Source organism: Actinocorallia sp. API 0066 (assembly GCF_020991275.1).
GTDB lineage: Bacteria > Actinomycetota > Actinomycetes > Streptosporangiales > Streptosporangiaceae > Actinocorallia.
In genome coordinates this window covers 224,137-279,288 of sequence record NZ_JAJLQY010000010.1, presented here as the reverse complement: position 1 = coordinate 279,288, position 55,152 = coordinate 224,137, and the positions used below count along the sequence as shown (strand labels likewise).

The 55,152-nt window shown below is 71.4% G+C and carries 58 protein-coding genes and 2 tRNA genes (2 of these 60 cut by a window edge); 31 read left to right on the top strand and 29 right to left on the bottom strand.

Annotated features, from left to right (window positions below; all coding sequences use genetic code 11):
- Positions 1-731: the 5' portion of a sporulation protein gene (locus tag LO762_RS24755; protein WP_230618402.1), read on the bottom strand. The gene continues 52 nt to the left of window position 1, outside the view; only the first 731 of its 783 coding nucleotides appear in the window; the start codon lies at positions 729-731; its stop codon lies beyond the left edge, outside the window.
- Positions 732-968: 237 nt separating this feature from the next.
- On the opposite strand from LO762_RS24755, the gene LO762_RS24750 reads away from it, so the two are divergent.
- Positions 969-2,801, top strand: a complete 1,833-nt coding sequence (locus LO762_RS24750) for an acyl-CoA dehydrogenase (protein ID WP_230618401.1) — start codon at positions 969-971, stop codon at positions 2,799-2,801.
- A gap of 71 nt (positions 2,802-2,872) precedes the next feature.
- Here the strand turns inward: LO762_RS24750 and LO762_RS24745 are convergent, their stop codons facing one another.
- Positions 2,873-3,445: a TetR/AcrR family transcriptional regulator gene (locus LO762_RS24745; RefSeq protein WP_230618400.1), complete on the bottom strand. Its 573-nt coding sequence runs from the start codon at positions 3,443-3,445 to the stop codon at positions 2,873-2,875.
- Positions 3,446-3,543: 98 nt separating this feature from the next.
- On the opposite strand from LO762_RS24745, the gene LO762_RS24740 reads away from it, so the two are divergent.
- From LO762_RS24740 to LO762_RS24720, 5 genes are all read left to right on the top strand, one after another.
- Positions 3,544-4,179: an NAD(P)-dependent oxidoreductase gene (locus tag LO762_RS24740; protein ID WP_230618399.1), complete on the top strand. Its 636-nt coding sequence runs from the start codon at positions 3,544-3,546 to the stop codon at positions 4,177-4,179.
- Between the two features lie 115 nt (positions 4,180-4,294).
- A complete protein-coding gene (locus LO762_RS32850; protein WP_308104497.1) occupies positions 4,295-4,552 on the top strand; it encodes a DUF6458 family protein in 258 nt (85 codons plus the stop codon).
- A gap of 78 nt (positions 4,553-4,630) precedes the next feature.
- Positions 4,631-5,731, top strand: a complete 1,101-nt coding sequence (gene pdhA / locus LO762_RS24730; protein WP_230618397.1) for a pyruvate dehydrogenase (acetyl-transferring) E1 component subunit alpha — start codon at positions 4,631-4,633, stop codon at positions 5,729-5,731.
- Entirely contained in the window at positions 5,724-6,734 is a 1,011-nt protein-coding gene (locus tag LO762_RS24725) for an alpha-ketoacid dehydrogenase subunit beta (RefSeq protein WP_230618396.1), read from the top strand. Before pdhA ends, LO762_RS24725 begins: the two co-directional genes overlap by 8 nt.
- Positions 6,728-8,245, top strand: coding sequence for a dihydrolipoamide acetyltransferase family protein (locus LO762_RS24720; RefSeq protein ID WP_230618395.1), 1,518 nt, complete (start codon positions 6,728-6,730; stop codon positions 8,243-8,245). Before LO762_RS24725 ends, LO762_RS24720 begins: the two co-directional genes overlap by 7 nt.
- A 74-nt stretch (positions 8,246-8,319) precedes the next feature.
- Here LO762_RS24720 and LO762_RS24715 read toward each other — a convergent pair whose 3' ends face one another.
- Positions 8,320-9,933, bottom strand: a complete 1,614-nt coding sequence (locus LO762_RS24715; RefSeq protein ID WP_230618394.1) for a hypothetical protein — start codon at positions 9,931-9,933, stop codon at positions 8,320-8,322.
- Positions 9,934-10,056: 123 nt separating this feature from the next.
- Between LO762_RS24715 and purS the strand changes: the two genes are divergently transcribed.
- The 5 genes from purS to LO762_RS24690 all read left to right on the top strand — a co-directional run bounded on the left by purS (position 10,057) and on the right by LO762_RS24690 (position 14,511).
- Positions 10,057-10,299, top strand: a complete 243-nt coding sequence (gene purS, locus LO762_RS24710) for a phosphoribosylformylglycinamidine synthase subunit PurS (RefSeq protein ID WP_230618393.1) — start codon at positions 10,057-10,059, stop codon at positions 10,297-10,299.
- A 130-nt stretch (positions 10,300-10,429) separates the two neighbouring features.
- Positions 10,430-10,861: an ATP-binding protein gene (locus tag LO762_RS24705; protein ID WP_230618462.1), complete on the top strand. Its 432-nt coding sequence runs from the start codon at positions 10,430-10,432 to the stop codon at positions 10,859-10,861.
- Positions 10,862-10,920: 59 nt separating this feature from the next.
- The gene (gene purQ, locus LO762_RS24700; RefSeq protein ID WP_230618392.1) at positions 10,921-11,595 is read left to right on the top strand and encodes a phosphoribosylformylglycinamidine synthase subunit PurQ; all 675 of its coding nucleotides are present in this window, start codon (positions 10,921-10,923) and stop codon (positions 11,593-11,595) included.
- The gene (gene purL / locus LO762_RS24695) at positions 11,592-13,889 is read left to right on the top strand and encodes a phosphoribosylformylglycinamidine synthase subunit PurL (RefSeq protein WP_230618391.1); all 2,298 of its coding nucleotides are present in this window, start codon (positions 11,592-11,594) and stop codon (positions 13,887-13,889) included. Before purQ ends, purL begins: the two co-directional genes overlap by 4 nt.
- A gap of 76 nt (positions 13,890-13,965) precedes the next feature.
- Positions 13,966-14,511 (top strand): NAD(P)H-dependent oxidoreductase, encoded by a 546-nt coding sequence (locus tag LO762_RS24690; RefSeq protein WP_230618390.1) that lies wholly within the window; start codon positions 13,966-13,968, stop codon positions 14,509-14,511.
- Positions 14,512-14,622: 111 nt separating this feature from the next.
- Here the strand turns inward: LO762_RS24690 and LO762_RS24685 are convergent, their stop codons facing one another.
- Together LO762_RS24685 and LO762_RS24680 are read right to left on the bottom strand one after the other, a co-directional pair.
- Positions 14,623-15,531: a hypothetical protein gene (locus tag LO762_RS24685; RefSeq protein WP_230618389.1), complete on the bottom strand. Its 909-nt coding sequence runs from the start codon at positions 15,529-15,531 to the stop codon at positions 14,623-14,625.
- Between the two features lie 87 nt (positions 15,532-15,618).
- Positions 15,619-17,253 (bottom strand): serine/threonine-protein kinase, encoded by a 1,635-nt coding sequence (locus LO762_RS24680; RefSeq protein WP_230618388.1) that lies wholly within the window; start codon positions 17,251-17,253, stop codon positions 15,619-15,621.
- 194 nt (positions 17,254-17,447) lie between these two features.
- On the opposite strand from LO762_RS24680, the gene LO762_RS24675 reads away from it, so the two are divergent.
- Positions 17,448-17,723 (top strand): sterol carrier family protein, encoded by a 276-nt coding sequence (locus LO762_RS24675; RefSeq protein WP_308104493.1) that lies wholly within the window; start codon positions 17,448-17,450, stop codon positions 17,721-17,723.
- On the opposite strand, the gene LO762_RS24670 is transcribed toward LO762_RS24675, so the two are convergent.
- The gene (locus tag LO762_RS24670) at positions 17,683-18,054 is read right to left on the bottom strand and encodes a hypothetical protein (RefSeq protein WP_230618387.1); all 372 of its coding nucleotides are present in this window, start codon (positions 18,052-18,054) and stop codon (positions 17,683-17,685) included. The genes LO762_RS24675 and LO762_RS24670 overlap by 41 nt on opposite strands.
- Positions 18,055-18,148: 94 nt before the next feature.
- On the opposite strand from LO762_RS24670, the gene purF reads away from it, so the two are divergent.
- On the top strand, positions 18,149-19,603 hold the full coding sequence (gene purF / locus LO762_RS24665; protein WP_230618386.1) for an amidophosphoribosyltransferase: 1,455 nt from the start codon (positions 18,149-18,151) through the stop codon (positions 19,601-19,603).
- Between the two features lie 94 nt (positions 19,604-19,697).
- Positions 19,698-20,723, top strand: coding sequence for a phosphoribosylformylglycinamidine cyclo-ligase (purM, locus tag LO762_RS24660; protein ID WP_304523698.1), 1,026 nt, complete (start codon positions 19,698-19,700; stop codon positions 20,721-20,723).
- Positions 20,724-20,729: 6 nt separating this feature from the next.
- On the opposite strand, the gene LO762_RS24655 is transcribed toward purM, so the two are convergent.
- The 3 genes from LO762_RS24655 to LO762_RS24645 all read right to left on the bottom strand — a co-directional run bounded on the left by LO762_RS24655 (position 20,730) and on the right by LO762_RS24645 (position 23,102).
- Positions 20,730-21,533 carry an N-acetylmuramoyl-L-alanine amidase gene (locus tag LO762_RS24655; protein WP_230618385.1) on the bottom strand — a complete coding sequence of 268 codons (804 nt, stop codon included), beginning with the start codon at positions 21,531-21,533 and terminating at the stop codon, positions 20,730-20,732.
- Positions 21,534-21,631: 98 nt separating this feature from the next.
- Entirely contained in the window at positions 21,632-21,871 is a 240-nt protein-coding gene (locus LO762_RS24650) for a hypothetical protein (protein WP_230618384.1), read from the bottom strand.
- Positions 21,872-22,052: 181 nt separating this feature from the next.
- The gene (locus LO762_RS24645) at positions 22,053-23,102 is read right to left on the bottom strand and encodes a LacI family DNA-binding transcriptional regulator (protein ID WP_230618383.1); all 1,050 of its coding nucleotides are present in this window, start codon (positions 23,100-23,102) and stop codon (positions 22,053-22,055) included.
- Positions 23,103-23,317: 215 nt separating this feature from the next.
- On the opposite strand from LO762_RS24645, the gene LO762_RS24640 reads away from it, so the two are divergent.
- Positions 23,318-24,070, top strand: a complete 753-nt coding sequence (locus LO762_RS24640) for a TetR/AcrR family transcriptional regulator (protein WP_230618382.1) — start codon at positions 23,318-23,320, stop codon at positions 24,068-24,070.
- A gap of 35 nt (positions 24,071-24,105) precedes the next feature.
- Here the strand turns inward: LO762_RS24640 and bldC are convergent, their stop codons facing one another.
- On the bottom strand, positions 24,106-24,309 hold the full coding sequence (gene bldC / locus LO762_RS24635) for a developmental transcriptional regulator BldC (protein WP_012850682.1): 204 nt from the start codon (positions 24,307-24,309) through the stop codon (positions 24,106-24,108).
- Positions 24,310-24,927: 618 nt separating this feature from the next.
- Here bldC and LO762_RS33680 point away from each other — a divergent pair.
- Entirely contained in the window at positions 24,928-26,001 is a 1,074-nt protein-coding gene (locus LO762_RS33680; RefSeq protein WP_230618381.1) for a Glu/Leu/Phe/Val dehydrogenase dimerization domain-containing protein, read from the top strand.
- A 242-nt stretch (positions 26,002-26,243) separates the two neighbouring features.
- Positions 26,244-26,453 carry a DUF3073 domain-containing protein gene (locus LO762_RS24625; RefSeq protein WP_230618460.1) on the top strand — a complete coding sequence of 70 codons (210 nt, stop codon included), beginning with the start codon at positions 26,244-26,246 and terminating at the stop codon, positions 26,451-26,453.
- 39 nt (positions 26,454-26,492) lie between these two features.
- On the opposite strand, the gene LO762_RS24620 is transcribed toward LO762_RS24625, so the two are convergent.
- The gene (locus tag LO762_RS24620; RefSeq protein WP_230618380.1) at positions 26,493-27,167 is read right to left on the bottom strand and encodes a vancomycin high temperature exclusion protein; all 675 of its coding nucleotides are present in this window, start codon (positions 27,165-27,167) and stop codon (positions 26,493-26,495) included.
- On the opposite strand from LO762_RS24620, the gene LO762_RS24615 reads away from it, so the two are divergent.
- Positions 27,166-28,608, top strand: a complete 1,443-nt coding sequence (locus LO762_RS24615; RefSeq protein ID WP_374201592.1) for a methyltransferase — start codon at positions 27,166-27,168, stop codon at positions 28,606-28,608. The genes LO762_RS24620 and LO762_RS24615 overlap by 2 nt on opposite strands.
- Here LO762_RS24615 and LO762_RS24610 read toward each other — a convergent pair.
- A complete protein-coding gene (locus LO762_RS24610) occupies positions 28,605-29,615 on the bottom strand; it encodes a quinone-dependent dihydroorotate dehydrogenase (RefSeq protein ID WP_230618459.1) in 1,011 nt (336 codons plus the stop codon). The two genes, LO762_RS24615 and LO762_RS24610, sit on opposite strands and share 4 nt — an antisense overlap.
- A 64-nt stretch (positions 29,616-29,679) precedes the next feature.
- Between LO762_RS24610 and LO762_RS24605 the strand changes: the two genes are divergently transcribed.
- Both LO762_RS24605 and LO762_RS24600 read left to right on the top strand, forming a co-directional pair.
- Positions 29,680-29,865: a hypothetical protein gene (locus tag LO762_RS24605; protein ID WP_230618378.1), complete on the top strand. Its 186-nt coding sequence runs from the start codon at positions 29,680-29,682 to the stop codon at positions 29,863-29,865.
- The gene (locus LO762_RS24600; protein WP_255687848.1) at positions 29,856-30,089 is read left to right on the top strand and encodes a hypothetical protein; all 234 of its coding nucleotides are present in this window, start codon (positions 29,856-29,858) and stop codon (positions 30,087-30,089) included. Before LO762_RS24605 ends, LO762_RS24600 begins: the two co-directional genes overlap by 10 nt.
- Here LO762_RS24600 and LO762_RS24595 read toward each other — a convergent pair.
- A complete protein-coding gene (locus tag LO762_RS24595) occupies positions 30,086-32,188 on the bottom strand; it encodes an SCO7613 C-terminal domain-containing membrane protein (RefSeq protein ID WP_230618377.1) in 2,103 nt (700 codons plus the stop codon). The two genes, LO762_RS24600 and LO762_RS24595, sit on opposite strands and share 4 nt — an antisense overlap.
- A gap of 70 nt (positions 32,189-32,258) precedes the next feature.
- Here LO762_RS24595 and LO762_RS24590 point away from each other — a divergent pair, with 70 nt between their 5' ends.
- A complete protein-coding gene (locus tag LO762_RS24590) occupies positions 32,259-32,879 on the top strand; it encodes an MBL fold metallo-hydrolase (protein ID WP_230618376.1) in 621 nt (206 codons plus the stop codon).
- Positions 32,880-32,916: 37 nt separating this feature from the next.
- On the opposite strand, the gene LO762_RS24585 is transcribed toward LO762_RS24590, so the two are convergent.
- Positions 32,917-33,423 (bottom strand): hypothetical protein, encoded by a 507-nt coding sequence (locus LO762_RS24585; RefSeq protein WP_230618375.1) that lies wholly within the window; start codon positions 33,421-33,423, stop codon positions 32,917-32,919.
- A gap of 250 nt (positions 33,424-33,673) precedes the next feature.
- On the opposite strand from LO762_RS24585, the gene LO762_RS24580 reads away from it, so the two are divergent.
- Both LO762_RS24580 and LO762_RS24575 read left to right on the top strand, forming a co-directional pair.
- Positions 33,674-36,244: an AAA family ATPase gene (locus LO762_RS24580; RefSeq protein WP_230618374.1), complete on the top strand. Its 2,571-nt coding sequence runs from the start codon at positions 33,674-33,676 to the stop codon at positions 36,242-36,244.
- 16 nt (positions 36,245-36,260) lie between these two features.
- On the top strand, positions 36,261-36,626 hold the full coding sequence (locus tag LO762_RS24575; protein WP_230618373.1) for a 6-carboxytetrahydropterin synthase: 366 nt from the start codon (positions 36,261-36,263) through the stop codon (positions 36,624-36,626).
- Between the two features lie 347 nt (positions 36,627-36,973).
- On the opposite strand, the gene LO762_RS24570 is transcribed toward LO762_RS24575, so the two are convergent.
- The 4 genes from LO762_RS24570 to LO762_RS24555 form a co-directional block, all read right to left on the bottom strand.
- Positions 36,974-37,873 (bottom strand): restriction endonuclease, encoded by a 900-nt coding sequence (locus tag LO762_RS24570; RefSeq protein WP_230618372.1) that lies wholly within the window; start codon positions 37,871-37,873, stop codon positions 36,974-36,976.
- A 20-nt stretch (positions 37,874-37,893) separates the two neighbouring features.
- Positions 37,894-38,052, bottom strand: coding sequence for a hypothetical protein (locus LO762_RS24565; protein WP_230618371.1), 159 nt, complete (start codon positions 38,050-38,052; stop codon positions 37,894-37,896).
- A 326-nt stretch (positions 38,053-38,378) separates the two neighbouring features.
- Positions 38,379-38,455 (bottom strand) — tRNA-Phe (locus LO762_RS24560).
- A 14-nt stretch (positions 38,456-38,469) separates the two neighbouring features.
- A tRNA-Asp gene (locus LO762_RS24555) sits at positions 38,470-38,543 on the bottom strand.
- 267 nt (positions 38,544-38,810) lie between these two features.
- Between LO762_RS24555 and LO762_RS24550 the strand changes: the two genes are divergently transcribed.
- Positions 38,811-39,809, top strand: a complete 999-nt coding sequence (locus LO762_RS24550; RefSeq protein ID WP_230618370.1) for a hypothetical protein — start codon at positions 38,811-38,813, stop codon at positions 39,807-39,809.
- A gap of 21 nt (positions 39,810-39,830) precedes the next feature.
- Here LO762_RS24550 and LO762_RS24545 read toward each other — a convergent pair whose 3' ends face one another.
- A complete protein-coding gene (locus LO762_RS24545; RefSeq protein ID WP_230618369.1) occupies positions 39,831-40,685 on the bottom strand; it encodes an RNase H family protein in 855 nt (284 codons plus the stop codon).
- 109 nt (positions 40,686-40,794) lie between these two features.
- Here LO762_RS24545 and LO762_RS24540 point away from each other — a divergent pair, with 109 nt between their 5' ends.
- Positions 40,795-41,853, top strand: a complete 1,059-nt coding sequence (locus tag LO762_RS24540; RefSeq protein ID WP_230618368.1) for a hypothetical protein — start codon at positions 40,795-40,797, stop codon at positions 41,851-41,853.
- 60 nt (positions 41,854-41,913) lie between these two features.
- On the opposite strand, the gene lepB is transcribed toward LO762_RS24540, so the two are convergent.
- Together lepB and LO762_RS24530 are read right to left on the bottom strand one after the other, a co-directional pair.
- On the bottom strand, positions 41,914-42,459 hold the full coding sequence (lepB, locus tag LO762_RS24535) for a signal peptidase I (protein WP_230618367.1): 546 nt from the start codon (positions 42,457-42,459) through the stop codon (positions 41,914-41,916).
- A gap of 44 nt (positions 42,460-42,503) precedes the next feature.
- Positions 42,504-43,466, bottom strand: coding sequence for a DUF2786 domain-containing protein (locus LO762_RS24530; protein WP_230618366.1), 963 nt, complete (start codon positions 43,464-43,466; stop codon positions 42,504-42,506).
- 85 nt (positions 43,467-43,551) lie between these two features.
- On the opposite strand from LO762_RS24530, the gene LO762_RS24525 reads away from it, so the two are divergent.
- Positions 43,552-44,118, top strand: coding sequence for a hypothetical protein (locus LO762_RS24525; RefSeq protein WP_230618365.1), 567 nt, complete (start codon positions 43,552-43,554; stop codon positions 44,116-44,118).
- Positions 44,119-44,188: 70 nt separating this feature from the next.
- Here the strand turns inward: LO762_RS24525 and LO762_RS24520 are convergent, their stop codons facing one another.
- From LO762_RS24520 to LO762_RS33675, 4 genes are read right to left on the bottom strand one after another with little or no spacing between them, the layout of a single operon-like run.
- Entirely contained in the window at positions 44,189-44,497 is a 309-nt protein-coding gene (locus tag LO762_RS24520; protein ID WP_230618364.1) for a hypothetical protein, read from the bottom strand.
- Positions 44,490-45,209 carry a DUF2786 domain-containing protein gene (locus LO762_RS24515; protein ID WP_230618363.1) on the bottom strand — a complete coding sequence of 240 codons (720 nt, stop codon included), beginning with the start codon at positions 45,207-45,209 and terminating at the stop codon, positions 44,490-44,492. Before LO762_RS24515 ends, LO762_RS24520 begins: the two co-directional genes overlap by 8 nt.
- A 40-nt stretch (positions 45,210-45,249) precedes the next feature.
- The gene (locus tag LO762_RS24510) at positions 45,250-45,618 is read right to left on the bottom strand and encodes a hypothetical protein (protein WP_230618362.1); all 369 of its coding nucleotides are present in this window, start codon (positions 45,616-45,618) and stop codon (positions 45,250-45,252) included.
- A gap of 33 nt (positions 45,619-45,651) precedes the next feature.
- Complete coding sequence (locus LO762_RS33675) at positions 45,652-47,355, bottom strand: adenylate/guanylate cyclase domain-containing protein (RefSeq protein ID WP_230618361.1); 1,704 nt, start codon at positions 47,353-47,355, stop codon at positions 45,652-45,654.
- A 182-nt stretch (positions 47,356-47,537) separates the two neighbouring features.
- Here LO762_RS33675 and LO762_RS24500 point away from each other — a divergent pair, with 182 nt between their 5' ends.
- The gene (locus tag LO762_RS24500; RefSeq protein ID WP_230618360.1) at positions 47,538-48,047 is read left to right on the top strand and encodes a PaaI family thioesterase; all 510 of its coding nucleotides are present in this window, start codon (positions 47,538-47,540) and stop codon (positions 48,045-48,047) included.
- A 22-nt stretch (positions 48,048-48,069) separates the two neighbouring features.
- Here the strand turns inward: LO762_RS24500 and LO762_RS24495 are convergent, their stop codons facing one another.
- Complete coding sequence (locus LO762_RS24495; RefSeq protein WP_230618359.1) at positions 48,070-48,870, bottom strand: thioesterase family protein; 801 nt, start codon at positions 48,868-48,870, stop codon at positions 48,070-48,072.
- Between the two features lie 130 nt (positions 48,871-49,000).
- On the opposite strand from LO762_RS24495, the gene LO762_RS24490 reads away from it, so the two are divergent.
- Positions 49,001-49,567 carry a nucleosidase gene (locus LO762_RS24490; protein ID WP_230618358.1) on the top strand — a complete coding sequence of 189 codons (567 nt, stop codon included), beginning with the start codon at positions 49,001-49,003 and terminating at the stop codon, positions 49,565-49,567.
- A gap of 58 nt (positions 49,568-49,625) precedes the next feature.
- Here LO762_RS24490 and LO762_RS24485 read toward each other — a convergent pair whose 3' ends face one another.
- Complete coding sequence (locus tag LO762_RS24485; RefSeq protein ID WP_230618457.1) at positions 49,626-50,615, bottom strand: pirin family protein; 990 nt, start codon at positions 50,613-50,615, stop codon at positions 49,626-49,628.
- Between the two features lie 155 nt (positions 50,616-50,770).
- Between LO762_RS24485 and LO762_RS24480 the strand changes: the two genes are divergently transcribed.
- The gene (locus tag LO762_RS24480; protein WP_230618357.1) at positions 50,771-51,409 is read left to right on the top strand and encodes a TetR/AcrR family transcriptional regulator; all 639 of its coding nucleotides are present in this window, start codon (positions 50,771-50,773) and stop codon (positions 51,407-51,409) included.
- Between the two features lie 32 nt (positions 51,410-51,441).
- Here LO762_RS24480 and LO762_RS24475 read toward each other — a convergent pair whose 3' ends face one another.
- Positions 51,442-52,842, bottom strand: a complete 1,401-nt coding sequence (locus LO762_RS24475; RefSeq protein ID WP_230618356.1) for a bifunctional phosphatase PAP2/diacylglycerol kinase family protein — start codon at positions 52,840-52,842, stop codon at positions 51,442-51,444.
- A 97-nt stretch (positions 52,843-52,939) separates the two neighbouring features.
- On the opposite strand from LO762_RS24475, the gene LO762_RS24470 reads away from it, so the two are divergent.
- Positions 52,940-53,149: an EF-hand domain-containing protein gene (locus tag LO762_RS24470; protein WP_230618355.1), complete on the top strand. Its 210-nt coding sequence runs from the start codon at positions 52,940-52,942 to the stop codon at positions 53,147-53,149.
- 56 nt (positions 53,150-53,205) lie between these two features.
- The gene (gene recQ, locus LO762_RS24465) at positions 53,206-55,041 is read left to right on the top strand and encodes a DNA helicase RecQ (RefSeq protein ID WP_230618354.1); all 1,836 of its coding nucleotides are present in this window, start codon (positions 53,206-53,208) and stop codon (positions 55,039-55,041) included.
- Position 55,042: 1 nt separating this feature from the next.
- On the opposite strand, the gene rho is transcribed toward recQ, so the two are convergent.
- Positions 55,043-55,152, bottom strand: the 3' end of a protein-coding gene (gene rho, locus LO762_RS24460) for a transcription termination factor Rho (RefSeq protein ID WP_308104468.1). Its footprint extends 988 nt past the window's final position; 110 of the gene's 1,098 nt are visible here — the last part of the coding sequence; its start codon lies beyond the right edge, outside the window; its stop codon occupies positions 55,043-55,045.

The following is a 55,152-nucleotide window of genomic DNA, read 5'->3' as shown; positions in this document are numbered from 1 at the left end:
TGCTCCCAGTTGGCGTGCTCGAAGCCCTGGTTCGGGACGGTGAAGCGCAGGAAGGTGTCGTGGCTGCCGCCGAAGGTGGTGCGCTTGTCGAGCTCCAGGATGACCTCGGTGCTGGCCGGGTTGCTCACGAACGTCACCTCCAGCTGCTTGAACGCGTGCGCGTAGCGGCCGCCCGGGTGGAACTCGATCTCCTGGTAGAACGGCAGTAGCTGGTTGACGCCGTAGATGCGGCCCTTCTCGCAGTCGGCGTTCCGGAAGTGGAAGCCGAGGTTGGAGAAGGCCGCCAGGATGCGCTCCTGGGCGGGCAGCGGGTGCACCGCGATGGGGTCGAGGTCGGTGGCGTCGATCGCGCGGGCGACCTCCAGCTCGGTGGCGACGCCGACGGTGGTGCCGCGCAACGGCTGGCCGTACATGTGGGTGAGCGGGGTCTCCCACGGCACCTCGAGCTGGAACGGGAAGCTGTGCCGCACGCCGGGCTGGAGCTGGAAGCGGCCCGCGAGGTGCGCCTTGGCGTACTTCTCGTTGCGGGTGTACTCGCTGTCGTCGGTCTCGACCTCGACGCGGGTGACGAGCGCCACGTTGATGCCGAGGATGTCCGACTCGTGGTCGCCGCCGAGCAGGTGGATGTCACCGCTGATGATCCCGCCCGGACGGACGTTGGCGTCCCTCAGGACCGTGTCGATGGAGGGGCCACCGACTCCGAAGGCGCCGAGAAGCTTCTTGAAGACCACTGTTACGTCTCTCCTTGGGTGTTGGCGGGGGCCACAGTCGAACTCTGCTCTTTTAGTCGCGTTCCACAAGCAGGACGTTCCTGATGATCTAACCACAAATAATGTGGTATGAGTCACACGCGAACCAGGTTCTCCCCAAGGCTTGCCACCGGTTACTGACGGGTAGCATCATGGATAGTTACTAACCGGTAGAGCGGGCCGACCGGCACCGCCGACGAGCTAGACGGGGTGTCACCCATGGGGCACTACAAGGCCAACCTTCGGGACATCGAGTTCAACCTCTTCGAGGTGTTCAACCGCCAGGAGGTTCTGGGCACCGGCCCGTTCGCCGAGATCGACGAGGACACCGCCCGCGGCGTCCTGGACGAGGTGAACCGCCTGACGACCGGCCCGGTCGCGGAGTCCTTCGAGGACGCCGACCGCCACCCGCCGGTCTTCGACCCGGCCACCGGCGACGTGAAGATGCCGGAGTCCTTCAAGAAGTCCTTCAAGGCATGGATGGACGCCGAGTGGTTCCGGCTCGACCTGACGCCGGAGCTGGGCGGCACCAACGCGCCGCGCACGCTCACCTGGGCCGTCGCCGAGCAGGTCCTGGGCGCCAACCCGGCGATCTACATGTTCTCCTCCGGCCCCGGCTTCGCGCAGATCCTCTTCAACGAGGGCAACGAGGAGCAGAAGAAGTTCGCGCAGCTGGCCGTTGAGCGCCAGTGGGGCGCGACCATGGTGCTGACCGAGCCCGACGCGGGCTCCGACGTCGGCGCGGGCCGGGCCAAGGCCGTCCAGCAGCCCGACGGCACCTGGCACATCGAGGGCGTCAAGCGCTTCATCACCTCGGCCGAACACGACATGGCCGAGAACATCTTCCACCTGGTGCTGGCCCGCCCCGAGGGCGCCGGACCGGGCACCAAGGGCCTGTCCCTGTTCCTCGTGCCGAAGTACCACGTGGACCTCGAGACGGGCGAGCTGGGCGAGCGCAACGGCGCCTACGTCACCAACGTCGAGAAGAAGATGGGCCTGAAGGTCTCCACTACCTGCGAGCTCACCTTCGGCGAGAAGCACCCCGCGGTCGGCACCCTCGTCGGCGACAAGCACGAGGGCATCCGTCAGATGTTCCTCGTCATCGAGTACGCCCGCATGATGGTCGGCACGAAGGCGATCGCCACCCTCTCGACCGGTTACCTGAACGCGCTGGAGTACGCCAAGGAGCGCGTCCAGGGCGCCGACCTCACGCAGCAGACCAACAAGGCCGCGCCGCGCGTCACCATCACCCACCACCCGGACGTCCGCCGCTCGCTCATCACCCAGAAGGCTTACGCCGAGGGCATGCGCGCGCTCGTGCTGCTGACCGCGACCTACCAGGACGCGGTACAGATCGCCGCCCACGAGGGCCGCCACGACGAGCTGTCGGAGAAGCTGAACGACCTGCTGCTCCCGATCGTCAAGGGCTTCGGCTCGGAGCGGTCCTACGCGCTGCTGGGCGCCGAGTCGCTGCAGACGCTGGGCGGCTCCGGCTTCCTGCAGGAGTACCCGATCGAGCAGTACATCCGGGACTCCAAGATCGACACCCTGTACGAGGGCACCACCGCGATCCAGGGCCTCGACCTGTTCTTCCGCAAGATCCTCCGCGACCAGGGCGCCACGCTGAACGTGCTGGCGAACCAGATCAAGGAGTTCGCGGCGTCCGAGTCCGGCAACGGCAGGCTGAAGGCCGAGAGGGCGTTCCTCGCCCAGGCCGTCGCCGACACCGAGGGCATCATCGGCGCCATGGTCAACGCGGCGCTGGGCTCGATGGAGAACCCGAAGGAGATCTACAAGATCGGGTTGAACTCGACCCGTCTCCTGCTGGCCCTCGGCGACACCGTCGTGGCGTGGCTGCTGCTGCGTCAGGCGACCATCGCCCTGGAGAAGCTGTCCGGCGACGTCTCCGACGCCGACCGCGACTTCTACACCGGCAAGGTCGCCGCCGCCCAGTTCTTCGCGGCCAACGTGCTGCCCCGCATCACCTCCGACCGCCTCATGGTCGAGAACACCACGCTCGACATCATGGAGCTGCCGGAGTCGGCCTTCTAAGGCACCTCGGCTCTCTGCCACCCTGGACGCCCCCGCCGATCGCCCTCGGCGGGGGCGTCTCCTTTTTCCCGCTAGAGGGGGCCGAGAAGGGCGGTGGCCAGGGAGGCGGCGAAGGAGCGCGGCGCGGGGGCGGCGTCGGGCCCTTCGGTGTAGTAGCGCAGGAACGCCTGCTGGAAGCAGGCGCCGACGAGGAGCGCGGCCGCGGCCTCGGGGTCGGTCCGCGCGGCGACGCGGCCGTGTGCCTGCTCGGCGCGCAGGTAGGCGGCGAGGGCGGCGACGGGACGGGCGGGGGTGCCGCCGTGCCGGGCCAGCGCGTCGCGGTGCGCGGCCATCCGCTGCGGGTCGGCCAGCAGCGCGCCGAACATCGGGAAGGACTCCCGGTAGAAGTCCAGGTAGGCGTGCGCGAGGTCGGTGAGGGTCTCGGCGAGGTCGCCCTCGCCCGGCCGCAGCGTCACCCGTGACGGTCCGGGCAGCCGCTCTTCGAGGACGGCGAGCAGCAGCCGTTCCTTGTCGCCGAAGTACTTGTACAGCGTCGGCTCCGACACGCCGGACGCCAGCGCGATCTCCCTGGTCGTCGCCTGCGCGATGCCGCGCGTGCGCAGCAGCCCGGCGGCCGCGTCGAGAATCCGTTCCCGTGTGCTCACCTCGGCACGCCCTTTCCCGCGCTCTGCCATTGACGGATTAGTGAACACTAGCGGAGTATGGAGGTTAGTGTTCACTAGCCCCCGAGGGGAGCACCACCATGCGACTCACCGTCCTGGGCGCGACCGGCCGCACCGGCCGCCACCTCGTCCGCCAGGCGCTCGACGCCGGACACCACGTCACAGCCGTCGTCCGCGACCCGGCCCGGCTGGATCCGGCCGACCACCCGCTCCTGGAGGCGGTCACCGCCGACCCGCTCGACCCGGCGGCACTCGCCCCCGCCGTCGACGGGCGCGACGCCGTCCTGTCCGCGCTCGGCCCGAACAACCGCGCGGACGGCACCGTCTGCGCGGACGGCGCCCGCTCCGCCGTCAAGGCCATGCGGGCGGTCGGTGTGGGCCGCCTCGTCGTCGTCAGCGCCAGCGGCCCCTTCATCGACGACGGCGACGGCCCCTTCACCCGTGTCGTCTTCAAGCCGCTCCTCCGCCGCCTCTTCCTGGACACCCCGTTCACCGACCTGGAGAACGCCGAGCGCGAGATCCGCGCCAGCGGCCTCGACTGGACACTCGTCCGCCCGCCCCGCCTCACCGAAGGCAAGCCCCGCCCCTACCGGACCGTCCTCGACCGCAACGTCCGCGGCGGCACCACACTCTCGCGCGCCGACCTGGCCACCGCCGTCCTCAACGCCCTCGCCGACCCCGCTACCGTCCACCACCACGTCTCCGTCGGCTACTAGCCCCGTCGGCCCGTCTCGCGCGCGGGTGTGACGGAACAAGGGGTGGCGGAGATTGGTCGGGGGAGGCGATCATGGATCTTGTTGCGGGCGGGTACAGAAGATTTACCGAAGGCCGGTGTTCGCGCGAGAGAGGTCCGGTTCTGTGGGATTCGGCGTAGCCATTTTTGTGATCACTCTTGGCGCCATCCTCAAGTTCGCGGTCAACGCGGATCTGGGGCCGGTCGACATCAACGCGATCGGGGTGATCCTGATGATCGTCGGGGTCGCGACGTTCGTGTTGCAGTTCGTCTTCGCGCGGCAGTTGGAGAACGAGGGGCCACCCCGGGCGAACGGCCACGCGGGGCGCGACACCTCGCACGACGGGGACGACTGACGAACCCGACGCGCGGGGCCGTTTCGACGACTGATCGGGGCGCGGGCGGGTAGGTCTCCTTCAAGGAAGGAGGCGGCCGTGACAGTAGACGCGCACACCGCCCGGGACGCCGAACTCGTCCAGCTTCTCACCCCCGAGGGCGAACGGCTGGAGCACCCCGACTACCCCCTGAGCCTCTCCGACCAGCAGCTCCGCGACCTCTATCGCGATCTTGTGGTCGTCAGAGCCCTCGATCTCGAGTCCGTCGCGCTGACCCGCAGGGGCGAGCTCGGCCTATGGCCGTCCCTGCTCGGCCAGGAGGCCGCCCAGGTCGGTTCGGGCCGCGCGCTGGGCGCCGGCGACATGGTCTTCCCGACCTACCGGGAGCACGCGGTCGCCTACTGCCGCGGCATGCCCTGGCTCAACATCCTCAGGCTGTTCCGCGGCGTCAACCACGCGGGGTGGGATCCGAAGGAGTTCGGCTTCCACCTGTACACGATCGTCATCGGCACCCAGACGCTGCACGCCACCGGCTACGCGATGGGCATCCAGCGGGACGGCCACCACGGCACCGGCATCGGAGACACCGCCCTCGCCTACTTCGGCGACGGCGCCACCAGCCAGGGCGACGTGAACGAGTCGTTCGTGTGGGCGGCGGTCTACAACGCGCCGATCGTGTTCTTCTGCCAGAACAACCAGTGGGCGATCTCCGAGCCGTTGGAGCGCCAGACGCGGATCCCGCTCTACCGGCGGGCGCAGGGGTTCGGCTTCCCCGGCGTCCGGGTGGACGGCAACGACGTGCTGGCCTGCCTCGCCGTCACGCGCCGCGCCCTGGACCGCGCGCGGACGGGCCAGGGGCCGTCGCTCATCGAGGCGTTCACCTACCGGATGGGCGCCCACACCACCACCGACGACCCGACCCGCTACCGGCACTCCGACGAGCTCGAAGCCTGGAAGCTCAAGGATCCGATCGCGCGGGTGAAGGCGTACCTGTCGCGCACGGGCCTGGCGAACGCCCAGTTCTTCGAGGAGGTGGACGTGCAGGCCGCGGAGGCGGCGGTCGAGCTTCGGGCCGCCTGCCTCGCCCTGCCCGACCCGAGCCCGGACGCGCTGTTCCAGCACGTCTACGCCGCGCCGCACAGGCTGCTGGAGGAGGAGCGAGCCGCTTACGAGACGTACCTGGCGGGTTTCCATGACTGAGGTGACGGCACCGGAGCAGAGCGCCCCGCTGACGGGCACCCAGACGCTGACGTTGGCGAAGGCGCTGAACGCGGGGATGCGGCGGGCGATGGCGGAGGACCCGAAGGTCCTCGTGATGGGCGAGGACGTGGGCAGGCTCGGCGGCGTGTTCCGGGTGACGGACGGCCTGCAGCGCGAGTTCGGCGAGGACAGGGTGATCGACACCCCGCTCGCCGAGTCCGGGATCATCGGCACGGCGATCGGTATGGCGCTGCGCGGGTACCGGCCGGTCTGCGAGATCCAGTTCGACGGTTTTGTCTTCCCGGCGGCCAACCAGATCATCACCCAGCTCGCCAAGATGCGCCTGCGCTCGCTCGGGCAGGTGACGCTGCCGGTGGTGGTGCGCATCCCGTGCGGCGGCGGGATCGGCGCGGTCGAGCACCACAGCGAGTCGCCCGAGGCGTACTTCGCGCACACCGCGGGCCTGCGGGTCGTCGCCTGTTCCAACCCGGTGGACGCGTACTGGATGCTCCAGGAGGCGATCGCCTGCCCTGACCCGGTCGTCTTCTTTGAGCCGAAGCGCCGCTACTGGGACAAGGCTCCCGTGGACACCGAGGCGCCCGCCGCCCCGATGGGCGACGCGGTCGTCGTCAGGGAGGGCACGGATGCGACGCTGCTGGCTTACGGGCCGATGGTGAAGACGTGCCTGGAGGCGGCGGAGGCGGACGACAGGTCGCTGGAGGTCGTTGACCTGCGGTCGCTCTCCCCGCTGGACACACCCGCCCTGGAGGCGTCCGTCCGCAAGACGGGCAGGTGCGTCGTGGTGCACGAGGCGCCCGTGTTCGGCGGCCTCGGCGGCGAGATAGCCGCCCGGATCACCGAGGCGTGCTTCTACCACCTGGAGGCGCCCGTCCTACGCGTCGGCGGGTTCGCCACCCCCTACCCGGCCTCCCGGCTGGAGGACCACTACCTGCCCGACCTCGACCGGATCCTGGACACGGTGGATCGGACGTTCGCATGGTGAAGTACTTCAACCTGCCCGACGTCGGGGAGGGCCTGACCGAGGCCGACATCGTGCGCTGGCACGTCACGCCGGGCGACAGGGTCGAGGTCAACCAGACAATCGTCGAGATCGAGACGGCCAAGGCGATCGTGGAGCTTCCGTCCCCGTTCGCCGGGATCGTGCGGGAACTGCTGGCCGAGGAGGGCCAGACGGTGCCCGTCGGCACCCCGATCATCGGCGTGGAGGAGCACGCGGCGTCGGGCGCGGGCCCGAAGGAGCCGCTGCACCCGTCGCCCGTCGCCGATCCCGGCACCCACATCGGCCCCGCGACGGGCCCGGACGCCCCGGCCGAGCCGCCGCCGTCGCCCTCGGGGCGGACCCCTGTGCTCGTCGGCTACGGCGTGAAGCCGGGCGCGACGAGGCGCCGTCCGCGCAATACGGGCCCTTCGGGGCGCGGCGGCCCTGCCCGGCCGTCCGCACCGTCCGCGCCGTCCGCGCCCCGGCAGGGCGAGCCGTCGGCTTACGCCCCGGCGCAGAGCCGGGGGGAGGGGCCGGGCGCGCTCGCCAAGCCGCCGGTCCGCAAGCTGGCCAAGGATCTCGGCGTGGATCTCGCGACGGTCGTCGGCACCGGCCCGCGCGGCTCGGTCACCCGCGAGGACGTCCGCGCGCGGGCCGCCGCGTGGCGTCATGGCCGCGCCGCCGCCACCGAAGCCCCCGCCCCGCCGACGGAGCGCGCCGCGCCCGGCTGGGAGGCGGGGGTGCCCGCCGCGCCGCCGCGGCCGGGTCCCACGGCCGCGGCGCCCGTCGCGCACGGGGCTGAGGAGGCGCTGGGGGAGCGCGTGCCGGTCAAGGGGGTCAGGAGGGCGATGGCGGCTGCCATGGTCTCCTCGGCCTTCTCCGCGCCGCACGTGACGGAGTTCCTCCAGGTGGACGTCACCCGCGCGGTGCGGACGACCGAGAAACTCCGTGGCTACCCCGAGTTCGAGGGCGTCAGGTTCAGCCCGATGCTGCTCGCCGCGCGGGCGCTGCTGCTGGCGCTGCGCCGCAACCCGCTGGCGAACTCCTCCTGGACGGACGGCGAGGGCGCCGCCGAGATCGTCGTGCACCCGCACGTCAACCTGGGTGTCGCCGTCGCCACGGACAGGGGCCTGCTCGTGCCGAACGTCAAGGCCGCCGACACGCTGCCGCTACCGGAACTCGCCGTAACGCTCGCGGAGCTCGTGGCGCGGACGCGGGCGGGCAAGGCGACCCCGGCGGAACTGTCCGGCGGCACCGTCACGCTCACCAACGTCGGCGTGTTCGGCGTGGACGCGGGCACCCCGATCCTCACCCCCGGCGAGGTCGCGATCCTGGCGGTCGGCGCCTTCCGCGACCTGCCCTGGGTGCACAAGGGCAAGGTCAAACCCCGCAAGGTCGCGACCCTCGCCCTGTCCTTCGACCACCGCGTCCTGGACGGCGCCACGGGCTCCGCCCTCCTCCGCGACATCGGCGACCTCCTCACCGACCCCTTCCACCTCCTGGCCCGTGGCTAGTTGTTTTGGGCCCGGGGGCGGGCGCTTTTGCGGGCCCGACTGCGTCGGGAGCGCCCGCCCCGGGCCGTGTTCGTTTAGTCGCGGGAGAGGGCTCGGGTGGCGCCGGCGGCGACGGTGAGGCCGAGGACGAGGCCGGCGGCGACGAGGACGTTGGCGACCCACTGGTAGACGCCTTCGGGCGCGAAGACGCCCTCCTGGCCGAGCGAGCCCAGCGGCAGGAGGAGGTCGAGCGTGTAGAAGAAGGCGTTGAAGTGCGGGCTGTGGCCGTCGTCGAGGATGTCCGGCTTCTCCAGGCTGAAGATGACCGTCCCGGCGGCCAGGAGGGCGGCCAGCCAGGCAAGGGCCCGGAAGGGGCGGTACCCGTAGCCGACGAGGATGTCCTGGAGGTAGCCGAGCAGCCTGTGCGGCACCGCCAGGGTGGAGCGCCGGTCCCGCTGCTTGGCGAGCTGGACGGACCTGCCTTCGGCGTCGAGGCCGAGCGTCCGGTAGGTGGCGGCGAGCCGCTCGTAGGGCTGCGGCTGGTAGCCGTCGCGGTCCCTGCGGATCCAGTTGAGCCGGGTCTTGGCGGCCAGCGGCGGGTCGAGCGTCTCGTAGGCGAGGCCGTCGAGCTGGAACGCGTGCGGCCAGGTCAGCGGGTCGTCGCGGAGCACGCCGATCCGGGCGTAGGAGAGGTCCACGACGCCGTCCACGGGCACCGCCGGCCGCAGCAGCAGCTCCTCGGCGGTGAGCCGCTGCACGCTGAGCGCCGTCTTGTCCGGGTTGGCCAGCCGGGCACCCTTGAAGCTGAGCTGCCCGCCGATCTTGGCGCCCGCGAACGTCGCCTCGCCGACGCAGGTGAAGTCGTCGGAGCAGTACACGTCGGTGTCGACGTTGAGGTCGTCGGCGTTGAGCGCGCGCTTGCCCGCGTTGCTGATCCGCGCGCCCACCAGCGACAGGTACCCGCCGACGCGCGCGCCGCGCAACCGCACCTCGCCCTCGGCCACGAACCCTTCGTCGCAGAACACGTTGGCCGCCACGTCCAACCGTGACGCGTACAGGGCGGGACGGCCGGGGTTGCGCAGTGTCGCGTCACGGAAGATCAGCTGGCCGCCGATCCGCGCGCCCGGAAGCCGCACTTCCCCCTCGGCCTTGAACCCCCGGTCGCAGTAGACGTTGGCCTCGACCTGGAGCCTGTCGCCGAGCAGCGCGTCGCCGCCGGGCACCGGCAGTTGGACGCCGCTCAGGTTGAGGATGCCGCTGACGTGCGCCCCGTCCAGCCACAGGCCGCCGTCGAGGACGCTGCCCTCCAGCCACAGGTGCCCGTCCACCCGCGTGCCCGAGGCGATCAGCCCCGGAAGGCGGCACTGGATGAAGTGGACGGACTGCATCTGCGCCCAGTAAAGGCGGGGCGGCTCCTGGAAGACGCATCCCGTCAACGCGATCGGGACCGTCACCTCCGCGTGGCCGAGATCCAGCAGATCGGTGATGTAGCCGCCGCTCAGCCTTACCGCAGGCACCTTGCCCGGCTCCGGCTCCCGCGCGCCCGTGAGAAGCGCCACGATCACCTGCGCGCGGACTCTCCGGTGCGGCCCCCACTGCCCCGCCTGCTCGGTGGGCTCCATGCCGGTGGGGGACAGGTCCACGGGCTCGCCGGAGGGGAAGGCGTCCCAGAGGCGCCGTTCTGCGGGGGTGAGGTCCGAGGGGTCCAAGGCGGCTCCTGGGGGGCACATCGGCGGGGGTGCCGTACGCTTTCCGGTGCGGTGCAACCGCATGCATACCAGAGCAACTGATCAGGCGGGGGCGGAGACGTCCACGCGAAGGGGGAAGCCCAAGTGGCCCGAGTGGTCGTGGACGTCATGCTCAAGCCGGAGATCCTGGACCCGCAGGGCCAGGCCATCGCCCGTAAGCTCCCGCAGCTCGGCTTTGAGGGCGTCGCGGCGGTCCGGCAGGGCAAGCGCTTCGAGATCGAGGTGGACGGCCCCGCCGACGAGGCGGCGCTGGAGCGCGTCCGGAAGATCGCCGAGACCCTCCTCGCCAACCCGGTGATCGAGAACTTCGAAGTGCACGCCGAATAAAAGGTTCCCGCCAAGCGGTTGACACGTTCCAATAATACCTAATTCAAAGAATCACCAGGTCCGCGATTACACCACAGGGTGCGGGGAAGTGTTAGCTTCGTCCGAGTTTTCCGAGGTGGGCCTGGTGGACATGAAGTTCTCGCTCGCATTGCCCGCGGAGGCGATGAGTGTTCCCGTCATCCGCCGCGTTCTCGGGGACGCGCTGCGCGGACTCGGGGTCGCCGAGGACTGCGTGGACGACATACTCGTGGCGGCGTCGGAGGCGTGCACCAACGTCGTGCGGCACTCCACCACCCGCGAATACGAGGTGGACGGCGCGATCGACGACGAGAACTGCGTCCTGCGCGTCACCGACCACGGAACCGGCATGGGCCGTCGCGCGCCCGCCGGGGAACTGGCCGAGTCCGGCCGCGGCATGGACATCATGGCGGCCCTGGTGGACGACCTCACGCTGGACGCGGGGCCGGGCGGCGTCAGCGTCGCGCTGCGCAAACGGCTGACCTGGCAGGACGAGGCACTGATGCGCCGCCTCGAATCCGAACTGGTGCACAGCGCCCGGTAAATTGGGCCTCAGACGGCAGGCCCTGACCTGGGCCGCCGAGGATTCCCAATGGAGTGCCGATGGCCCGGGTGGGCGTCATCACTTTTCCTGGTTCGCTCGACGACACGGACGCGCGGCGCGCGGTACGCATCGCCGGGGGTGAACCCGTCGCTCTGTGGCACGCGTCCACGTCCCTGGAGGGCGTGGACGCCGTCGTGTTGCCCGGCGGCTTCTCCTACGGCGACTACCTGCGGGCCGGGGCGATCGCCCGGTTCGCGCCGCTGATGGCGGAGCTGATCCCCGCGGCGCAGGCAGGTCTGCCGGTGCTGGGCATCTGCAACGGCTTCCAGGTCCTGGCCGAGGCGCACCTCCTGCCGGGCGCGCTCATGCCCAACGCCGGAGGCCACTTCGTCTGCCGGGACCAGCGTCTGCGCGTGGAGAACGCGCGGACGGCCTGGACGTCGGACTACGCCGAGGGCCAGGAGATCGTTATCCCGCTGAAGAACATGGACGGCAGGTACACCGCGTCGGCGGAGACCATCGCCGAACTGGAGGCCGAGGGCCGGATCATCGCGCGGTACATGGACGTGAACCCCAACGGGTCGCTGAACGACATCGCGGGCGTCACCAACGAGGCGGGCAACGTGGTCGGCCTGATGCCGCACCCCGAGCACGCCGTGGAGTCCCTGACCGGCCCGACGACCGACGGGCTCGGCTTCTTCACCTCGATCGTCAAGGGCCTGATCAACGTATGAGCGACGTGACCGAGCTGAACCCCCAGCCGACCCCCGGCTTCGGCCCCGGGTCCACCGACACCGTCGTGCGGGCCGCCGCGACGCCGGACCACCCCCAGCCGTACCAGGAGCTGGGGATGAACGACGAGGAGTACGGCCGTGTCCGCGACATCCTCGGTCGCCGCCCGACCGCCGCCGAGCTGGCGATCTACTCGGTGATGTGGTCGGAGCACTGCTCGTACAAGAGCTCCAAGATCTACCTGCGCCAGTTCGGCGAGAAGGCGCCCAAGACCGACGCGCTGCTCGTCGGCATGGGTGAGAACGCGGGTGTGGTGGACGTCGGCCAGGGCTGGGCCGTGACGTTCAAGGTCGAGTCGCACAACCACCCGTCGTTCGTGGAGCCCTACCAGGGCGCGGCGACGGGCGTCGGCGGCATCGTGCGCGACATCATCTCGATGGGCGCGCGGCCGGTCGCCGTCATGGACTCGCTGCGCCTGGGCGCGGCCGACGCGCCGGACACCCGCCGGGTGCTGCCGGGCGTCGTCAGCGGCATCGGCGGCTACGGCAACTCCCTGGGCCTGCCCAACATCGGCGGCGAGACGGTCTTCGACCCCTGTTACCAGGACAACCCCCTGGTGAACGCGCTGTGTGTGGGCGTCCTGCGGCACGAGGACATCCACCGGGCGTCGGCTTCCGGGACGGGCAACAAGGTCATCCTGTACGGGGCGTACACCGGGCCGGACGGCATCGGCGGCGCGTCCGTGCTGGCTTCGGCGACGTTCGACGAGGAGTCCCAGGCCAAGCGGCCCTCGGTGCAGGTCGGCGACCCGTTCATGGAGAAGCTGCTCATCGAGTGCTCCCTTGAGCTGTTCCAGGCGGGCCTCGTGGAGGGCATCCAGGACCTCGGCGCGGCCGGGGTGTCCTGCGCCACCACCGAGCTGGCCGCGGGCGGCTCGGGCGGCATGGCCGTCCGGCTGGACGCGGTGCCGCTGCGCGACCCGAGCCTCCTGCCGGAGGAGATCCTCATGTCGGAGTCGCAGGAGCGCATGATGGCGGTGGTGACGCCGGAGAACGTCGCGGCGTTCATGGCGGTCTGCGCCAAGTACGAGGTGCCCGCGACGGTCATCGGCGAGGTCACCGACAGCGGCAGGCTCGTCATGACGTGGCACGGCGACGTGATCGTGGACCTCCCGCCGCGCACCGCGGCGCACGACGGCCCGGTGTACCAGCGGCCGGTGGCCGTCCCGCCGGACCAGGCGGCGCTCCAGGCGGACTCGCCGGTGCGGCTGCCCCGCCCGTCGAACCGGGACGAGCTGCGCAAGACGGTCCTGTGGCTGGCGGGCTCGCCGAACCTGGCGTCCAAGGAGTGGGTGACGTCCCAGTACGACCGTTACGTCCTGGGCAACACGGTGCTCGCGCAGCCGGAGAACGCCGGGGTGATCAGGCTCGACGACGAGAGCGGCCTGGGCGTCGCGCTCGCGCTGGACGGCAACGGCCGCTACACGAGGCTCGACCCGTACGCGGGCGCCCAGCTCGCGCTGTCGGAGGCGTACCGGAACGTCGCGGCGACCGGCGCGCAGCCGCTCGCCGTCACCAACTGCCTGAACTTCGGCTCGCCGGAGGACCCGGGCGTCATGTGGCAGTTCGCCCGCGCCACCGAGGGCCTCGCCGACGCCTGCCTGCTGCTGGGCATCCCGGTGACGGGCGGCAACGTCAGCTTCTACAACCAGACCGGCGACACACCCATCAACCCGACCCCTGTGGTCGGTGTCCTGGGCGTGCACCAGGACGTCCGCCGCAGGACGGCGATGGCGTTCGCCGCCGAAGGGCACAAGCTCGTCCTCCTGGGCACCACCTACGAGGAGTTCGGCGGCTCGGAGTGGGCGCACGTGCTGTACGGCCACCTGGGCGGCCTGCCTCCGCAGGTCAACCTTCCGGCCGAGGCGGCGCTCGCGTCGGTGCTCGTCACCGCGGCGCAGGAGAGCCTGCTGTCGGGCGCGCACGACATCTCCGACGGCGGCCTGTCCCAGGCGCTGGTCGAGGCGTCCCTGCGCGGCGGCCTCGGGGTGCGGGTGGCGCTCCAGGGCGACCCGTTCATCGAGCTGTTCGCCGAGTCGGTGGCGCGCGCCGTCGTCGCGGTGCGGCCCGAGGCGGAGGCCAGGTTCGTGGACATCTGCACCCAGGCGGGTGTGCCGTTCACCACGATCGGTGTGGTCGGCGGCGACTCCTACACCGTCGACGGCGCCTTCTCGATCCCGCTGCACGAGCTGCGCGAGGCGCACACCAGGACCCTTCCGGCCCTGATGGAGCTGTGACGCAAGTGACGGACGCGCCGTCCCACCCGGTGGGACGGCGCCCTTTTCCTACCGGAAAAGTCTGCATAATGGCCGGATGAGAGTGACAGTCCTGGTCGGAAATCCCAAGGCGCGGTCGCGCACGCTCGCGGTGGCCGAGGCCGTCGCCGACGCGGTGGCCGACGCCGTCGCGCCGGTCGCGGGCCCGGTCGAGCGCCGGGTCGTGGACCTCGCGGACCACGCGGGCCGCCTGTTCGACTGGGCCGACGAGGAGGTCGCGGCGCTGAACGCCGAGGTGGCCTCCAGCGACTTCGTGATCGTCGCCTCCCCGACGTACAAGGCCGCCTACACGGGCCTGCTCAAGGCGTTCCTCGACAGGTACCCGACGGACGGCCTGGCCGGGACGGTCGCGGTTCCCGTGATGACCGGCGGCTCCCCGCACCACGCGCTCGCCCCCGAGACGACGCTCCGGCCCCTGCTGGTGGAGTTGGGCGCGAGCGTCCCGACCCGGGCCGTCTACGCCGTCGTCAGCTCGGCCGAGCCGGACGGCGGCGACGCGGTCGCGCGCTGGGCGGCCGCGCACGGCGCGGTGCTCGCCGGGGCGGCGCACGCCGCGGCCGCCAGGGCCGCCGTGACGCCCTGAGCCCGCCGCGGACGGCACGAGGGACCACTCCCGGGTCGGGAGGGTCCCTCGTTCGCGTTAGGGGCCGTGCGGGGCGCTCAGCGCACCGAGGGGCCTAGAACACCGAATGTCTTAGAACACCGAGATATGCACGTGGTCGTAGTGGTTCTGGGTGATGCTGCCCCGGTTCGGCATGGCGGCCCAGCCGGGCCTGCGCATGTCGTAGATCCGCTGCCGCCAGATCACGTACTTCACGCCGTACCTGGCCGCGTTCTTGATGGCGAAGGCGGCGACGGCGTCGCCGTGCGCGACCCTGTCGGCGGTCGGCATCCGGCCGCCGAGGCTCTCCATGAAGTCGCAGGCGCGGCCCGACCCGTGGTCCTGCGGGTCGCCGGGGCGTAGGCAGCCGATCGTGGGGAACGCGCCGAACTCGTCGAGGACCGCGGTGCGCAGCGCGACGAGCCGTGCGGTGAGGCCGGTGTTCCCGACCATCGGGGTCGGCTGGTACTTCGCGATGAGCTTGCGGATCTTGTCCTTGCGGCTGTTGAGATCCTCGATGGTGTCCTCCATCTTCTGGATCTTCAGCTTCGCCTCGTTGGCCGCCTCGGTGTACCTGTCGACCAGCTCCTGGATCTGGTTCGTCCGGTTCGACTCGTTCGTCGAGAGGTGCTCGACCATGGCCATGCCGCCGAGGATCTCCTCGGGGTCGCCGGTCTGCAGCACCGCGAGGGTCGGGTCGACGCCGCTCGCCATGTACTGGCTGGAGGCCAGGCGGGTGACGACGGTGCGCGACCGTTCCAGGTCGTCCGCGAGATCCTGCTGGCGTTTGATCGCCTTGCGCGCCTCCAGGCGGATGCCCTTCAGCTCCTCAAGCTCACCGCCCAGCTGTTTGTCCAGCTTGTTCATCTGCTGGGTGAGGGACTTGAGCTTGTCGGGATCGTTCGGCAGCGCCGAGGGCACCCCGGAGGAGGGGGCGGCCAGCAGGAGCGCGGCGCCGATCGCCAGCAGCGCGGTCCCGGCCCTGCGCCGGACGGGGGTCACACTCGTCTCCTCTCGCCCACTGCGGATCGGGGGGCAGTTCCGCAAAGAGTAAACCCAGACATCACGTGATGGTCACGAACCGGAAGATCACGGGCGCTTGAGCAGCGCCTCGTAACGGCGGTCGGTTCCGGGTTTCACCCACAGGTACTGAAGGCTGCCGTCGCCCTTGTCGGTCATCGTGACGGTTCCGGGGGTGCACTGTCCCTCGGTCCGCTTGAACGCCATGGTCATGGCCTTGCCCTCGCCACCGGTTTTGGTGAGTTTGCCTACGCAGCCTCCCACGCCGATCTTCGTCGTGGCCCTGCCTTCGCCGTTGAACGTCACGCGGATGCTGAACCTGGCGCCGGACTGGTTGGTCGCCATGCCCTCCCAGGTGCCCTCGAACGCCTCGGACGGCGCCGCGGGCTCGGCCGACCCGTGCTGCGCCTCCGGCTTGTCGTCGGACCCGCCGCGCCCGGCCAGCGCGAGCGTCAGCACGACGATGCCGACCACGGAGACGAGGGCGAGTGCGCCGACCTTCTTGCTCGGGCCGTTCTCGAACAGCGCGACGGCAGCCCGCGCCGGGGCGGGCACCGAGGACGAGCTGGCGGGCGGCGGCGCGGGAGGCCGCTCCCACAGGGCGGTCGCCGCCTGCGGCGCGGCGGGCGCGGCGGGCGCCGCCGTCGCGACGGGCACCGGAAGCGCCGCCGGGACGGGCTCCGGCCACTCGGCGCGCTCCGGGGCGGGCGGCAGGTACGGCCCGGCGAACGGGTCGACCGAGGGGTCGGTGGGCGGGGGGATCGCGGGGATGGCCGCGAAGGAGCCCGTCTCGGTCCTGACGTCGGTGGAGGGCTGCGGCGGCGGCACCGACGACCAGGGGTCGGCCGGGACGGGCGCCGCGAGCAGCGCCTCGGCCTCCGCGAGCTGCGCGGGCGGCAGTTCCAGGCCGCGCCGCAGCAGGGTCTGCAGGACGGTGTCGGCGGTGGGCCGCCGGAAGGGGTCCTTGCTCAGGCCCATGATCACCAGGTCGCGCACGGAGTCGGGCAGCTTGTGCAGCTCCGGCTCGGAAGAGGTGATCCGGGTGGCCACCGTGTCGGCCCTGTCGTCGCCGAAGGGCGGCTTGCCCGAGGCGGCGGTGGCGATGACCGCGGCCCAGGACCACAGGTCGGTGCCGGGCCCCACACCCGCGCCGGTGAGCTGCTCGGGCGCCTGGAAGGACGGCACGCCCGGGTCGGCCGGGACGCCGCCCGCCGCGAGCGCGCGCGCTATCCCGATGTCCGTGAGCACCGGCCCTTCGGCGGTGATCAGGATGTTCGACGGCTTCAGGTCGAGGTGGGCGATGCCCGCCTTGTGCAGGGCGGCCAGGCCCAGCGCGATCCCGACGGCGAGCCGTTCGACCGTCGCCCGGTCGCCGCGCCCCGCCGACACGATCATCTGCTGGAGCGACGGCCCCGCGACGAGCTCGCTCACCACGTAGGGCCAGTCACCCGCCACGTCGGCGGCGAGCGGCCGCGCGATCCGCGACCCCGTCACGCCGCGCGCCGCCAGCGTCTCGCGCAGGAACTCGGCGCGCGCGCCGGGATCGCCGCCGAGCCGGGTGTGCAGCAGCTTGACGGCGACGGGCGGGCCGTCGGCGACGCCGCGGAAGACCACACCACGGCGGCCCTCACCGAGCCGCCCTTCCAGGACGTGGTCGCCGAGCCGACCGGGATCTCCGGGTTGCAGCGGCAGGACGTCGGACATCGTCAACACCTCGAAAGATCGACCTAACCGGCATATTTCTACCGGTCCGCGAGGCCGCGTGTAACGTCGTCCGCGTGAATGGGGGAGTTGTCGGGAACTTTGCTGGCGGCGCCGAGGGTGCGGAGGCCCTCGCGCGGACGTTGGCGGCGTACGCCGAGGGTGCCAGTCCGGGACGCGGGGTGGAGAAGGCTACCGTGAAGTATCTTCTTGGCCTTTTGACCGAGAAAGCACCAGGTAAATCGGTAGAAGTCAGGATTCCGCCCTACGCGGCGGTGCAATGCGTCGAGGGCGTCCGGCACACCCGAGGCACCCCGCCCAACGTCGTCGAGACCGACGCGCGCACCTTCGTCCGGCTCGCCACCGGCGCGACGGGCTGGGCCGAGGCCGTCGCGGACGGCAGCGTCCACGCCACCGGCACCAGGGCCGACCTCAGCGGCCTGCTCCCGCTGCTCCCACCCGGTGCGCCTTGAGGAGCGGGAACCGGGCGTCCAGGCAGGTGGACCGCTCGAAGCTCGACTGGTAGCGCCCGCTGCAATCGGCGGCCTGCCTCCCGAACCACACGAGCGCCGCCGACGCCACCGCGAGCGCGGTGAGGGAAAGCGCTATTCCGGCATAGCCGAAACCCCTCCCCTGACGCCGCGTGACGGCCGCCACACCCCAGCCGATCCCGGCCAGCGCCAGGAGCATGCCGAGACCGCACATCCAGAAGGTCAGCAGCCCGAGGGCGCCCAGCACGAGGGCGGTGCGGCCGAGGCCGTGCGGAGGGGCGCCGAAAGCGCTGTGGGGGCCGGGCGACGTCATAGGCACAGGTTTCCCCTTGAGGCGCGGGGGCAGCCGAATCGCCATGCAAGGGTCGCTTAAAAAGCATCTGCTCACAGACCCTAAACTGGCTTTCATGTCGCGCCGCGCCGATGGACGTCTGAGCCATGAGCTCGATCCCTCCGACAAAGGTCCGCAGGACGCCTGCGGCGTCTTCGGCGTCTGGGTGCCCCCGGACGCCGCGGCCACCGCCGAAGTCAGCAAGCTCGCCTACTACGGCCTCTACGCGCTCCAGCACCGGGGCCAGGAGTCCGCGGGGATCGCCGTGAGCGACGGCGCCCGCATCGTCGTGTTCAAGGACATGGGCCTGGTCTCCCAGGTCTTCGACGAGTCCGTCCTGTCCACCCTGCGCGGCCACATGGCGCTCGGCCACTGCCGCTACTCCACCACCGGCTCCCCCACCTGGGAGAACGCCCAGCCGACCTTCCGGTCCACCGACAGCGGCTCGCTGGCGCTGGCGCACAACGGCAACCTGATCAACACCCCCGAGCTGGCCGCCCGGCTCGCCCCCGGCGAGCTGACCGCCACCACCGACACCGAGGTCCTCACCGCGCTCCTGGCCACCCGCGAGGGCGGCCCGATGGCCGCGGCGCACGAGATCCTCCCGCACACCCGCGGCGCCTTCTCGCTCGTCTTCATGGACGAGCAGACCCTGTACGCGGCGCGCGACCCCGAGGGCATCCGCCCGCTCGTCCTGGGCCGCCTGGAGCGCGGCTGGGCCGTCGCCTCCGAGACGGCCGGCCTGGACATCATCGGCGCCCAGTTCGTCCGCGAGGTCGAGCCCGGCGAGATCATCGCGGTCGACGCCGACGGGCTGCGCTCGGAGCGGTTCGCCGAGCCCCGGCCCAAGGGCTGCGTCTTCGAGTACGTCTACGTGGCCCGCCCCGACACCACCATCGCCGGACGGTCCGTGCAGGCCACCCGGGTCGAGGTCGGCCGCCTGCTGGCCAAGGAGCACCCGGTCGAGGCCGACCTGGTGATCCCCACGCCCGAGTCCGGCACCCCCGCCGCGATCGGGTACGCCGAAGCGTCCGGCATCCCCTACGGGCAGGGCTTCGTCAAGAACTCCTACGTCGGCAGGACGTTCATCCAGCCGTCCCAGACGATCAGGCAGCTCGGCATCAGGCTCAAGCTGAACCCGCTGCGCGAGGCCATCGCGGGCAAGCGCCTCGTCGTGGTGGACGACTCGATCGTGCGCGGCAACACCCAGCGGGCCATCGTCAGGATGCTGCGCGAGGCCGGGGCCGCCGAGGTGCACGTGCGGATCTCCAGCCCGCCGGTGCGCTGGCCCTGCTTCTACGGCATCGACTTCGCCACCCGCGCCGAACTCATCGCGGGCAACCTCAACGTCGAGGAGGTGCGCGCCTCCCTGGGCGCCGACTCCCTCGGCTACATCTCCCTCGAAGGGCTCGTCCAGGCCACCGAGCAGCCCAAGGACAGGCTGTGCAGGGCGTGCTTCGACGGGGTCTACCCGATCCCCGTCGAGGAGTCCGCGCGCGGCAAGCACGTCCTCGAAGTCGTCGCGCAGTAGCCGTCTCCGGTAGGCCGTCGCGCTGGGGCGCGGCGGCCGTCGCGCGTCAGCCCCCCGGCCGAACCCGATACGAACCCCGATCTAAGGACCGCAGTTGAGCACGTACGAGGCCGCCGGAGTCGACATCGCCGCAGGGGAGCGGGCCGTCGAGCTGATGAAGTCGCGGGTCGCGCGGTCGCGCCGCCCCGAGTGCGTGGACGACGCCAGCGGCTTCGCCGGGCTGTTCGACGCCTCCGCGCTCCTGAAGTACCGCAGGCCGCTCCTGGCGACCTCCACCGACGGCGTGGGCACCAAGGTCGACCTCGCCCGCCGCCTCGGCCGCTACGACACCATCGGCCACGACCTCGTCGGCATGGTCGTGGACGACCTGGCCGTCTGCGGGGCCGAGCCGCTGTTCATGACCGACTACATCGCCTGCGGCAAGGTCGTGCCCGAGCGGATCGCCGAGATCGTCGGGGGCATCGCCGACGCCTGCGTGCTGGCCGGGACGGCCCTGGTCGGCGGCGAGACGGCCGAACACCCCGGCCTGCTGGAACCCGACGAGTTCGACGTCGCGGGGGCCGCCACGGGCGTTGTGGAGGCCGACGCGCTGCTCGGTCCGGACAGGGTCGTGCCCGGCGACGTCGTCATCGCGATGGCGTCCTCCGGCATCCACTCCAACGGGTACTCCCTCGTCCGGCACATCCTGCGCGAGTCGTCCCTGACGCTGGAGGCCACCCCCGCCGAGCTGGCCGGGACGGTCGGGGAGGAACTGCTCACCCCCACCCGGATCTACGCGCTGGACTGCCTGGCGCTGGCGGGGGCGGGCCTCGTGCACGCGTTCGCGCACATCACCGGCGGCGGGCTCGCCGCCAACCTGGCCCGCTCGCTGCCGCCCACCGTGGACGCCGCCCTGCGCCGCGACTCCTGGACGGTGCCGCCGATCTTCCAGATCCTAGCCCGCTACGGCCAGGTCGCCCCCGCCGACCTGGACCGGACGTTCAACCTGGGCGTCGGCATGGCCGCGATCGTCCCGGCCGAGGCCGCCGACGCGGCGCTCGCCCTGTGCGCCGCACGCGGGCTGCCCGCCTGGGTGCTCGGCGAGATCACCGAGGGCTCGGGCAACGCCGTCCTCGCCTGAGGCGGCCTACTGCTTGAAGAACGTGTTCAGGCCGTCGGCCAGCGAGACGGCGATCTTCTGCCGGAACTTCGGATCGCTCAGCTTCGCCGCGTCGCCCTTGTTGCGCATGTTGCCGGTCTCCACAAAGACCTTCGGGACCGTCGACAGGTTGAGGCCGCCCAGGTCGTCCCGGATCGTCAGGCCCTGCCCGCCGCCCGTGTACGTCGAGTACGGCATGCCCGTCACCTGCCGGTAGGACGCCCTGACGTCCTTGGCCAGCCGCAGCGACGGCTTCACGATCTTCTCGTTGTAGCCCGGCACCGCCTTCGGCGCGATGACGTGGAAGCCATGGCCGTTCGGGGCGGCCCCGTCGGCGTGGATGGAGATCACCGCGCCCGCGTTCTTGTCGTTGCCGAACTTGGCCCGCTCATCCACGCAGGGGCCCGAGCTCTTGTCGTCCTGCCGGGTGAGGTAGACGTTCGCGCCGCGCCGCTCCAGCAGCTTCTGGGTGCGTTTGGCGACGTCCCAGGTGAACGCGTGCTCGGTGTACCCGGCGTTCGTCGAGGTGCCCGACGTGTCGCACGCCTTGTAGCCGTTGCCCACAAAGACCTGCCTGCCGCTCACCGGACCGCCGTTGTGGCCCGGGTCGAGCACGATGGTCTTGCCGCGCACCGGATCGCCCGGCCGCGCGGCGGGCGTGGTCGGCTGCTCCGCGCCGTTCACGGTCGGCGGAGCCGCCTTCACGGCACCCTCGCCGCCGGTACCGCAGGCGGTGAGGCACATCGCGCCCGCCGCGGTGACGGCAGCCAGTGCCCTGCGTCCCGTACCCAAGATCGACTCCCCGTGATCGGTTCGTTATGAACCGACCCAGTCTATGGGGAAACGACGGAGGAGGGGCGGGCGGTCCGCGAACACCCCTCCCACCCCCCTCAGGCGACCGCGTCCTCCCGGCCGAGCAGCGCCGCCAGCGCCCGCGCCTCCTCGGCGTCCAGGCCGAGCACGACGCGCGGCCTGCCCCACGGATGGTCGATGGAGTGCGCGACGTAGCTGGCGACCGACTCCGGCGCCGGGCCCTCGGCCATGCCGTGGGCGTGCCGCCAGCGCTGCCAGGCACGCTCCAGCTCACTCGCCGCGCGCTGGGCGCAGGAAACCAACTCCGGATCACGCACGGATGTACCCCCCTGGAACCGTCGTCCCGAACGGGCACCATCCAACGGGCACGCCGACCGTCGCGGCCAGCCACTCAAGCCAGAGTTGGACAGTCCCTTACCCCGCCCCGGAAAGATCTCCACCGGGAGGTGTTCGCCTTGGCCCGGAGGACGGCCGCTTCGCCGGGGTGTCAGCCAGGTGTCAGCCGACCGGGACGGGGCCTGTTGTCGTGCGGACCACCAGGTGCGGCAGCACGAGTTCCTGGCGGACGGGACGGGCGGCGTCCTCGATCCGGGAGCACAGCAGGGACGCGGCCACCCGGCCCATGTCCCGTCGGGGCTGGTCCACGCTGGTGAGCGAGATGTGGCGGATCGCCGCGAGATGCGTGTTGTCGTACCCGATGATCGAGACGTCCTCCGGCACCCGCAGGCCCAGTTCGTCGGCGGCCGACAGCGCGCCCGTCGCGACGAGGTCGTTGGGGCAGAAGATCGCGGTGGGCCGGTCGGCGCGGTCCAGCAGGGCGCGGGCGGCGCGGTGGCCGCCGTCCTCGGTGAAGTCGCCGGGCTCGACGATGATCTGGTCGGCGAGGCCGTGCCTGCCCATCGCCGCCTCGTAGCCGGCCCGCCGGTAACGGGCGGTGCCGGACGGCGACCCCTCGATGTGCGCGATCCTGCGGTGCCCGTGGCCGACGAGGTGGTCCACGGCCAGGCTCGCGCCGAGCTCGTCGTCGTCCACGACGATGTCCACACCCTCCACGTCCCGCTCGCCGACCACCACGACGGGCACGGCCGCCGCCGCCTCCTTGAGCGAGTCCGGGACGACGCTGAGCAGCACGAGGCCGTCCACGCGCATCTCCAGGAACGCCTCGACCGCCTCGGCCTCGAACAACGGGTCCCAGCGGCCGGAGCCGACGAGCATCCGCAGCCCCTCGCCGTGCAGGCTCTCCTGGAGTCCGTCCAGGGTCTCGGCGAAGAACGGGTTGTGCAGGTCGGCCACCAGGGCGCCGATGAGCCGGGTGCGGCCCTCCACGAGGCTGCGCGCCACCGCGTTGGGCCGGTATCCGAGCTCCCGCGCGGCCTTCAGCACCGCCTGGCGGCGCCGCTCGCTGACGTGCGGGGATCCGCGCATGACGAGGGAGACCAGCGACTTGGAGACGCCGGCGCGCTCGGCGACGTTGCGGATCGTCGGCTTGCTCGACGACTGCCGGGGAACCGCCGCGTCGGGCCGCGGCGCTTTCTCTTCAGCTGACATGGCTCTCCTGTCGGGGGGAGAAAAGCAGGGCCTGCCGCCATCGCAGTTACTTCACAGGGAAGAAGATGCCATGCTGGAGCCGGTCTGCGCCAAACGGCCCCGTAACTCCATGTAACGGCGGTGTTTATACGGTCGTGATCGGGTGTCCGAAATACCGTCGGTCGGGCTCCGAGCAGCGGTCGAGCGTGGCGCGTCGGCTCGGATACGCTTCGTTCGTGGTGGATGCGGCAGAACAGACGGCACCCGCGGGCCGGGACAGAAGGGTCCGCCGACGGCTCAGCGTCGACGCGCGCCGTGACGAGCTGATCGAGACGGCGCTCGAACTCTTCAGCCGCCGCCCGCCCGAAGAGGTCTCCATCGACGACGTGGCGGCCGCGGCGGGGGCGTCGCGGGCGCTCGTCTACCACTACTTCGGCGGCAAGCAGGAGCTCTACCTCGCCGCGCTGCGCAGTGCCGCGGGCAAGCTGGACACCCTGCTGGAGGCGCCCACCGAGGGCACGTCCCTGGAGCGGCTGCGGCTGTCGCTGTGCCGGTACTTCCAGTTCGTCGAGGACCATGCGCCCGGCTATCTGGCGATGGTGCGCGGCGGCGCGCTGCCGGGCTCGGGCGAGGTCGGCGCGATCATCGAGGGCACCAGGGCGCTGCTGCTCGACCGGATCACCCGGGAGATCTCCGACGGCCCGCCGCGGCCCGTCCTGCGCGTCACGCTGCGCATGTGGATGGCGGCGGTGGAGACGGCGGCGCTCGACTGGCTGGAGCACCGCGACCTTCCCCGGCCACAGCTGGAGGCCCTTCTGGTCGACCAGATCGTGCTCATGCTCGCGCAGGCCGCCCAGTCCGACGCGGCTCTGGCCGAGGTGCTGGCGCGGATGGCCCAGGAGCAGGGCGCACGATCAGGTGACGACGCGGACGCGGAGAGTGACGACACAAAGGCCGCCGAGGCCCCGCGGGGCGGCTCGGCGGCCTGAGGGTGGACCATCGGTAGATGGCCCGGCGCTGACGTCTACTCCGAGCGCTGCTGCGGAATGCCCGCAAGCAGCGCGCGGACCTCGGCTTCGCGGTAACGCCGGTGCCCACCCAGGGTCCGGATGGACGTCAGCTTGCCGGCCTTCGCCCACCGCGTGACCGTCTTGGGGTCGACCCGGAACATCGTCGCCACCTCTGCCGGGGTCAGCAAGGGCTCTGCCTCTGGTGTACGTGCTGACATGGTGCGGCCTCTCCTCCGTGGACCGTCTGGCAGCCGATCCTGCGATCTGGTTTTCGCGCGGGTTACCGATGTCCCCTATGGCCCGGAACGAGCCACTATGACATCACAAGGTGTAACCTTGCCATCACTCACCGCAGTAAGCAAGCCCCTGGGCTCAAATCTGCGTGTTCGTGATGACTGGGTTACGCTGAGTGATTCTAGCGACACGTATGGTGCCATGGCGTGCGGAATCGAGAACTTTCTGCGGGAGTTTGTCCTGACCCGGCCGTCGCAAACCGTGACCGGCATCCACGGACGACGCGCTGAGCAGGGGTTTTTACCGGTACTTTGCCCTTCTTGCCCGCGCGCGGGGAGCTCCGACCGGAACGCCGACAACGCCCGCGATCAGCCGGTGGAGGCGCTTCCGCGCCCGTCCGGCCCCGAAAGGCGTCCTCCGGCGCCGGGCGGCGGCGGTCGTGTGTTGATGATGAAAAAAGCCGGGAAACGCCGTAGCCGGGCGCTGAGTGCCCTCATGGCGGGGGATGTCCGGCGCGTCGGGGTCCGTGAACCGGCAGGCTCCGTGCCGTTCCGGGGGCCTTCATGGTCAGGGGAGTCCCCGCACGGTCTTAGGCTGGGCCTGTGACCGTTTTCCAGGGGCACGAGTTCCGGGGGCATGAGCAGGTCGTCTTCTGCGCTGACGAAGCGAGCGGCCTGCGCGCGATCATCGCGATCCACTCCACCGCGCTCGGCCCGTCGCTCGGCGGCACCCGCTTCTTCCCGTACGCCTCCGAGGCCGACGCGCTCGCCGACGTCCTGGAACTGTCCCGCGGCATGACCTACAAGAACGCCATGGCCGGGCTCGACCACGGCGGCGGCAAGGCCGTCATCATCGGCGACCCCGGGACGGACAAGAGCGAGGCGCTGCTACGCGCCTACGGCCGCTTTGTGCAGAGCCTGGGCGGCCGGTACGTCACCGCGTGCGACGTCGGCACCTACAGCCCGGACATGGATCACGTCGCCCGCGAGTCCACCTACGTCACCGGAAGGACGGTCGCGCAGGGCGGGGCGGGAGACTCCTCGATCCTCACCGCGTTCGGCGTCTTCCAGGGGATGCGCGCCGCCGCCGAGCGCGTCTGGGGCCAACCGACCCTCGCGGGCCGCCGGGTCGGCATCGAGGGCGTCGGCAAGGTCGGGCACCGGCTCGCCGAACTGCTCGCCGCCGACGGCGCCGAACTCGTCGTCCGGGACGTCGACGAGGTCGCCGCGGCCCGGGTCGCCGCGCGGCACCCCGGCACCGTCGTCGCGCCGGACACCGCGACGCTGCTGGGCTCGGGGATCGACGTGTACGCGCCGTGCGCCCTCGGGCACGCGCTCACCGACGAGGTCACCGCCACCCTGTCCGCCGCGATCGTGTGCGGCGGCGCCAACAACCAGCTCGCCCATCCCGGCATCGAGAAGGCGCTCGCCGAACGCGGCGTGCTGTACGCGCCGGACTACGTGGTCAACGCCGGAGGTGTGATCCAGGTCGCGGACGAGGTGCACGGCTTCTCGATGGAGCGGGCCCGCGGCCGGGCCGAGCGGATCTTCGACACGACCCGCGAGATCTTCGCGTCCGCCGAGGCGGAAGGGGTGACGCCCGCCGAGGCGGCGGACCGGCTCGCCGAACGCCGAATGTCCGAAGTCGGGCGGCTGCGGGGTATCTGGCTGAAGTAACCCTGAGTTGTCAAACGATCGCTCGCGCCGCCCTCGCCGCAGGTCAGGGCGGTATCCGAGTGCCCTTAGACTGGCTCCCACCACGGCAAAGGCAGGCGCCACCGTCTGGACACGTACCGAGCCGCGTGTAAAACGGGTACGGTTGTACCCGTAGCTGACGCACGGCTCAGACGTGTCAGCGCGTGTGCGTAAGCGTAGCGATGGGGCCAGTAGAAGCCCTGACCATCAAGGGGGTCGAGCCAATGGGGCGAGGCCGAGCTAAGGCCAAGCAGGTAAAGGTCGCTCGCCAGCTGAAGTACAACGGCGGCCACACTGACCTCGACCGCCTTTCGGAGGAGCTGGGAGTATCCCCCGCGCAGCCCGCGGAGATCGACGACTCCTACGAAGACGAGTTGGTCGACAAGTACGCGGACTACGCGGACTACCAGCCCAAGGACAGCTCAGCGAGCTGACGGCCTGCGCCATCGGCCGCCCCCGCGCGGTCGATGGCCTCAAGGCTGCCCTGGACTTCTCGCGAGCGCGTCGTCGACTCCCCGCTCACGGGGTCCGAGGAACCTCGGGTCCCGGTTGAGGAGCACGTCGCCCATCGCCTTGACCGTGGCGGGCACCTCCCGGACATAGCCGTACAGGTTGGGCTCCCGATGCGGCGGGCTGTGCCCGACGCCGTGCGCGTCGATCCCGGCGCGGCGGCACAGGGCGACGGCTCGGGGCAGGTGGAAGTACTGGCTGACCACCACGGCGCTCGTCACGCCGAAGATCCGCCGTGCCCTGACACAGGAGTCCCAGGTGTCGAAGCCCGCGTGGTCGAGCACGACCGCGCCGACCGGGACGCCGCGCGCGACGAGGTACGCGCGCATCGCGGTGGGCTCGTCATAGGCCGTCCTGCCGTTGTCGCCGCTGACCAGCAGCACCTTGACCTTGCCGCGCCGGTACAGCTCGGCCGCCCGGTCGAGGCGTCCGGCGAGGAACGGGGTGGGCGAGCCGTCGGACCACAGGCCCGCGCCGAGCACGAGCGCCACGTCGCGCTCCGGCGCGCCCTCGACGTCGCTGATCCGGCCGAGCGCGCTCAGCCGCGCCCACGCGGTGGGGGTGAGGACGACGACGGCGAGGACGGCGATCGCGCTGATCCACACCCTGCGGGAACGCAGGATCCGCCGCGGGTCCATGACGCAGATCATAGGCCCGTGCGTCCGGCAGGATGGACGGGTGTTGAAGACCGTGCGTGCCTGTTTTGAGGAGTCCGGATACACCGTCGACGGGGTGCGGGAGCTGCTGGGCCCGGTGGCCGGGGCGGCGCTCGCCCGTGACCAGGTGGTGCCCGCGCTGCGTGTCCTGCGTGAGGACGCTTCGGCGCTCTCCGCGTTGACCCGCCTTCTGTGGCTTCAGGAGTCCGTGCCGGAGGACGGGTTGCCTTCCGTCGAGTTGGAGGGGATCGGCCTAGCCCGGCGTGAAGGGGGTCGGCTTGTGCCGCTCCTGCACGTCGAACCCCTGGAGTGGCCTGGGGAGACGCGTTACGCTGTCTCGGATCTGAAGGCGCGGCCCGGTGACGCCCCGCCCCGTCCCGACCATGTGGTGGGGGTGGGCGGCGCGTCGTACAGCCTCGCCCGTCTCGTCGTCCACAGGGCTGTGGACAGCGCGCTCGACCTCGGGACGGGCTCGGGCGTGCAGGCGCTGCTGCTCGGCGACAGGGCGCGGCGGATCACCGCGACCGACACCAACCCGCGCGCCCTCGACCTCGCCCGGCTCAGCCTCGGCCTGTCCGGGACGGACGCGGAACTGCGGCTCGGCTCGCTGTTCGCGCCGGTGCCCGAACGGTATGACCTGATCGTCTCGAATCCGCCCTTTGTCATCTCGCCGGACGGGCGTCACCCGTACCGCGAGTCCGGCCTGCCGGGCGACGACGTATGCCGCCGCCTCGTGGCCGAAGCACCCCGGCACCTCACTGAGGGCGGCTGGTGCCATCTGCTGGCGAACTGGCTGCACGTCGAGGGCGAACCGTGGGACGAGCGGGTCGCCGACTGGATCACCGGCTGCGACGGCTGGGTCGTCCAACGGGACGTGCAGGACCCGGCCGAGTACGTCGAACTGTGGCTGCGCGACTCGGTCGAGGCGGGCACGGCCGCGTACCGCGCGCGGTACGACGCCTGGCTCGCGTACTTCGAGCGTGAGCGCGTCACCGGTATCGGGTTCGGCTGGATCACGCTGCGCGAGGGCGGCGGCTCGGTCCGGGTCGAGGAGCTGCGGCACGCGGTGGACCAGCCCGTCGGGGCCTACGTCGAGCGGGTGCTCGACGGGATCGCGGCGGCCGACCGTCCCTTCGGTGTGCTGCGGACGGCCGAGGGCGTCGTGCAGGAGCAGATCGGGCGGCCCGGCGCCGAGGACCCCGAGCGGATCGTGCTGCGCCAGACGTCGGGGCTGCGGCGGGCCAGCGGGGTCGGCACGACCGAGGCGGCGCTGGCGGGCGTCTGCGACGGCTCCGTGCCGCTCGACCCGCTGCTCGGCGCGATCGCGCAGCTCACCGGGGCCGACGAGGACGCCGTCCGGGCGCACGCCGACGCGGTGCTGCCGGAGCTCGTCGCGGACGGGTTCTTTGAGGTGGCGGGCTAGGGGGTGCGGCGCAGCTCCCGGTTGATCTTCCAGACCCACAGCGGGCCGCCGTAGATCATCCCGGTGTACGCCTGGACGAGGGTCGCGCCGGCGGCGAGCCGCTCCCGGACGTCGTCGGCGGTCTCCACACCGCCGACCGAGATGAGCGTGAGGCTGTCGCCCGTCCGCGCCTTGAGGCGGCGCAGCACCTCGACGGATCGGGCTTTCAGTGGCGCGCCGGACAATCCGCCCGTCTCGGCAGTCAGCGCCGGGTCGCTGTGCAGGCCCTCGCGGGAGATCGTGGTGTTCGTCGCGATGATCCCGTCGAGTCCGAGGTCGAGCGCGAGGTCGGCGACGGCGTCCACGTCGGCGTCGGCCAGGTCGGGGGCGATCTTGACGAGCAGCGGGGTGGCGCCCTTGGCCTCCTTGACGGCCGTAAGCAGCGGACGCAGCTTGTCCACCGCCTGGAGGTCGCGTAGGCCGGGCGTGTTGGGCGAGCTGACGTTCACCACGAGGTAGTCGGCCAGCGGGGCGAGCAGCCGGGTGGACTTGACGTAGTCCGCCTCCGCCTCTGCCTCCGGCACGACCTTGGTCTTGCCGATGTTCACCCCGACGATCGCCGTCCTGGGGCGGCGCAGCCGGGGCGCGGCGGCCGCGGCGCCGCCGTTGTTGAACCCCATCCGGTTGATCACCGCGCGGTCGGCGACGAGCCGGAACAGCCGCTTGGGCGGGTTGCCCCGCTGCGGCTCGCCGGTGAGCGTCCCGACCTCGACGTGGGAGAAGCCGAACGCGCCCAGCGCCTCGTAGGCGACGGCGTCCTTGTCGAAGCCGGCGGCGAGGCCGAGCGGGCCCGGGAAATCGAGGCCGAGCGCGCGCACCGGCGGGCCCTTGGGGCCCAGGACACGCCGCACCAGCGGGGCCAGGCCCGGCACCGCCTGCAGGACGCGCAGCAGCCGCAGCGTCAGGTGGTGGACGTGCTCGGCGTCGATGCGGCGCAGGACCAGGGAGAACAGCAGTGCGTACACGATCGGCCATTGTCCCAGGCCGGTGGACGCGGCGGGCCACCGGCCGTCATGCTGGTCGGTGGCCGTCGTGACCCGTCGTGAGCAGGGGGTGTGGCCGTTGGCCAGGGAGTCGGAACCGCCGCCCTGCGGGCACTGCGCGGGCAGCGGGAAGGTCACCTACCAGCGTCCCCGGCGCGCCGAGGACGGCACCGTGACCTGGGTGGACAGCGTCGAGAACTGCCATGTCTGCGACGGCACCGGGCGGTGCCGGTGATCCCGGACCGCTGTGGGAACGACCCGTGCCGCTGGTGCGACGGCGCCGACCTGCCCTGCCGGTTCTGCCTGGGCACCGGCTGGTGGCGGCCGGAGATGCCGCGCCGGGAGGCCGACGGGACGGTCGGCTGGATCCGGGTGGACGAGCCGTGCCGGATGTGCGGCGGCACCGGCAAGGAGCACGACCCCCTGCCGGTGCTGAAGGCGGTGCCCCGGCCGTCCTAGGCCATGGCCGCAAGCGTGGCGCGCAGCCTGCGCGCGTTGGCCATGTGCCGCTCGTAGGTGGCGCCCAGCACGAGGAGAAGCAGCCCGGCCGCCCCGATCGGGATCCACTGCGGCACGGTCTCCCAGATCTCGACCGCGTACGGGGCCGCCTGGTGCAGGGCGTCCAGGACGAGGACGACCGCGCCAACCACGGCCGGGGCCTGGAGCCTGAGCCTTATCCCGAGGACCAGGACGGCGAGCGAGGCCGCGCCCAGCAGCAGCGGACGGGTCAGCCCCGTGTCGTCGAGGCTGACGATGACGCCGAGGGTCGGGAGCAGCCCAAGGGCGAGCGCGGGCCCGTAGGCCAGCCAGGACGACGGAAGCGAAGCCCGCCAGACGATCCCCAGAAGAAGGGCTCCGACAGCGACGGGAAGGGTGAGCCCCTCCACGGGCGCGTCCCACTCGGCGAAAGCGAACGCGTGGTGGGCGGTGACCCCCGACCAGAGCGCGGCACCCACTCCGGCGACGATCCTGCCGGGCACGGACCTGGCCGTCGCCGAGGCGACCGTCAGGGTGAGGAACACACCCGCCGCCGCAGGCAGGCCGTAGCCGGGCCCCGTCGCCTGCTCGGTGACGACCCACCCGGCCGCCACCGCGGACACCGCCTCCACCGGGAGGCTTCCACGGCTCAGGAACGCCCGGACCAGGAACGCCAGGTACAGGGCGGCGAACCACACGAGCGTCGGCGTCTCGGCGAACCCGGCGGCCGAGGGGACCGCCGCCAGCGCCGCGCCCGCGCCCGCCAGCGCGGGCAGCGGCAGCCGCGCGACGGCGAAGGCGGCGGCCAGCACGCCGAGCACGCCCGGCGACCAGTCGGCGGCGATCTCGTGCCGGGACAGCAGCGACGGGACGACGTCCACGGCCGCGATGAGGCCCGCCGTCCCGGCGAACAGCCACGGGACCACCTGGAACGCCAGCCGGGCCCGTGGCGCGGCGTTCAGGGCCTTGCGGGCGGGCCTGGGCACGGTGACGCCCAGGGCGCGCGCGTGCGCCCGCAGGTGCGCGAGCGCCAGCGGCGGCAGCGCGCCCACGGCGACCGCGGCGGGCACCGCCCAGTCCGGCACCACCACCGACAGCGGCAGCGCCGTGGCGAGCACGGCGACGAGCGCGGCGGGCCAGGCGAAGAACCGGCTTGCGCGGACCGTCCACAGCGCGGCGAGCGCGGCGGCCGTCCCGGTGAAGACGAGCAGGCGGAACGCGTCGCGGAAGCCGTCCTCGTCCACCCAGGCCAGGGTCAGGAAGAGCGGCGACACGAAGAACGAGAAGGCGCCCGCCGCGAGCGCGACCCGCCGCACCCACACGGGCACGTCCCGCAGAAGGACGAGCAGCGTGAGCGCCGCGCTGCCCAGGAACGTGGCCGTGTAGACGAAAGGACCCCCATCGAGGGCGTGCGCCACGAGCGGCAGCGGGAACTGCGCGGCGAAGACCGCCGCCGCAGACGGGACGCGCAAGGGCGCCCGCCACCCATAGGCCGTCCAGACGAGCGTGACGACGACCGCCCCCACGACCGCCGACCACCTCTCGTCCCACCCGTCGTTCAGCGTGTAGACCGCGTAGCACTCCATCACGACGAGCCCGAGGCCCACCGCGCCCACCGACTCGGCGGTGCCCCCGAGGCCCCGCCGAGCCAGCGGCCACGGCAGCGCGAGCGCCCCGGCCATGAGCGTGGTGAGCACCGCGGCGCGCCCCCACACGCCGAGGGTCTCCCAGCTCACCGCGGTGAAGATCAGGGCGGCGAGGGTGAGCAGGCCGACGCCGACGAGCAGCAGGATGTCCCGCGCGCTGCGCCGCCCCAGCTCCGGACGGCGCCCGGCGGAGGCGTTGACGAGCCTGATCCGGCGCGCCCACAGGTCGTTCCGCCGCGCGGCGAGGGCGGCGAGCCGCTGCTGGAGCGGCGCGGCCTCGGCGTCCAGGGCGGCGATCTCCGCGTGGATCCCGGCGAGCTCCTCTGCGGCGGGCCCGGTGAGGGGCGCCTTGCAGCGACGGCAGCGGTCCGGCAGGGGCGTCGGCACGGGGAGCCCGCAGTACGGGCAGGGGGACGGGGGCGACGAGGGGTCCATATCGCCATCATCCGGGCATACGCCAGGGCCGCGCATCCGCTGAAGTACTCAATTCGCGATGATAAAAGGCATGAAGATGGAGAAGTTCCCGCACGCCTGCGTCCGGTTCGAGACCGCCGGAGGCCGCGTCGTCATCGACCCCGGCGCGTTCTCCGGCGACGCGCCGCTCCAGGACGTCGACGCCGTGCTCATCACCCACGTGCACTTCGACCACCTGCGGCCCGACGCGCTCCGCGACCTGCGCGCGCGGCGGCCGGGACTGCCCATCTACGGGCCTCCTTCGCTCGCCGAGCCCCTGGACGGCCTACCGTTCACCGAGGTCAGGCACGGGGACGTCCTTGAGGAGGCGGGCCTTGCGATCAGGGTCGTGGGGGAGCGCCACGCGGTGATCCACCCGTCCATCCCGGTGATCGAGAACGTCGGATACCTCGTGAACGGGGTCTTCCATCCGGGTGACGCGCTCACCGTCCCGGATGAGCCGGTCTCCACCCTTCTCGCGCCGGTGAGCGCGCCCTGGCTCAAGCTCGGTGAGGCCGCGGACTTCGCCAACGCCGTCGGGCCCGTCCGGGTCCATCCCATTCACGACGCGCTGCTCAGCGACGTCGGCGTCACGGTCACCGACACGATCATGGGGAACCTGGTGGCGGCCGAGTACACCCGGCTGTCCCCGGGCGACTCCGTGCGCCTCTGAGCGGCGCGACGGGCCCTCGCCGGGCCCGTCCGCGGCCTCAGTGGCGCTGCCGGATCCGCTCGGCCTTCTCGGCCTTCTCGGCCTTCTCAGCGGTCTGGGCCTCGCGGTAGTCGGCCTCGTCCCTGGCGTGGACGCGGTTGGCGCCCCTGATGATCTGCCCGCGCGGGATGCTGCCGGGCGTGGGCGCGCCCCAGCTCACGGTGTCGTCCATGATCCGCACCGCCAGCCCGGCCGGGAAGCACAGCACGGCGATCACCGCGCACACCCAGACCACGACCCAGGCGTTCATCACGAACGCGACGGCTCCGACGACGAGCGCCACGATCGCCGTGATCACCACGATCCACGACGACAGCCTCCCGTGCGGATTCCCCCGTCCGTCGGGGAAGTGCGCCCGGGGCAGGTTGTAGAACTCCTCCTGCTCCTCGACGACCTGTGCGGTGGCTCCTGTCTCGGGTTCCTCCTGTGTGGGTTCACCCTGTGCTGGCTTGCTCTCGGCCTCGACCTTCCGCACGCCGTCCTTGCGTTCTTCGGGCTTAGCCATAGGCACCTCCCCGATATCAAGGGCACGACGGTCGAGCACCGTCATGCGTGTGTCGTGCTCGTCAGGTTGATAACCCGAAATGAAGCCACAAACCACTTGATACGAGATTTTTCCGGAACCGAGTACCAAATCCGTCAAATCGCTCCAGTACACCGCCGCAGTGGTGTGCCTCATCGGGACAAGAGGTAGATCTTTAAGGGCGCGCTTCTTACAGTGGGATCACCATTGGTCAATGCTCCCTGGGGGTCGTGTGGCTGCCGTGTTCGTCGACCGGATCGAAGACATGGAGGCGCTACTCGGCCGGGCCGACGGAGGCGTCCTCGTCGAGGGCGATCCCGGCGCGGGCAAGTCACGGCTCCTCGCCGAGTTCACCGAGCGCAGCCGCGCCGACGGAGGCCGCCGCGTCGTCTTCATGCAATACCCGCCCGTCGTGGCGTCCCGACTGCCTTACAAGGCGATCGCGGACCTCGTCCACGAACTGGCGGAACAGCCGAACCGAAGGCGCAGGGTCCTGAACCTCACCGGAGAGGCGGTCCGCCGGTCCGCGCCCGAGGTCCTCTCGCTGCTCCTGCCCCCGGTGGGCGCCGCCTTCAGGATCGGCCAGGCCGTCACCCAGGCCGCCGTCCGCTCCGGCTCCGCGCCCCTGGACAGCCTCATGACGTTCCAGCAGGCGTCGGTCTCCCAGATCGCCGGCGGCATCACGGACCTCATCCGCCAGGGCCCGCCCGTCCTCCTCGTGATCGACGACGTCCAGCACCTCGACCCCGACAGCCTGCACGTCCTCGACTGCCTCCTGCGCACCCGCGACGACGACCTCGCCCTCGACCTCGTCATCAGCCACACCACCGGGCCGGGAGCCGACCCGCAGATCACCGGCCTCCTCGACGCCTGGGTGGGGGCGCGGTTCCTCGAACGGCGCAACCTGGGCGGGCTGCCCGAGGACGCGGTGGCCGAACTCGTCAGGCACCGGCATCCCGAGGCCGGCCCGGACGTCGCCCGCGTCCTCACCGTCCGCACCAGCGGCCACGCCGGGTTCATCGAGGCGTTCCTCGCCGACTGGCGGCCCGGCCTCCCGCCCGCCGACCTGCCCGTCTCCATGCGCAAGCTCGCCGAACGCCTGCTCTCACACCTGTCCGAGCTGGACCGCAAGCTCATCCACGTCGCCGCCGTCGAAGGGCCTGTGTTCCTCTCGCCCGTCGTCGCGAAGGTCGCCCGCGAACCGCACGACCTCGTCATGGAGCGGCTCCGCGCCATCGCCGACGGCTACCGGCTGATCCTCCCCTACGACGGCCTCGACTGGGCGCCCGGCGTCGACAGCTACATGTTCCAGCACCACGCGCTCGGCCAGAGCGTCTACGAGCTGCAGAGCCGCGGGCAGCGCTACGAGCGGCACGGGCGGGTCGCCGACGCGCTCGGCGAGTTCGGCACCGGCTCGATGATCCGGTCCGTCGAGATCGCGCGGCACCTGTACAACGCGGGCCCGTCCCGGCGCGTCGAGGCGGGCCGCGCCTACCTCGCCCTCGCCCGCTCCGCCGCGCTGGAGGGCATGTCGGCCGTCGTCGCCGAAAGGCACCTCACCCACGCGATCGAGGCCCTCGCCGGACGGGACCGCGAGCTGTTCGAGGCGATCGAGCTGCGGCTGTCGCTCACCGAGGAGCGCTGGCGCGGCAAACACGTCCAGGCCGGGCCGCCGCACGACATCGACGGGCTCGCCGCGACGGCCGAGGCCGCCGCCGCCAGGACCGGCGACCCCGCCCTGATCGTCCGGAGCCTGCTGCTGCGCGGCAAGACACTGCTCGTCACCGAGGGGCTGCTGCCGTCGCTGGAGAAGCTGCGGGCCGCCGTCCGCGCCGCGCCCGACCAGGTGTCGCTGTTCATCGCGAAGGTCGAGTACGGCCGCCAGGTCTCCAAGATCAACCTCGCCGAGGGGCTGCGGGAGCTGCGCGAGGCCGAGCGGATCTACCTGGAGGCGCCCGAGAGGCTCGCGGGCGACCCCGTCCTCCAGCACATCCGCAACCTCGGTGAGATGCAGCTCGGCATCAGCCTCTTCGACAGCGGCTACCTCGAAGAGGCGCTGCGGCGGCTCACCGCCTGCGTCGACCGGCTGCGCGACGAACCGCTCAAGGTCGAGCTGCCGATCGCGCTCAACTACCTGGCGCAGGTCCAGCGCGCCCTGGGGCTCGACGCGGACTGCCTGGCCACCCTCACCGAGGCCCGCGCCTTCGAGGCCCGCAGGGGCGGCGACAGCGGCTGGCACGCCTACAACACGGCGCTGCTCGCCTCGCTGCTCGCCGACACGGATCCGGTCCGCGCGCTCGAACTCATCGAGGAGGCATGGGCCGAGACAGAACGGACCTGGCTCCTCAACCTCGTCCCGATCGTGCGGAACCTCTACGCGGAGGTCCTCCTGACCGCGGGCCACGACCTGGACCACGCGGACCGGCTTGCGCTCGGCACCTACCGGGAGACGGGCCGGACGAACATGGTGCGCAGCCGCATCGCCGCGCTGATCCTGCGGGCCCGGGTCCAGTTGCGGCGCGGCGATCCGGTGCTGGCCCTGGACCACGCCGAGGAGGCCGTGCGGGTCCTGGACGAGCACGGCGACCTGCCGGCGCTGCGCACGGAGGAGGTCCTGTTCCACGCGGCCGAGGCCGCCCACCACGCGGCGGACGCGGCCGCGCCGGGCCTGCTGGAGCGGGCGCGGACCGAGCTGGCCCGCAAGATAGGCAACCTGGTCGATCCCGACCTGCGCACGGCGTTCTGCCGCCGGGTTCCGCTGAACCGCCGGATCCTCGGCGACGACCCGTTCACCACCCCGTGAGAAGGACGACGACGCGATGCTGACCATCACCAAGGAATTCCACTTCTCGGCCAGCCACGTCCTGTCCACCCTCCCCGAGTGGCACCCCTGCGCCCGCATACACGGCCACAACTACATCGTCCGCCTAGAACTCTCCGCCCCCCGAGAGTCCCTGGGCCCCCACGGCTTCGTCCGCGACTACCGAGACCTGGACCCCTTCAAACTCTGGCTGGACAAAACCCTGGATCACCAACACCTCAACGAAGCCCTCCCCCCCACCACCACCCCCTCCGCCGAAAACCTGGCCCTCTACATCTACGACCACTGGAAGTCCCACTACCCCGAACTCACCGCCGTCTCCATCTCCGAAACCCCCAAAACCTGGGCCACCTACCGCCCCTAACCCCAAAGCCCCCCACATCACCGCCACCGACAAACGCCGCATGACCGGAATCCCCGCATGCTGGACGTGGCCGGAACCCGTCGTTCCCGCCGACCCCGACCCCCCGACTGCTCTCCGGCAGTGGCAGAACGACCGATGCGCCATCTGCGGATACCGTGACCGCCTGGTCCTCGACCATGACCACGGCCTCCCCTGTGCCTGCCCGCCCTACTTCTGGCTCAACGCGGCGAGAATCGCCGACCGGATCGGCAACCTCGTCCTCCTCACCGCCCGGCTCGACGTTAACGACCTCTCGCACGCGGTCAGGACCTATCTACGGCGTGAGACGGACCTTGAAGGCGAGTTCGTCAAAGATCTCGTCCGGCTTCCCCGGCTCGACTACATCGCGGGCAAGTGGTTCGGCGGCGTCGCCGAGGCGAGGCTGACCCTCCCGGAGCCCGCGCCGCACGACATGGCCGATCCCTTTCCGCAACCTCGCAGCGGCCTTCACCCGCGATGCCATGGAGATCCGGAGCCTGCGAAAGACGTGAATGGGGCGCGGCCCACTGGGACTCCGGTCGCGAGGAGATGGTCCGGGACCCTGGAGGACCTGTCGGTCGGGTGGGTAAGCGGAGGGGGAGGGGGCGGATGTTGAGGAGGGTGTGGAGGGAGTGGCCTTCGGTGGCCCAGAGGTGGAGGGTGTCGCGGTCGATGAGGTGGATGTTGAGGCGGGCGGCGTTCTTTGCCGCGTCTCGGGTGAAGGTGCCGTTGGTGGCGATGAAGGCGAGGTCGGCGCCGTGGATGGGGCCCGCGGTGCCGCTGACCTCGTAGACGACGCGGGTGCCCACGCGGGCGCCGGTCGTGGTGTGTTTGCACTGGGCGACCCACACGAGGTCGAGGTTGAGGTCGTGGCCGATCACGTCGGCGGCCTGGTCGCCGCGCTGCCCGACGTGGCGGGCCGCGATGCCGTCGCGGAGCATCAGGTCGCGGACGGCGAGTTCGAACCCCGTCGGGCTCAGGGCGTCCACCTCGGTGAGTGAGAGCCGCAGGGCCGCCATCCGGGCCGTCCGCGCGCGCCGGGCGGCCGACCGGGCCCGGAGGACGACCGCCGCCGCCGTGGCGGCGACGGCCACCAGGCAGGGGATGATGAGCCAGTTCGCGGCCAAGAAGCCGGCCAGCGCCTCGAAGAGAGCCCGCAGGAGCACGGCGGCCACGAGCGCCACCACCCCCGCGGCCACCCATTCCCCGGCGTCTGACGGCGGGCGCAACCGCCGCCTTCGCCGCGGGCTCACGGCTGCTCCGCCGGGACGCTCGCGGGCGCGGACGGCCTCTCGTCACCGCCGGACATACCACCGCCCTGGAACCATCCCCACACCAGCAGGGCCACCACGGCGGCCACCCACCAGCCGCTCGCCCCGTTCCTCCGCCGCCGCCGGGGGTTCTTCACCCACCCGCCTCGACGCCAGTGGTATCCGCTAGGCACCGCGATCCCCCTCCCACACGGCCGCCCGGTTCAGGCCGCCAAGGAAATCGAAACATCCACCCCTGACAGTTTCCGGCGAACCCCTGACCCACCCCGCAAAATGTCCACATAGGGCCACCACCACGCCTTTCCCACCCCCTCACCCACCCAGCCCACCCACAAACCACCCGAAACCTGACTCAATGACCAGTGACCCCGATCACAAGAGCAAAGACGCCGACCACAGCGACAAGACCAGCACCCAAAAGCAGAAGCCCAGCCCCCACAAACAGCGGGCTGGGCTTCTCACATGGTGGCCAGGGGCGGGGTCGAACCGCCGACCTACCGCTTTTCAGGCGGTCGCTCGTACCAACTGAGCTACCTGGCCGGGATATGGGGAAGCGGTCCTGACGGGACTTGAACCCGCGACCTCCACCTTGACAGGGTGGCGAGCACTCCAACTGCTCCACAGGACCTTGGTGCTGCTCCCGGGGCCTTGCGCTTCGCTCCGGGGCAACGTCGGAAAGCTTAGGCGATGCGGGGGACTGGTGCCAACTCGGATTCTCCGAGGGGGGTGATCGGCGGGTGGTTCGCGGTCCTGGCTTCCGGGTTGGCGCGGTCGTCACGCCGCGTCTCGTCTGGCATACCATCCGAAGGGTGCCGTCGGCACGGACGCCGGACGAACCGGGCCCGATCAAGAACGGTCTCATCCAGGGATTTCCCCCAGTCCTCGTGGAGATGCCATGTTGCTGCGTGTCTGCCGCTCGCTCGCCGAGGCCGCGCGCACCGGTGACCCGCAGTTCCGGCGGCTGCTGGAGGACGTCATGCGGGCGGCGTCGGGGGAGGCGCCCAGGGACGAGATGACGGCGGCGGCGAACCTGCTCGTGGACACCGCGGCCGAGGTGATGCCGCAGCGCGGCGGTTGGCTGGCGGTGATGGCGGGCGCGCTGGCCGAGCGCGGCGCCGACGCCGACGGCATCCCGATCGTGGAGCGGCTGAGCGGGGTCGCGGCGGGCGCGCTGGCTTTCGCGGACGCGTGGGGCGGCACTCCGCCTCCGGCCGCCGCGGGCCCGAGCCGGGAGATCTGGGAGCGGACGGTCCAGCTCATGGGCGACCGGGCGAAGGTCTCGATGCAGTGCTGGTACGCGCTGCCGCAGTTCGCGCGGGGCGCGCTGGCGCTGCTGCGGTACTCGCCGGCGACCCGGGCGGCGGTGGCCGACTTCGACGAGGGTGTGGACAGGGCCGTCGTCCACTGCGAGGCGCTCCAGGGCGTCCAGGAGCTCCGCAGGGTCCTGGACGGCGAGCCGCTGCTGGTCCTGCACCGGCCGACCCGTCAGGGCTGGACGGTGACGATGCGGGGCGTCACCGACAACTTCCAGCTGCACACCCTGCTGGCGGGGCTCCTGGTGGGCGGGTCGGTGCAGGGGCACGCGCCGCATCCGGGCTGGGTGGCGGCCTTCGCCGACGGGGAGGCTGATCCGTCGCTTCCGCCCGTCGAGGGCTGGTGGGATCTCACGGACGCGCATGGCGAGGAGGTGTGGAACGAGGGGGTGCCCGCCGACATCCCGCTTCTGGGCGAGACGCGTGTGCTCGTCCTTGATCCGCCGTCCTACGCGCGCTCCTGGACGGCCGCTAGGCGCCATCCGGAGGTGCCGGGTCTGCTGACGCTCGACGCGGCCTACCACCCGGACGACCTCGTCGCCTGGTGGCCGGTGCTCAAACCTCCCGTCGGGCCGGGCTGAGGCCGGGAGGCTTGAGCCCTGCTACGCCGTCATCCTGGGCCTGTTGCTCCAGCTCGTGAGGAAGGCGTCGACCAGGCCGACGGCCCGTTCCTCCGCGTCGCGGACGCTCAGCGCCGACGAGGCGTGCCGCCTGCCTATCGAGGCGAGCGCGTCGGCCGCCTCGTTGAGCAGGTGTCCGCTGTGCGCCTTGACGTGCCGGAAGCGCAGCCCGGGCGAGCGCGCGACGAGCCGGGCGAGCGACGCCACATCGGGCGCGGAGCAGCCGGGCGGCATCGCGCGGACGTCGCCGCGCCGCCATCTGCGCAGGAGTGCCAGCGCGCCGAGGCTGTCGACGAGGACGGTCATCCCGGAGGTCGGCGGCGCGGCGCACAGCAGTAGCCGGACGGCGCGCAGCTCGGTGACGAGGATCTTGGACGGCCCGGCCGGGTCCTGCGGGGCGGCCCGCCAGGAGCCGAAGCCCCAGCGGCCGTCGGTGGTGAGGAAGCCCGTGCCGCCCCACCCGTCCTTCCATGACGCGTCCGTCGCGGCCACCAGCGGGCGTGTGCCGCTCCAGCGGCCGATGTCGCCGGTGAGGTACTCGGGTTTCTTCTTCGGAGCCGTACGGGGCTTGTGGGCCGCCGCGACGGACACGGGGTGGGAGTGGCCGTCGTCGCGCACGGCGCGTTCGGCGAGGCCGACGACGGTGGCCGCCTCGGCGTAAGCGCCCGCAGAGGCCGAGGTCAGGGCGAGGTGGGTCAGTACGCCCACACGCGAGCAACCCTCGCACTCCAGGGCGACCAGTACATAACGCTGGAGTCGGCTGAACCGTAGCTGGAGGACGGGAGGCAGGCTCTGGTAGACGGTGCGGAACTGGGCGGTGGTCATACGGGGGGACAACGTCGACACCTCCCTGCCGGGCGAGGTTCTTTGTTCTCTGAGGTGACGCGCGGAGGACGGCCCAGGTTCACCATTGTCACAAGGCCGGGTGAACGGCACTATTGCCCGCATGCTCACGCCGGTCTCCACCAGCGCACTCACCAGAGGAAAGCCGGGACGCGCGACTCCCGAAGAGCTTCAGCGCTTTCTTCTGCGGGCCTGGATCCTTGCCTTCAGCCTGAAATTGGTTGGTTCGTCCTGGGACGTCTCGTGGCACTTCAAGTGGCTGCGCGACGACTTCGCCCCCCCGCACCTCCTGAACAGCGCGGGGACGGTCATCGCGATGGCCCTCGTCGGGCTGCACTGGTACACCGGCTACGGGCTCGACAAGATCGCCAAGCGCTTCGTCGAGGTCGGCATGGCAGCCTTCATGATCGCCATCCCGATCGACGTGGTGAACCACCGGATCAACGGCCTGGACATCACCGCCTGGAGCTCCTCGCACGCGCTGCTCTACATCGGCACCGGGCTCATGCTCATCGGGATGATCCGGGCGTCCACGGGGGTGCGCCGCGCGGTGTTCTTCGCGTTCTTCCTGGAGAACTGGCACTTCCCCGCGCTGCACCAGGAGTACGGCGTCTACGCGCTGAAGGCGTGGTACGCGGGCAACCCGGAGGCCGAGCCCAGCCTGCTGTCCTTCGCGGCGCAGCAGATGGGCCGCCCGGTGGACGACATCATGGTCGAGCAGTTCGCCCAGCCCGTCTCCTACTGGGTCTACCCCCTGTGGACGGGCATCGGGGCGATGCTCATACTCGTCCTCGCGCGGCGCTTCACCGGCCTGCGGTGGACGGCGACCTGCGTGGCGGCCGGATACCTCGCCTACCGGGCTGTCACGGGAGTGCTCCTCGGACTCGGCGGCTTCCCGCACTCCGCGTGGCCGTTCTTCCTCGTCGTCGGGGCGGTCGTCATCGACCTGTCCTTCCGGTACCTGCCCCGGCTGCCCGTCGTCGGCGCCCTGCTGACGGTCGGCGCCCTGTCGCTCGCGTTCGTCGCCCAGGGCTGGCTGTGGGAGGCGCCGCCCTACGCGATGGGCGCCTGGACCGTCGCGGCGGGCGTGCTCGCCGTCTGCTGGCACGGCCTCGACAGGTTCTTCCCGGAGGCCGTCAGAGAGCCGCAGACGGCCGTGTAGCGGTGATCGGGTGACGCTTCCCCGTCCGGGCGCGTCACCCCATCAGGCGGCCGGGAGGGCTCAGCCGAGCCAGTCCCAGCGGGTGACCGGCCAGATGATCAGCCGGGCGTGGCCCACGACCGAGTCGACCGGCACAAAGCCGTTGTCCCGCGAGTCCGACGAACCGGACCTGTGGTCGCCCATCACCCACAGCATGCCCTCGGGGACGGTGACCTCCTTGAACGCCCGGTGGTCGTCCTGGTAGAGGTACGGCTCGTCCAGCGGCTCCCCGTCGACGACGACCTTGCCCGCCTCACAGCACTTGACCTTCTGGCCGCCGACCGCGACGACCCGCTTGATGAGGTCCTCACGCGGCCAGTCGCCGGTGCCGTGGAACACGATGATGTCGCCCGGATCGGGGTCGGTGAACAGGTAGCTGACCTTCTCGACGATCACCCTGTCGCGCGTGCAGCCCTCACAGCCGTGCAGCGTCCGTTCCATCGACCCGGAGGGTATGTAGAACGTCTGGAGCACGAACGTCCTGATGAGCAGCGCCAGGACCACGGCGGTGACCGCAAGGAACGGGAGCTCACGGAAGAAGGATCTGTCGGTCTTGGCAGACGTCACGCGGTCACCCTAGATCGTATGGCGGTATCGGTCACGTAAAGAGGTCAGCCCAGGTCGGCCTCATGGGCCGCCCGCCTGCCCTGCTCCCACCCCGCGACGTCGCGGACGCGCCGCGCGCGCACGGAGGTGAGTTCGGGAAAGAGACTATCCAGTGCCTTGCCCACCGCCTCATCTCGACGGGAGAGAACGGGCAGGAGGCTCGCGTCCGTCTCGGCCTCCACGACCCGCAGCAGGCGCTCCCCGATGTGGTGGGCGAACGACGTAAGGAAGCTCTCCCGGAAGGCCCGCCGCGACCCGTTCTTCGGCATCGCGGCGTCGGCCTGCACCAGCAGCGACGTGTAGAGCAGCTCGACGGCGTCCAGGTCGGCCGGGTAGCCGAGGACCGTCGAGAAGCCCAGCTCGGACTGCCAGACCGAGCGGCAGCGGTTGGCTTCGGCTATCACGTGCAGCAGCGTCGCCTTGGCCTCCTCGTACGGGCCGTCGACGGCGAGCCGGGCACCGGTGGGCGCGTCCGACGGCTCGGCGAGCGCCGCCCGGTCGAGGCTGTGCCGGGTCATCAGCGCCTGGGCGCGCGCCACCAGCGCCTCGGCCTCGGCCGGGAACGCGGTCGACTCGGCCTTGGCCAGCAGCGCCCTGATCCGGCCGAGCGCCGGGTGGTCGGGCCGCTCGGTCCGGCTCAGCGCGGCGATCCGCGGCAGCCGCGCGAGCGCGCACAGCGTCTCCACGACCCGCTCGACGGCTTCCAGGCGGTCGCGGGAGCCCAGGGACGGCGCGGCGAGCAGCGCGGCGTGGGCGGGCGAGCGGAACCGGGTGAGATGGCGGCTCAGGTCCTGCTCGGTCCAGCCGCGCGCGGCGGCGTTCGCGCGGGCCGTGGCGAGCGCCGCGAGCAGCGGGCCCTCGGCGGCGGGATCAGCCGACAGCAGAGCCGTCGCGGAGTCCCACGCGCGCAGATCGCCGCTGAGCTGGGCGTCCATCGCCGCGGTGATCAGTTGCTGCGGATCAGTCACCGGCCCATCGTGCCATCCCTCTTCTCTGCCGAATCGGTTTGCTCTAGGGTGCCCCGGAATGCCTTGTCAGTGAGGGAGATGTCACATGCGTGCAATCGCCGTGCTCGGTGCGCTCGTCGTCGCAGCGACCGGAGTGGCGGTGACGGGTACCTCCGCGTCCGCCGCCCCCAAGTGCTGGACGGGCAAGTGGAAGGTCACCTCGGCCCAGGCACAGATCCGCGCCGACGGCCTTGAGTTCGACCTGCGCGGAGGCAAGGACATCAAGCTGACCCTCGCCAAGAACGGCAAGGCGACCTACAACTTCAGCGGGTCCAAGCCGCTCACCGGCAAGGGCAAGGTGCAGGGCGTGCCTACCCAGGCCACCCTGACCCTGGTGAAGACGCTGCGGATGAACAACACCATCACGGGCTCGGGCAAGGGCAAGGTCACGGGCAAGCGGAAGTCCGCCTCCGGCGACGCCGTGCTGACCGTCAAGGCCGGTCTGCTGACCCAGCGGCACAGCGTCGCCAAGGCCGTGCGCACCGGCGGCGACCAGGGCGTGGTGCCCCGGGCCGCGCAGTACACCTGCACGGCCAAGAAGCTCACCATCCGGCAGACCGTCAAGGACGGCTCCGGCTACTCCAAGACCGTCTGGCAGCTGCGCCGCGCCTGACCCGCGCCGTGCCGGGCCGTCCGCGCCCGGCACACGGGGTGCCGCGCCCGGCGCCTGAGACGTCCTCCTTTCACTCCTCGGCGGACTCCAGCGCGCCCTCGGACTCGCTGATCTCCAGCATCGCCTCGACCGGGTCGATCTCCTCGATCCGGTCGACGAGGCCGAGCACGGCCTCCGGGCTGATCAGCCAGCGCAGCGCGGAGGCGCCCGTCTCGTCCGCGACGATCTGGTCGTGCTGCTCCTCGAACTCCGCCGGGTCGGGCTGCCGGACCCGCAGGTCGGCCAGCGCCGTCTCGCGCAGGGAGGCCGCGTCGGTGACCTCGACGACCAGGTCGAGCGTGACCCGTAGAAAACGCTCGGTGTCTGTTCGGCTACTCATGGTCCGATGCTAGTGCGGTGTGGCCGAGCGCCGCACGGTCGGCCGCCGCTCTGCCGTGCGCCCAGCCGTCCGCGTTGGTGGCCCCGCCGCCACGGAAGCGCCGCAGCCGGGGGAAGCGCTCGGCCACCCGCCGGGCGACGGCCTCGTCCCGCGAGGCGAGCACCAGGCCCAGCCCCGGCGCCGCCGTGGCGTCGACGGCCCGCTCGGCCGCCTCGCGCAGCCGCTCCCCGATCCGCAGCGCGTACGCGGAGAGGAACGCGTGCCGGAAGGAGCGGGTGCGCGAGCGGCCGAGCACGTCGGTGTGGGCGCCCGCCCGCACCATCGCCCCCGTCGCCTGCACCAGCAGCGAGGTGTAGAGCAGCTCGACGGCGTCGAGGTCGGCGGGGAAGCCGAGCACCGTCGCCTCGCCGCGCTCCCGGTGCCACACCGAGCGGCACCGGTTGGCCTCGGCCACCACATGCAGCAGCATCGCCTTCGGCCCCGGATAGGGCCTGCCGACCGACACCCGGCGCTCGCCGGGGCCCTCCCCGGCGGGCCCGCCGGACCCGCCGGAGGCGCCCGCCGCGCCCGCCGCGAGGAGGGCCGCGTCCAGGTTGTGCCTGGCGATCAGCTCCTGCGCCCGCGCGGTGAACGCCTCGGCCTCCCGGGGGAACTCGGTGGACTCCGCCTTGCGCAGCAGTGCCCGCACCTTCCCCAGCATGCGCTGGTCCATCCCCCCATTCGACCATCAGGGGGCGGGCGCCCGCGCCGCTTCAGTCGGCTCTGAGCACGCCGAGCCTCAGCGTTCTGGCCAGCACCGCGTTGCGCCCCCTTCCCAGCTCGGCGCAGATCGCGTGGAGCGGGACGCCCTCGCCCAGGAGCGTCCGCAGCCTGGCGTCCTCCTCGTCGGTCCACGTGAAGTACGCCTTGGGGTGGCGCTCGCGCAGCGCCGCGACCGAGCGCCGCGCGGGCAGCTCGACCGCGGTGACCTCGTGGTACGGCACGTCGAGCACCAGCTCGGCGCGGCGCAGGACGCGCAGCGCCGACCCGCCGAACACCAGCCTGTCGGCGTACAGCTCCAGCTCGCAGACGGATGCGCCCGCTCGGACGCGCGGTTCACGGAAACTCATCTTGATGTCCATGCCGCAACTCTGCGTCATCTCGTTCAAGATCGCTTAGCGGCCTGTGGATAACTTTCCGTCGCCCTCGCGGCGGGGCGGCCGCAGCAGCGGGAGCAGCGGCAGGATGCGCCGCCGCCGACGCAGGCCCCGGGCCCGCGCGACGAACTCGGGCAGCGGCGCCTCGGGATCGACCGGGACGAGCGGGTGGACGAGCACCGTGGGGCGCGGCCGTCCCCGCAGCGTGATGGTCTGGCCCGTCTCCCAGCGGAACCGTTCGAGCTCGTCGGCGTCCGCGAGGACCTGGGCCGAGGCGAGGACCCGTCCCGGCGCGGTCTTGGCGAGGTCGCTCAGCCGCGCCGCCTCGTTCACCGGGTCCCCGATGACGGTGTATTCGAACCGCTGCTCCGCGCCGATGTAACCGGCCACGACGGCCCCTCGGGAGACGCCGATGCCCGCGGTCAGCTCCGGCACCCGCGCGCGCAGCTCCACGGCCATCTCGCGGCCCGCGGCGAGCGCGTGGCCGCCCGCGAGGTCGAGTTCGGCGGGCGCGCCGAAGATGGCGAGCGCGGCGTCGCCCTCGAACTTGTTGATCCAGCCGCCGTTGCGGTTCACGCAGTCCACGACGACGCCGAAGAAGAGGTTCAGCAGCGCCACGACCTCGTCCGGCGGGCGTTCGGCGGCCATCCGCGTCGACCCCGCCAGGTCGACGAACAGCACGGCCACCTCCTGGGTCTCGCCGCCGAGCGAGATGTCTGAGTTGAGCGCGAGCTCCGCGACGTCGCTGCCGACGTGCCGCGAGAAGAGGTCCTGGAGGCGCTCGTGCGCGCGCAGGCCCGCCACCATCGTGTTGAAGCCCGCCTGGAGCTGGCCGAGCTCACTCGCGTCGAACACGGAGATCTCGGTGTCCAGGTCGCCGCGCGAGACCCGCGCCATGCCCTCGCGCACCGTCCTGACGGGGTCGCCGATCGCCTGGGACGCCCACCAGGTCACCTGGAAGCTGATGAACAGGGCGACGCAGCCCAGGACGAGGCTCGAAAGCCCGGCCTCGAAGGCGTCGAAGTCGGGGTCGGTGAGCGCGACGATCGCGATGACGATGAGGCCGAGCATGGGCACCGCGGTGCCGAGCGCCCAGGTGAGCATCGCGCGGGTGCGCACCCGCGAGAACAGGTGTTCGCGCGGCGGCTTGGTGGCCAGGACGAGCGCCGCCGCCGGACGCAGCAGCCGTTCGGTCATGAGGTAGACGAGCACGATCGTGGTGATGCCGCCGAGCAGGCATGTCATGCCCATCTTCAGGGCCATGAGCGGGCCGTAGAAGGCGTTGAGGATCGTCCAGCCGGTCGCGCCCACGATCCACAGGACCGCCTGGATGAGGCTGAGGCGCGCGGGCCCCAGCAGGACCGAGTGCCGCTGCTCGCGGTCGGGGTTGGTGGTCTGCTCCCGCACCAGGCGGCGCAGCGGGGCGAACAGCTTCAGGGCCCACCACATGGCGATCGGCACGGCCACGACCGGATAGGAGACGAACGCGATGACGTTGACGAGATCGGCGTTCGGGTAGAGCCGTTCCACCTCTTCGGGGTTGGGCAGCACGACGAGCACGAACACCAGCACGACCGCCGCGCCGACCGCGTTGGCCCCCAGGACCGCGGTCATGAGGAGCCACCGGACCCTGATCTCCAGGAGGCTGCGCGGCGCGCCGGGGATGTTCGCGAGCTTCGCCCCGAGCGAGTCGAGGTTGTGCGCGATCTGATCTCGGTTCACCCGTCACCTCCGCGCGCGTCACTTTACGCAGCGCCGACGCCGGTGAGTAAGCCGATATGTCACAAGTTGGGTCGGTGTTTCGTGTACTGCACCGCTATGGCGTACACCACAGCCGCGGACAGAACTCCGGTGAGTACCGGTCAGTAATATGTGCGGGAGATTCCCACGGAGGACCCGCCGCCATGACCGCCTCACCCGTCACGACACCGCCCCCGGGCGCCGTGATCCCCACCCAGGACCTGGAGCGCATCGCTCCCGACGACCTGCGCGCCGCCGGTATCTTCGACGGCTGCTTCGCCTGCGGGAAGGACGTGACGGACGGCCTCAGGATCGAGCGCACCTCCACCGACGGCGACGCCGTCCACGGGCACTTCCACGTGGGCGACAAGCACCAGGGCGCGCCCGGCCTCGCGCACGGCGGCCTCCTGGCCACCGCGATGGACGAGATCCTCGGCACCGCCGCCTGGAGCCTGGGCAGGATGGCCGTCACGGGCCGCCTGGAGACCGACTACAAGATCCCGGTCCCGGTGGGCGCGACGGTCCACCTGAAGGCGTGGTGCACCGGCGTGGAGGGCCGCAAGATCTACCTGCGCTCGGAGGGCCGCCTGAACACGCCCGACGGGCCCGTGGCCGTCGCGGCCGCCGCCCTGTTCATCGAGGTGCCCGCCGAGCACTTCACGACGGAGCGATGACGGAGCCTTCTGGAACGCTCCGTCAGGCGGGTGCGTGCAGGCGGACCTTAGCCAACTGACGTCCCTGCGCGACGAGCCTGTCGTTGCTGTCCCACACCTCGATGTCCTCTTCGATGTGTCCGCCCGCCAGGTTGCGGCTGGTGGCCTCGACCCGCAGCCAGCCCGGCGCGGGCAGCGCCCTGACGTGCACCGTCAGCTCGACGGTCGGCACCCAGCCGTTGACGTTGAGCTCGAAGGCGACGGGCACGAGGGCGTCTGTGGCGTACAGGAGCGAGAAGGGGTCGGGCTCGGTGCCGTCGGCGAGCCTGAGCCAGCCGCGCTGCGCGCCCACCCCTGACGGCTTGCCTACCGCCCATCCGGACGTCGCGGGGTCCATCCGGATGTCGGTGTGGCGCATGAGCGTCACGACCTCCTTGAAGGACTCCGGCGGCTCCAGGCACTCCTCGACAGGCGGCATCGCCGGGGGCTTCGCGGTGGTGCGCACGTCGTCGGGCAGCGTGGACAGGTCGCCGTAGGCGGCAAGCACGCGGATGCGTTCCTGGTCGCCCTGGACGAGCCGTGCCATGGCCGTCGTCTGGGTGCGGCCCCTGCGCAGCGTCTCGGTCTCGATGACGGCGGGGCCGGGACGCGTCGCGCTCAGGTAGTGCGCGGTGATGGTGAGGGGGTGTGGGTGGGAGAGTGTTCCGCCGAGCGCGCGCGCGACGAGCGCGAGGAGGTAGCCGCCGTTGGGCGCGGGTCCGCCGGTGCCCCATTCCGCGGAGACGTCCGTGGTGATCACCCCGTCCACCACGGTGCTCGCGGTGTCCGCCCCGAACCGTGACATACCTCTTGTCTCCTCCCTCGCGCGAAAAACCGAGTCTAGTTCGGTTCTGGGTCCGGAGGTCGTCGGGAAAGCGTGATGATGACCGCATATCGAGACCCGAATGTGCAGGCCGGCGCGCTAGCGTGCGGCCATGCGGCTCACCGGAATCATCGCCCCTGACCGTCCGCTGCTCGTTGTCGCCGCGGACGAGGAGGCCACCTATCTCGACCACGAACTCCCCGTCCTGCTCACCGGCGTCGGCAAGGTCAACGCCGCGGTCGCGGTGGCCGCCGTGCTCGCCCGGCACACCCCGGCGGAGATCGTCAACCTCGGGACGGCGGGCGCGCTGCGGCCCGGCGTGCACGGCACGCACGAGGTGGCCAGGGTGATCCAGCACGACCTCGACGGCGAGGGCATCACCGCGCTCACCGGACGGCTCACGGGCGAACCGCTGGAGCTGGCCCCGGACGGCCTCGTGCTGGCGACGGGGGACGTCTTCGTGTCCGTCGAGGCGGTCCGCGTCCGGCTGGCCGCCGACGCCCATCTGGTGGACATGGAGGGCTATGCCGTCGCGGCGGCGGCCAGGGCGGCGGGGGTGCCCGTCCGGCTCGTCAAGCACGTGAGCGACGGCGCCGACGACGAGTCGGCCTCCACCTGGAAGGAGGCGGTCGACGCCTGCGCCCGCGACCTCGCCGCCTGGGTGTCCACCCACCTGTGAGATCCCCGGAGCACACATAAGGCGGGCCCCCGGAGGAGCCCGCCTTTATACGCGGGGGTCAGGCCCGGTCCGCGGGGATGACGCCGAGCCTTCCGGCCTGGAAGTCCTCGAACGCCTGCTGCAGCTCGGCCCTGGTGTTCATCACGAACGGCCCGTAGTGCGCGACCGGCTCGTTGATGGGCTGCCCGCCCAGGAGGACCACTTCAAGGTCGGGCTTGTTGGTGTCCTGTGTCGCGTCCGCCGACAGCGTGATGCTGGAGCCCTTGCCGTAGACGGCGAGCTGCCCATCCCTGATCGGCCTGTGGGCGGCGCCCACGGTGCCGCGTCCTGAGAGCACGTAAGCGAGCGCGTTGAAGGACGGGTTCCACGGCAGCGTGATCTCCGCGCCGGGGCTGACCGTGGCGTGGAGGAACGTGATCGGCGTGTGCGTGATGCCGGGGCCGCGGTGCCCGTCGAGGTCGCCGGCGATGACGCGCAGCAGCGCGCCGCCGTCGGGCGTGGTGAGCAGCGTGATGTTGCCGCCGCCGATGTCCTGGTAGCGCGGCGCGATCATCTTGTCCCTGGCGGGCAGGTTCACCCACAGCTGCAGGCCGTGGAAGAGGCCGCCGCTCATCACGAGTGCCTCGGGCGGCGCCTCGATGTGCAGGAGGCCGGAGCCCGCGGTCATCCACTGGGTGTCGCCGGGGCCGATGCTGCCTCCGCCGCCCGCGCTGTCGCGGTGGTCGAAGTGGCCGTCGATGAGGTAGGTGACGGTCTCGAAGCCGCGGTGCGGGTGCCACGGGGTGCCCTTGGGCTCTCCGGGCGCGTAGTCCACCTCGCCCATCTGGTCCATCATGATGAACGGGTCGAGGTGGCGCATGTGGACGCCGGAGAAGGCGCGTCGCACAGGGAAGCCCTCGCCTTCGAAGCCTCCGGGGGCGTTCGTCACGCCGAGGACGGGGCGCGGGGTGTCGGTGGTGGTGTCGGGAGCCGACACCCGGGGCAGGGTGAGCGGGTTCTCCACGGTGACGGCGGGCATCTCGTCCTCCTGGTGACGGAAGCGGTTCACCCGCCTCAACTAGTTGAAGTTTAAATCTATTCCGGATGTCCGACCAGGGGGGATAAGGGGGCTGGATTACGAAAGGACTGCGTTTCTGAGTCGGTGAGGCAAACGCGAGGAAGGTTGCGTTACCTTCTGACAGACGTGACGGAAGGCTTGACAAGATGCGACAGCGTGACCCCCTCCCCGCTGCCAGCGCGCGGCCGGGCACCGTGCGCCCGGGCGGCCGTACCGCCCGGACCAGGCGAAGCGTCCTGGACGCGGCGCTGGCGGAGCTCGTCGAGGTCGGCTACACCGAGACCGGGGTGGAGAAGATCGCCCACCGGGCGGGCGTGGCGCCGTCCACCATCTACCGGCGCTGGGGCAGCCTTCAGGGCGTCGTGGCGGACGCCGCACAGCAGGTGATGGAGGAGAACCTCACGGTTCCCGACACCGGCGACCTCGAAGGCGACCTCGCCGTCCTGACGCGCGGCATCGCCGCCCTGTTCCGGACCACCCAGTACCGCGCCTGGATGGACGTGCTCGTCGGCTCCGCCCTGGAGCCCGGACCAGCGCGCGACACCTTCGCCTCCACGACGCTGAACACCCGCGCCGAGATAGGCGCCCTCATCGTGAAGCGCGCGGTGGACCGGGGAGAGGTGCCGCCGGACACCGATCCCGCCGAGCTCATCAGACAGACCGCGGCGCCGCTCTACTACCGGATCTACATCAGCTGTGAGCCGATCAACGAGATCGACACCCTGCGCGCGGCGGCAGTCGCCGCGACGGCCGCCAGACGCGGGCTGCTCCGCGGACCCCTCTGAGCGCACGTGACCCGTGCGTTGTGCCCGTCCCGTCAGGGGGCGGGCACAAAGACGGCCAGTTGCCTGGGGAGCTTGCCGAAGACGATCGGGGCCGCCGTGCCTTCGATCTCACCGTCGTGCGAGATAAGCAGGTCGTCCGCCTCGGGTGCGACGCGCAGGGCACGGCCCGTCCAGCTCTCGTAGCCGAGCCGCGCGCTGCCCGACAGCACGGCGGCGAGCGCCGCGGGCTTGGACAGCCTCCGGCGCGCGGCGACGATCCGCACGTCGAGCAGGCCGTCGTCGAGCCTCCCGCGCGTCGTGGGGACGGTTCCGTGTGATCCGTACCCGCAGTTGCCCACGAACGCCAGCCATACCCTGCGGTGCTGGCCGTCCACCTCCGCGTAGACAGGGGTCGCCCTACGCAGGGAGCGCACGGTCGAGACGGCGAGGGCGGGCCACTTGCCCAGGCGGCGCTCCAGCTTTTCGCGTCTGCGCACGACGTCGGGGTAGATGCCCATCCCCGCGTTGTTCACGAACGGGACACCGTTCACCGTGCCCACGTCCACCCGGGAGAGGTTCCCCGCGCGGTAGGCGGTCAGGGCGTCGGCCACCGTCTCGATACCGAGCGCGCGAGCGAAGTGGTTCAGGGTGCCGACAGGTAGGACGAGCAGGGGAACGTCCCACCGGAGCGCCGCCGCCGCGCCCGCCCCCACGGTGCCGTCACCCCCGCCGACGACGAGCACCTTCGCGCGCGCCGCCGCCTTCTCCAGCCGCTCGGGCAGCTCGCCCTGGCCCTCGAACTCCGCTGCCGGCAGCTCCTCGCGCAGCAGCTCCGCGAGCGCCGGATCGTCGTTGATGACGATCACGACACCCTCTCCCGAAGGGGTGACCTCCCTTACCGTCCGGTCCAGGGGGACCACTTCCGCCGGGGCCGAAACCGGCCAGACAAGCCGCGTCACCAGGGCCGCCGCGAGGCCCGACGCGGCCCCGGCGAGCACGTCGCCCGGATAGTGCGCACCGGTGTAAACGCGACTGAACCCCACCGCCGCCGCCAGCCCCGCGACGGGCAGCGCCACCCCGCGCCGCGCCTCCATCGCCACCCCCGCGGCGAACGCGACGGCCGACGCGGTGTGCCCCGACGGGAACGACGGAGTGGTGGGCACACGGCGGACTCTGACAGGCGGAACGTTGTCGATCATCGGTCTACGTCTACGGAACAGCTGTTTGCCGACCACGTTGACCATCGGACTGGCAAGCGCGATCCCGACCAGCCCGCGCAGCGCGGCGCGCCGGAGCGACGGACGTCCCGAACCGGCGAGCGCGGCCGCCACGAGGTACCACAGCTTGCCGTGGTCGGCCAGCCGGGAGAGTCGCGGGAGCACGGCCTCCAGGCCGCGCAACTCCGCCGTCGCGACCCTGTCGAACGCGCGGTGATCGATTTCGGCCAGACCCATGTGCGACGTATTCCCCGGCGGACAGTGCTTTCTACCGCGTGGTCCGTCACTGGCTGTGTCATCATGCAATGATCTAGACAAGGAAGGGAGCTCCACTTTGACAGTCGAGAGCCTGCTCACCGCATTCCGCACGATCGACGTCCAGGACAACGGCCGGCTCGACCTGGTCGGCTTCACCCTCGTGCTGGACGAACTCGGGCTGATCTGGAGCAAGGCCGAGACTCAGGAGCGCTTCGAGCGAGCCGACGTCAACCACGACGGCTACATCACGCTCGACGAGCTCCAGGCCATGCTCGACGCCCTTTGATCCGGTCGTCCACAGGTTCGGCCGTGGGAACGCGCCCGGCTTCGTAGACTTGCCGGGTGACTTCCCCCGGCGTGCAGGACGCATCCGACGCGCTGAAGCGCGTCTTCGGTTACGACTCCTTCCGGCCCGGCCAGCAGGAGATCGTGGAACATGTCGTCGCCGGCGGCGACGCCCTCGTGCTCATGCCGACCGGCGGCGGCAAGTCGCTGTGCTACCAGATCCCCGCCCTGGTCAGGCCCGGCGTCGGGGTGGTGATCTCCCCGCTGATCGCCCTGATGCAGGACCAGGTGGACGCGCTGCGCGCGCTCGGCGTGCGCGCGTCCTTCCTCAACTCCACCCAGACGTTCGACGAGCGGCGCGACGTCGAGCGGGCGTTCCTCGCGGGTGAGCTGGACCTGCTCTACCTCGCGCCCGAACGGCTCCAGCTGGAGTCCACCGGCAGGCTGTTCGACCAGGCCAAGATCGCCCTGTTCGCGATCGACGAGGCGCACTGCGTCTCCCAGTGGGGCCACGACTTCCGCAAGGACTACCTGCTGCTGTCGACGCTGCACGAGCGCTGGCCGGAGGTGCCGCGCGTCGCGCTCACCGCGACGGCCACCGAGGCCACCCACACCGAGATCACCGAACGGCTCGGGCTCGCCGAAGCCCGGCATTTTGTCGCCAGCTTCGACAGGCCGAACATCCAGTACCGGATCGTGCCGAAGAACAGCCCGCAAAGGCAGCTCCTCGACCTGCTGCGCACCGAGCACCAGGGAGACGCGGGCATCGTCTACTGCCTGTCCCGCAACTCGGTCGAGCGGACCGCCGAGTTCCTCGTCGCCAACGGGGTTCCCGCGCTGCCCTACCACGCGGGTCTGGATTCCCGTACGCGCGCGGAGAACCAGTCGCGTTTCCTGCGTGAGGACGGGCTCGTCGTCGTCGCCACCATCGCGTTCGGCATGGGCATCGACAAGCCCGACGTAAGGCTCGTCGCGCACCTGGACCTGCCCAAGTCCATCGAGGGCTACTACCAGGAGACGGGCCGCGCGGGCCGTGACGGGCTGCCGTCCACCGCGTGGATGGCCTACGGCCTCGCCGACGTGGTGCAGCAGCGCAAGATGATCGACTCCTCCGACGGTGACTTCGCCTTCCGTCGCCAGCAGTCCATCCACCTGGACGCGATGCTCGCCCTGTGCGAGACGGTCACGTGCCGTCGAAGCCAGTTGCTCGCCTACTTCGGCCAGCGCGACACCCCGCCCTGCGGCAACTGCGACACCTGCCTGGCGCCGCCGGAGTCCTGGGACGGCACGATCGCCGCGCAGAAGTTCCTGTCGGCGGTCTTCCGGCTGAAGAACGAGCGGAACCAGAAGTTCGGCGCCGGCCAGATCATCGACGTCCTGCTCGGCAAGGACACCGAGAAGGTGCGCCAGCACCGGCACGACCAGCTCACCGTCTTCGGGATCGGCACGGAGCTGGGCGAGGCCGAGTGGCGGGGCGTCGTCCGGCAGCTATTGGCGCAGGGCCTCTTGGGCGTCGAGGGCGAGTACGGGACCCTGGTGCTCACCGAGGCCAGCGGCGAGGTCCTGGGCCGTCGGCGCGAGGTGTTGATGCGGCGGGAGCCCGCGCGCGCCGCAAAACCGGCGAAGGCGGCGAAGGGCGCGAGGTCCGCCGCCGTGGTGGAGCTGCCGGAGGAGGCGAGGCCGCTGTTCGAGGCGCTGCGCGCGTGGCGGTCGGCGACGGCCAAGGAGCAGGGCGTGCCTCCGTACGTCGTCTTCCACGACTCGACGCTGCGGGAGATCGCGGCGCGGCGTCCGGCCGCGCTGGCCGACCTGGCGGGGATCAGCGGGATCGGCGAGAACAAGCTGAACAAGTACGGCGAGGGCGTGCTGGCCGTCGTCGCGGGGGAGGGCTGAGTCAGACGAGGGCGAGGAACTCCGCGTTCGAGCGGGTCTCCTTGATCCGGTCGAGCAGGAGCGTCATGGCCTGCTGCTCGTCCAGCGCCAGCAGCATGCGGCGCAGCTTGT

Coding starts and splice junctions, on each gene's coding strand:
- LO762_RS24575 (WP_230618373.1), top strand. CDS start 36,261: ATGCTGACCATCACCAAGGAATTCCACTTCTCGGCCAGCCACGTCCTG.
- bldC (WP_012850682.1), bottom strand. CDS start 24,309: ATGTCAGCACGTACACCAGAGGCAGAGCCCTTGCTGACCCCGGCAGAG.
- purL (WP_230618391.1), top strand. CDS start 11,592: ATGAGCGACGTGACCGAGCTGAACCCCCAGCCGACCCCCGGCTTCGGC.
- LO762_RS24500 (WP_230618360.1), top strand. CDS start 47,538: ATGACCGCCTCACCCGTCACGACACCGCCCCCGGGCGCCGTGATCCCC.
- LO762_RS24750 (WP_230618401.1), top strand. CDS start 969: ATGGGGCACTACAAGGCCAACCTTCGGGACATCGAGTTCAACCTCTTC.
- LO762_RS24540 (WP_230618368.1), top strand. CDS start 40,795: ATGCTCACGCCGGTCTCCACCAGCGCACTCACCAGAGGAAAGCCGGGA.
- LO762_RS24720 (WP_230618395.1), top strand. CDS start 6,728: ATGGTGAAGTACTTCAACCTGCCCGACGTCGGGGAGGGCCTGACCGAG.
- LO762_RS24615 (WP_374201592.1), top strand. CDS start 27,166: ATGACGCAGATCATAGGCCCGTGCGTCCGGCAGGATGGACGGGTGTTG.
- LO762_RS24480 (WP_230618357.1), top strand. CDS start 50,771: ATGCGACAGCGTGACCCCCTCCCCGCTGCCAGCGCGCGGCCGGGCACC.
- LO762_RS24550 (WP_230618370.1), top strand. CDS start 38,811: ATGTTGCTGCGTGTCTGCCGCTCGCTCGCCGAGGCCGCGCGCACCGGT.
- purF (WP_230618386.1), top strand. CDS start 18,149: ATGTCGCGCCGCGCCGATGGACGTCTGAGCCATGAGCTCGATCCCTCC.
- LO762_RS24525 (WP_230618365.1), top strand. CDS start 43,552: ATGCGTGCAATCGCCGTGCTCGGTGCGCTCGTCGTCGCAGCGACCGGA.
- LO762_RS24515 (WP_230618363.1), bottom strand. CDS start 45,209: ATGGACCAGCGCATGCTGGGGAAGGTGCGGGCACTGCTGCGCAAGGCG.
- LO762_RS24645 (WP_230618383.1), bottom strand. CDS start 23,102: ATGTCAGCTGAAGAGAAAGCGCCGCGGCCCGACGCGGCGGTTCCCCGG.
- LO762_RS24585 (WP_230618375.1), bottom strand. CDS start 33,423: ATGGCTAAGCCCGAAGAACGCAAGGACGGCGTGCGGAAGGTCGAGGCC.
- LO762_RS24620 (WP_230618380.1), bottom strand. CDS start 27,167: ATGGACCCGCGGCGGATCCTGCGTTCCCGCAGGGTGTGGATCAGCGCG.
- LO762_RS24490 (WP_230618358.1), top strand. CDS start 49,001: ATGCGGCTCACCGGAATCATCGCCCCTGACCGTCCGCTGCTCGTTGTC.
- LO762_RS24670 (WP_230618387.1), bottom strand. CDS start 18,054: ATGACGTCGCCCGGCCCCCACAGCGCTTTCGGCGCCCCTCCGCACGGC.
- LO762_RS24495 (WP_230618359.1), bottom strand. CDS start 48,870: ATGTCACGGTTCGGGGCGGACACCGCGAGCACCGTGGTGGACGGGGTG.
- LO762_RS24625 (WP_230618460.1), top strand. CDS start 26,244: ATGGGGCGAGGCCGAGCTAAGGCCAAGCAGGTAAAGGTCGCTCGCCAG.
- LO762_RS24705 (WP_230618462.1), top strand. CDS start 10,430: ATGAAGTTCTCGCTCGCATTGCCCGCGGAGGCGATGAGTGTTCCCGTC.
- LO762_RS24475 (WP_230618356.1), bottom strand. CDS start 52,842: ATGGGTCTGGCCGAAATCGATCACCGCGCGTTCGACAGGGTCGCGACG.
- LO762_RS24740 (WP_230618399.1), top strand. CDS start 3,544: ATGCGACTCACCGTCCTGGGCGCGACCGGCCGCACCGGCCGCCACCTC.
- LO762_RS24590 (WP_230618376.1), top strand. CDS start 32,259: ATGAAGATGGAGAAGTTCCCGCACGCCTGCGTCCGGTTCGAGACCGCC.
- LO762_RS24680 (WP_230618388.1), bottom strand. CDS start 17,253: ATGTCCGACGTCCTGCCGCTGCAACCCGGAGATCCCGGTCGGCTCGGC.
- purQ (WP_230618392.1), top strand. CDS start 10,921: ATGGCCCGGGTGGGCGTCATCACTTTTCCTGGTTCGCTCGACGACACG.
- LO762_RS24520 (WP_230618364.1), bottom strand. CDS start 44,497: ATGAGTAGCCGAACAGACACCGAGCGTTTTCTACGGGTCACGCTCGAC.
- LO762_RS24690 (WP_230618390.1), top strand. CDS start 13,966: ATGAGAGTGACAGTCCTGGTCGGAAATCCCAAGGCGCGGTCGCGCACG.
- LO762_RS24725 (WP_230618396.1), top strand. CDS start 5,724: ATGACTGAGGTGACGGCACCGGAGCAGAGCGCCCCGCTGACGGGCACC.
- LO762_RS24595 (WP_230618377.1), bottom strand. CDS start 32,188: ATGGACCCCTCGTCGCCCCCGTCCCCCTGCCCGTACTGCGGGCTCCCC.
- LO762_RS24510 (WP_230618362.1), bottom strand. CDS start 45,618: ATGGACATCAAGATGAGTTTCCGTGAACCGCGCGTCCGAGCGGGCGCA.